Raw genomic sequence first — 45,702 nt, 5'->3', positions numbered from 1 at the left:
AATGAAGTCGCGTGTCATTTTGAGAGAAAATACACATGCGATTTGGTGCTTAGATGGGCAACCTTCAACCGGCATCTGAATTTCAACCGCGAAAGATACACTACCGGACTTTGCAACAGCCGTGCCATGTTGACGCAGGGCGCGGCGCGTGTTAATCTCGCCAGTTAGGGCAATATTTATCCAGGAGCGCACCGTGTTACAAGACTTCTATCCCATTGGCATCCTGATCCTGGTGGTGACGTTGCTCACGGCGGTGGTGCTGGTACTCTCCCGGCTGCTGGGGCCGTACCGCCCCAACCGGCGCAAGCTGATGCCGTACGAGAGCGGCATGGACCCTATTGGTCCGGCGGTGCGGCGCATGCCGGTCAAGTTCTACCTGACTGCCGTGATGTTCATCCTGTTTGACGTAGAAGTGATCTTCTTTCTGCCCTGGGCGGTTATCATGCGCCGCATGGGTCTCTTTGGCCTGATCGAGATGGTGATCTTCACGGCGATCCTGCTGGTAGGTTATGCTTACATCTGGCGCAAAGGAGCCTTGCAATGGGACTGACATCGCTGCCAAACAAGACTGGCCTGCCGGGTGTTGTGACGACCACCCTGGAGGAGATGGTCAACTGGGCGCGGACCGGCGCCATGTGGCCGCTGGGCTTTGGCCTGGCCTGCTGCGCGATTGAGATGATGAGTACCCAGGCCAGCACCTACGATCTCTCCCGCTTTGGTATGGAACTGATGCGGCCCAGCCCGCGCCAGGCCGATATGATCATTGTGGCCGGGCGCGTGACGCGCAAGATGGCCCCGGTCGTGCGCCGCCTGTACGACCAGATGCCCGAACCCAAGTGGGTGCTGGCGATGGGCGATTGCGCCAGCTGTGGCGGCATTTTCAACAACTATGCCACCGTGCAGGGCGTGGATGAAATCCTGCCTGTTGACGTCTATGTGGCCGGCTGCCCGCCCCGCCCGGAACAACTCATCCACGGCATCCTGACCCTGCATGAAAAGGTGCGCAACGAGCCGCTCTCCAAGTGGTTCGGCGAGCCGGCTCAGTCTATCCGGGTTGAGTAAGCATCCCTGATCCGCCAGCAACAACAGAAACAGCCGACAGGTGGAACGTATGCAACCGAAAAGAGACCCTGTAACCAGCCTGCGGGAGGCCTTCCCGGATGCGATTCAGGAAGTGGTGGAATTCCGCGGGGAAACCACTGTATATGTAACTCCCGCTGCGCTGCCTGAAGTCGCCCGCTTTCTGCGCGATGGTGATGGTTTGCTGTTCAACTTCCTGGTCAGTGTGGTAGGGGTGGATTACCTGCCGGAGCAGCCGCGCTTCGCGGTGGCCTATCACCTGTATTCACTGCTCTACGGCCATCAGCTCCGGCTAAAGGTGCGGCTGAACGAGGATGAGGCCGTACCTTCTGTGACGCCGATCTGGCCCACCGCCAACTGGCAGGAGCGCGAGGTCTACGACATGTTCGGCATCCCGTTCACCGGCCACCCCGACCTGCGACGCATCCTGATGCCGGTGGACTGGGATGGCCACCCGCAGCGCAAGGACTATCCGCTCGGTTACGAAACGGTCCAGTTTTCCTTCAACTTTGACGAGATCGAACGGAACAAGCCCTACGCCAAGGGGTAGTGTTGTGTGTTGAGTCCTGAGCTGGGCGTGGCGGGAAAATGCGGACCTGACGGCCTGGAACTGACAACCTTTAACCTGGAGCGAGGCGACCAATGACCATTGCCCCGGAGATGATCAAGTGGGAAGGCACGCTGGAGGACCTGGCGCATCTGGTTTCGCCCAGAGCCTTGACCGGCGAAACGGTGCTCCTCAACATGGGGCCGCAGCACCCCAGCACGCATGGCGTGTTGCGGTTGTTGCTGGAACTGGAAGGCGAAACCATCATCAACACTGTGCCGGACATCGGTTACCTGCACACCGGCATTGAGAAAAACATGGAGGCCAAGCGCTATGAGCAGGCGATCACCATGACCGATCGCATGGACTACCTGGCTCCCATGAGCAACAACCTGGTCTTCTGTCTGGCTATTGAGAAGCTGGTCGAGCTGGATGTCCCGGAGCGCGCCCAGGTGATCCGCGTCCTGATGGCCGAACTGACCCGCCTCAACAGCCATCTGGTCTGGCTGGGCACGCACGCCATTGATGTCGGCGCGATGAGCATGCTGCTCTACTGCTTCCGCGAGCGCGAGCAGATACTGGAGCTATTCGAGATTGTCTCCGGCCAGCGCATGATGAGCACTTATATCCGCCCCGGCGGTGTGTGGCGCGATTTGCCGCCGGCCTTCATGCCAGCGCTGGAACGTTTCCTCGATTACTTCCCGGCTCGCGTGGATGAGTACGAAGCGCTGCTCACCAACAACCCGTTGTGGATCGACCGTACCCAGGGCATTGGTATCATCACGCCGGAGGATGCCATCGCCATGGGGTTGGGCGGGGCCATCCTGCGCGCCAGCGGGGTCAATTTCGACGTGCGCAAGGCCGTGCCCTATTCCGGCTACGAGACCTACGACTTCAACGTGCCGCTGGGCATTCACGGCGATACCTACGATCGCTACCTGGTGCGCATCCAGGAGATGCGCGAGAGCCTGAAGATCATCCGCCAGGCCGCCGACCGCCTGAAAAAGCTCAAAGGCCCCTTCCGCAGTGACAACCGCAAGTTCGTGCCGCCCCCGCGTTCGGAACTGGGGCGCAGCATGGAAGCCGTCATCCATCACTTCAAGCTGTGGACGGAAGGCTTTAAGGCTCCCAAAGGCGAAGTGCATGTCATGATCGAAAGCCCGCGCGGGGTGATCGCCTGTTACCTGAGCGGCGACGGCTCCAACAAGCCGCACCGTGTGCACTTCCGCACGCCTTCGTTCATCAACATTCAGGCTATCCCGATGGTCGCCAGGGGGCACCTGATCGGCGACATGGTGGCCATCATCGGCACGATGGACCCGGTGCTGGGCGACTGCGATCGCTGACGCCCGCGCCTTAGGCTCTGGCCTGATGCCCCGGTTGGCCCTGCCCACCGGGGTTTTTGTTGCCCCGTCAACGGCGGCGCAGGCGAGCCGCTTCCTCCAGGCAGGCCAGCGTGTCGGCCACCATCCGCGTCCAGGCGAAGCGCTCCAACCCTTGCCCCGTCCCCGCCGCCAGGCGATCCCGCATACCCGGCTGCAGCGCCGCCCGGAGCGTCTCCACCAGCGCCTGTTCATCCCGGTGGGGGACCAGGAAGCCGTTAACGCCCGGCAGCACTACCTCCGGATTGCCGCCTTTGGCGCTGGCGATGACCGGGGTCCCGGCCTGCAGGCTCTCCAGCAGCGTGTGGGAAAGGCCCTCGTAGCCGGAGTAGAGCACGGTATAGTCGGCGGCGCGCAACAGGACGGCCACCTGCTCGCGGGGGATACGCCCGGCCAGGGTGATGCGTTCCGCCGCGCCGCTGGCCGCTGCAATTGCCCGTAATTCGGCCAGCAGCGGCCCATCCCCGGCCACGATCAGGCGGACGTCCGGCAGGGCCGCTACCGCCCGGATCAGCGGGCCAATTCCCTTCCAGGCGGTCAGGCGGGCGACAGACAGCAGGATAGGCGTCCGCAGCGGCAGGCCGAGCGCGGCGCGGGCCTCCGCCTGGCTGAGGGTCGGGCGCGCCTGATCTGCCGGGGGCAGGGCGTTGTAGATCACCTGTACGCGCTCCTCTGCGACCCCCCAGCCGACGACCATGCGCTTGAGGTATTCGCTGGGCACGATCACCCGGTCAGCGGTACGGACGTCGCGCCTACGCAGGGCCTTGATCGCGCTGACGGCAGGGCCATAGGCGCGGCTCTGGAAGTCATCCACGTCTTCCATCGCCGGGATCAGCCCCAGCCGGACGCAACGCTCCCAGGCCTGGTCGCCGACGATCTTCAGGACGCGCGGCAGCCGCCCGGCGCCCCACAGGGGCAGGCCGGTCGTGTGCTGGTAGATCAGGTCAGCCCAGCCCAGCAGCGGGCGGGCGGCAAGCCCGTAGGCCGCGTAAGCCAGCGGGCGCAGGGCGCGGCTTCGGCGGGGGATACGGCGGACGGGATAGCCGTACTCGTCATCGCGGGGGGTGGGGTCGCCAAAGGTCAGCAGGCGCACGGTGTGACCGGCGGCCTGCACTTCCGGCAGCAGGCCGTGCAGGTAGGTCGCCGGGCCGCCCGGTTCAGGGTGAAAGATTCCGGTGGCGATAAAGAGGCGCATGGGGTAACAGCTCCCGGAGGCAGGTACGATGCAGACCGCGCAGCTATAGTCGCAGGCCGCGCAGATGCAGGGCGGCGGTAATCCGGGCGAAGACTTCGTCCGGTCCTGGCGTGGCGTCCACGGCCACCCAGCGCTCCGGTTCCTGTTGCATCATGGTCTGGTAGCCTGCGTAGACTCGCCGGTGAAAATCCAGGGCCAGCCGGTCCAGCCGGTTCAATTCCGCCTGGCTCTGCTTGCGGCCCAGCCCAACTTCTGGCGGGCAGTCCAGATAGATGGTGATATCGGGCTTCAGGCCGCCGGTGGCAAAGGCTGTGATCTGGCGCAGGGCGGCCAGGTCCAGTCCGTGGCCGTAGCCCTGGTAGGCCAGCGTGGAATCGTAGAAGCGGTCGCACAGCACGGTACGGCCTGCCGCCAGGGCTGGGCGGATCACCTCCCGGACGTGCTGGGCACGCGCCGCGCTGAAAAGCAGCGCCTCTGCCTCCGGGGCCATGACCGCCCCCTCCGGGCGGTTGAGCAGGATATCGCGCACCTGCTCGCCGATGAGCGTGCCGCCCGGCTCACGGGTGGCTAGAACATCCACCCCGGCGGCCTGCAGGGCGGCAACAACGCGCTGAAACTGGGTGGTCTTGCCGGAGCCTTCCGGCCCTTCAAACGTGATGAACACGTGGGATTTCCCTTTTCAGGCGCGGCCTCCTCTTCCCCTGCCCGGCTGGCATACCGGTCATGGAAGAGGAGGCCGGCAGGCGGTCCAACTGCATCGCGGGTAGGCGCGGGGTGCTTACCCTGTATCGCGGGAGATACGGACGTGGCGCTGCGGTTCCTTGCCCAGGCTGAGGCTGATCAGGTTGGCCTGGCGGGCCAGCTCATGCTGCCGCCGCCGGATGTAGGGCGGCTGCGGCTCCAGATCGACCTCTGTCGCACCGGTCATGATCTCGGCGATGGCTTCCTCGGCCTCACGCAGGCCAGCCGTCAGCGGGTCCTGGCTGTGCCGTTCCAGCTGGAAGACGTCGATCAGGAAGTTCTCCATCTGGGTGACGGTATTGGCGCGCAGGACGTAGATCGGCATGCCGCGCCGTTCGGCGTCCACAATCAGCTTGGGACGGCGGCGGTAGTAGTTTTTGAGCGTGAGCACTGCCTGGGCCTGTTCGACATCAGTCTCGATCAGCAGCGGCAGGTTCAGGCGGCGGGCGGCCTGTTGCAGCCGGTTGCGGGCCACGCCATGCACGTAGACGTGCAGCGTGGGCAGGTCGCGCGGGCTGCCGCCCGCCTGGACTGGCTCAAAGACCGGCCGGGAACGGGCGGTGCCATTGCGCGGACGGCGACCGCCCTCGCGCTCCGGCGCGGCGACCGCACTGTAATCCGGCTGTTCGGTGGTCGTGCGGATTTCGCCGCTAGGGGTGCGGACCCGTTTTTCCACCGGCAGCGGACGCCCGCGCAGGGCGGCGTCAACCGCTGCGGCGACATCCTTATGCACCACCAGGCTGTCACGCGTCTGCAGTTCAACCAGCACATCGAAGGTCGGCGGCGAACGGCGCTCCAGGACGGTCTTCTGCGTCCCGCGGCGGCGTGCTTCCTCATCGGAGAGCGTGACCGATTCGATGCCGCCAACCAGGTCGGAAAGCGTCGGGTTGAGCAGCAGGTTGCCCAGCGTGTTGCCGTGCGCTGTGCCGATCAACTGCACACCGCGCTCGGCAATCGTCCGGGCGGCCACCGCCTCCAGCTCACGGCCAATCTCGTCGATCACGATCACTTCGGGGTTGTGGTTCTCCACCGCTTCGATCATGACTTCGTGCTGCAGGTCCGGGCGGGCCACCTGCATGCGGCGGGCACGCCCCACCGCCGGGTGTGGCACGTCGCCATCGCCGCCGATCTCGTTGCTGGTGTCGACAATCACGACGCGCTTCTTCTCCGCCAGGACACGCGCCGCCTCCCGCAGCATGGTCGTCTTGCCCACGCCGGGCGGGCCGAGGATCAGCAGGCTCTTGCCGCTTTCGATCAGGTCCTGGATGATGTCGATGGTGCCGTAGACGGCGCGACCCACGCGGCAGGTCAGCCCGACCACCTCGTTGCGGCGGTTGCGGATGGCGCTGATGCGGTGCAGCGTGCGCTCAATCCCGGCGCGGTTGTCCAGGTCGAAGTCACCCAGCCGCTCGACGACATACTCGATCATGACCGGCGTGACTTCTTGATCGGAAAGCGGGTATTCGCCGTCAACGAAGCGGGCGGTCGGGATGCGCCCCAGGTCCAGGATAATCTCCAGCAGGTCATCGGGGCGGCCCAGCTCATCCAGACGGTAGCGGATGGCGGTCGGCAGGACACCCCGCAGTTTTTCCAGGTCGTCAGTAATCCGGCGTTCCAACGTGCTCCACACTTTCTTAGCCGGTCACCCTGCTCCGGCCAGTATTACATTACAACGGACTCATTCCGGTGCACGCCAGCGGGCGGCTCAGCAACGGCTGGTCGGCCTGCCGGGCAGGTGCATACTCCCGTGAACGGACGGCAGCGGCGCGAAAGCCGGATGCTCGATCCGCGCCGCGGTGTGGCGGACAAGCACCGTCTGGCGCGCCCAGGGTGCAAACCCCAGGTCGGTCAGCACCCCGCTCAACCAGCCCTGATACTGGCGCACGCAGCAGTAGACCGGCAGGCGTTCCGCGCGTTCCAGCGCCCACAACAGCGCCGCGAAGACCTGCACGGCAGTGGCGGTATCCTCCAGCAGCAGGTACGGCTTGACATAGATGCCCCGCGCACCGGCGCTGACCGCCAGGTAAGCCCGCACCTCGCCCCCGGCCATGTAAACCAGCCCCTGCGTATCCGGCACTGGATCGGCTTTGTGAGCCAGCCGTGGGACGGTCTGCGCGTGCAGGAAACGGATGGCCGCAGCATCGCTGGCCGTCGCCGGATGCAGGATGACCGCCGGTCGGGGCTGTGGCAGCGGGCGCGGATCACGCCGCCAGATATCCTGCCGGGCGTAGGAGGCGAACCCGGCCCGGCGCAGGGCCTCAAAGACTGCGCTGTTTTCGTCGACTTCGGCGTGCAGGTTATGCGCTCCGCGCGCCCCGGCGGTTTGCAGCAGCGTATCCAACAACAGCAACCAGACGCTTTCCTGGCCGGGTGTGTATTCCTCCGGGAGGGCTGGCGCGACAAAAACGATGTGCGCATCAGGGCTGCCTGGCTCATGCCGTAGCTGCCCGAAGGCCCGCTCCCCGGCGTAGCGGACGACCACCGTTGGGGTGCCAAAGTGGCCCAGGGGCAGCCGGGACAGCGTGGCGTCACTCAGGGTATGCAGCCCGCGCGACAGGTAACTCGCACTGTCCATGCTGATGCCGCGCGCTTTGAGGCGTTGGATCAGGGGCAGATCACCAATGGTAAACGCCCGTGCTTCAGCCTCGTGGTTGAACAAGGCGTGCCCTCAACTGCTCAAACCCGCAAAAAACGATAGGGCGAAAACCTGACTGCTTCGCCGGGCAACCGCGTCGCGGGCCAGATTGGCGTGCGTTCCTGCCTCAAATTGTACCTATCCAGGGCGCAGTTGACAATGATCGGGCGCACCCGCGCGTCAGCGACCTATCAGCATGTCCGGTAGAGGTCCCACAGGGCGGCCAGGCATGTCTCCAGCCGGGCGGCCAGCGGACCGGGTGGGCCACTGGTCACGTCGTCCTCGTTCTCAAAGACGACATAGGGCACGCGGAACCCTTTCACGGTCAGCCAGTATGGATCAGCGGCGCTGAAAGCCGCCCAGTCGCTCTCTTTGTACAGGCGCTCCAGCTTGGAGTCCGGCAGGGCGTGCTGCAGAATGCTGTCCGGGCGGTCAGGGTTGAAACGGCGGCGGTTCTTGCGCTGCGATTCGGCATAGCTCACGTCAATGTATAGCACTGCCGCCCGCCGCAGGATGTCATCTGAGAGGTGCTGGAAGGCCGCGGCAAAGCCGCCGTGTTCTGCTCCGCGCGCGAACTCGATGATCACGGTGTTCTGCTCGTGGAAAGTCGGGAAGTCGCGCAGCAGACGGGCGTATTCCAGACTGATCCGCTCGATCAGCACATGCCACAGGACGTTGTCCACAAAGTAGCCCTCTGGCGTCGTGTGCAGGCGGGGATGGCCCAGCCGCTCCAGGATGTCATCCTCCTCCAGCCAGGCCCACAGCATGGGGAAGTCGTCGATCTCGCGGAAGCCGCCGATGTGAAAGCGGCGGGCGCGCTCCTCAAACGGGATGTGCTTGAGGAAGTCGATGATCTCGCTCTTGCCGGCGGCAGGCCGGGCGATCAGGATCAGAATGTCGAAGACGTTGAGGGCCATGTGGGGCCTCCCTGTGGCTGGCGGGCGATCATACGCGGCGATTGTAAGGCCAGCAGGGCGCTCGCTCAAGGGTAGAATCGTCCGCCCCGCCGCAGCGGACGAACCGGGCCATGCGACGGGGCGGCAGGATTAGCAGCCCGGATAGGCGAAACAGGCGTCAGGCCAGCGCCTCATGGGCGGTACGGGCGATGATCTCGTCCTGCAGCGCCCGGCCCAGATCGCAGAAATAGTCGCTGTAGCCGGCGACACGCACGATCAGGTCGCGGTACTGCTCCGGGTGCTGCTGGGCGTCCCGCAGTGTGGCCGAATCGACCACGTTGAACTGAATGTGGTGCCCATCCATCCGGAAGTACGTCCGCACCAGCTGCACCAGTTTGTCTAGGTCGTCATCGCTGGCCAGCACCTGTGGCGTGAAGCGCTGGTTGAGCAGTGTGCCGCCGGTGCGCACGTGATCCATCTTGGCCGCGGAACGCAGCACGGCGGTCGGGCCGTGGCGGTCCATGCCCTGTACCGGCGAGATGCCTTCTGAAAGCGGCTGCCAGGCCCGGCGGCCATCCGGCAACGCGCCGATCACGGAGCCGAAGTAAACGTGACAGGTGGTGGGCAGCAGGTCGATGCAATAGCGCCCGCCCCGGGTGTTGGGCCGCCCGTCAATGGCGTTGAAATAGGCCTCAAACACGCGCACCATAATCGCATCGGCGTAGTCGTCATCGTTGCCGTACTTGGGTGTGCGGTTGAGCAGGAGCTGCCGCTCGCGCTGATGGCCTTCAAAGTCCTCGGCCAGGATGGCCAGCAGGGCGTCCATCGAGAACGTGCGCTGCTCGAAGACATGGTATTTGAGGGCGGCCAGCGAATCGGTGATCGACCCCAGCCCTACACCCTGGATGTACGAGGTGTTGTAGCGCGCCCCGCCATCGTGGTAGTCCTTGCCGGTGGCGATGCAGTCGTCGATTAGCAGGGAGAGGAACGGTGCGGGCATATACGTGGCGTACAGCCGCTCGATAACGTTATTGCCGCGAATCTTGATGTCGATGAAGTAACGGAGCTGGCGCTCAAAGGCGGCGAAAAGCTCTTCAAAGCTGGTGAAGTGGCGCGGGTCGCCGGTTTCCAGTCCGATGCGCTTTCCCGTACGCGGGTCGACGCCGTTATGCAGGGTGATCTCCAGCACTTTGGGCAGGTTGAAGTAACCGGTCAGGTTGTAGTTCTCTTTGCCAAAGGCGCCGGTTTCCACGCAGCCGCTGGTGCCACCGTTGCGGGCGTCGATGATCGACTTCCCGGCGCGGATCATCTCCTGAATGACAGCATCGGTGTTGAAGATCGACGGCTGCCCGAAGCCGGTGCGGATGATCCGCGCGGCCCGCTTGATGAAGCGATCTGGGCTTTTCTTGCTGACCTGGATCGACGAACTGGGCTGCAGCAGGCGCATCTCCTCGATCACATCCAGCAGCAGGTAGGTGACTTCGTTGACGCCATCGGAGCCGTCGGGCTTCAGGCCGCCCAGGTTGATCTGGGCGAAGTCGGTATAGGTGCTGCTCTCGGCAGCGGTCACGCCGACCTTGGGCGGGGCGGGCTGGTTATTGAACTTGATCCAGAAGCAGTGCAGCAACTCCTCAGCCATCTCGCGGGTGAGTGTGCCGTCGGCCAGGCCCTGCCGGTAGAAAGGCTCCAGGTGCTGGTCAAGCCGTCCGGGGTTGAAAGCGTCCCACGGATTGAGTTCGGTGGTCACGCCCAGATGCACAAACCAGTAGTATTGCAGCGCCTCCCAGAAATCGCGGGGGGGATGAGCCGGAACATGCTCGCAGACGGCAGCGATGCGCTCCAGTTCCTGCTTGCGGCGCAGATCGGCGGTCTGCGCGGCCAGCTCGCGGGCGCGTTCGGCGTGCCGCTCCGCAAAGCGAATCAGCGCCTGCGCGGCGATGCGCATCGCCTTGAGTTGCTCCTGGCGGGCGTAGGCCTGCGGGTCATTCAGGTAATCCAGGCTGGCCAGGCGAGCGTCGATCTCGGCGATGAAGTCCAGCATGCCTTTGTGATAAATCTTGTCGTCCAGCACGGTGTGGCCGGGAGAGCGTTGCTCCATGAACTCGGTGAAGACGCCCGCCTCATACGCGGCGATCCATTCCGGCGTCATCTCCCGCAGGATCATCTCCCGCATGGTTTTGCCCCGCCAGAAGGGGATGATCTCATCCGCGTAAAGCTGGAAGGTCTCCGGCCTGACGGCGAACGAGATTTTCTCCCGCGTGTTAAGGATATCTAGGTCGGCCAGCGAATGGCAGCATAGCTCCGGGTAGGTGGGGGTGGCTTTGGGGGCTGGACCCTTTTCCCCGACAATCAGCTCGTCGTCCTGGATGCAGATGGCCTTGTGCTCCAGCAGGTAGGCGAAAGCTCGCGCCCGCTGTACCGGGACGGAGCACCGCTCGGTCTCCTGCTGGTAGAAGCGGGTCATCAGCAGGGCGCGCTCCGGGGAGAGGGTGGGCCGGGCTTCCAGGCTGCGCTGGCGGAGCCGGGCGACACGTTCGGTCATGGGCATAGGCGTCATCCTCCTATTTTGACGGCCAGGCCGCAGGCCTCCAGCCGGCGTTGCAATTCGGCCATGTGCGCTGCCGGGGGCGGGTCAGTCGGCGGCAGTGGATCAGGGCGGGCCAGGCGGGCGTATTTATCGGCCCCCATGCGGTGGTAAGGCAGCAGGTCAACCTGCTTGACGGCCGGCAGCGCGCTGACATATTCCCCGATCGCGGCGATGTCAGCGGGATCGTCGTTCAGGCCGGGGATGACCGGGACGCGGATGATGATGCGGCTCCCGGCAGCCGCCAACCGTTCCAGGTTGTGCAGAATGAGTTCGTTGTCTGCACCGGTGAAGCGGCGGTGGCGCTCGCTATCCATTAGCTTGAGGTCGTAGAGGAAGAGATCAACATACTCGCGGACGCGCTCAAGCGCCTCTGGGGGAGCATAGCCGCAGGTGTCCAGCGCGGTATGCAGATCGCGGGCTTTGCAGGCTTGCAGCAGCGCCAGCAGGAATTCCGGCTGGAGCAGCGGCTCCCCGCCGGAAACGGTCACCCCGCCTTCCCCCTCGTAAAAGGCGGTATCGCGCAGAACTTCGGCCATGACCTCAGCGACAGTCATGGTGCGGCCTACCATCTCCCGCGCGTCGGCGTAGCAGGCAGCGACGCACGCCCCGCAGTCGTCACAGAGGGCGCGGTCGGTGACATAGCCCTGGCCGTTGGCCCGGATCGCCCCGACAGGACAGGCTTCGACGCAGGCCCCGCAGGCGATGCATCGTTCCGGGCGCAAGATGAGTTCCGGGCGCGGACGCTGGCTTTCCGGGTTATGGCACCACCAGCAGCGCAGGCTGCAGCCCTTGAAGAAGACCGTGGTACGGATGCCCGGCCCATCGTGAAGGGAGAAGCGCCTGATGTCGAAGACTGTACCGCTGATCATGGCCCAGGAATCCACGGTAGATGGCGAGGATAGCTGGCTACATTAGCGCAGATTTGGACGGGCGGCAAGCACAAATCCGCCGGGGCAGGCAAGCCTCGCCTGTGGCTGTGGCGGCGAGACGACAGGCCGCGAGCGGCGGTACTTCCGCGCCTTATCCGGCGCCTGTTCTGGCCGCGATCATCCGCTGCAGGCTCTCCTCGTCGATGATCGGGATGCCAAGCTGCTGCGCTTTGTCCAGCTTACTGCCTGCGGCCTCCCCGGCCAGCAGGTAATCGGTTTTTTTGCTGACACTGTCGGTGACTTTGCCGCCATGCAGCTGGATCAGGGCCTTGGCTTCCTCGCGTTTGAGCGTGGGCAGGGTCCCGGTGATGACGAAGGTCAGCCCGGCCAGCGCCGTGCTGCCCTGGCCGGTTGGGGCCGGTTCCTTTTCCAGGCGGACCCCTGCCGCGCGCAGTTTGGCGATCAGGCGCTGGTGGAATTCGTCGCGGAACCAGTCGTGGATGGCCTGGGCGATGTTCGGTCCAACCCCTTCGATCTGCAGCAGATCTTCCACCGAGGCGGCGGCGAGCGCGTCGATACTGCCGAACTCATCGGCCAGCGTCCCGGCCATGATCTCGCCCACGCCTTCGATGCCCAGCGCCGTGATCACGCGGGCCAGCGGGCGATGCTTGGCCGCTTCAATGCCGGCCAGCAGGTTTTCCACCTTCTTTTCCGCAAAACCTTCCAGCTTGAGCAGGTCTTCCGCCCTTAGCGTGAAGATGTCGGCTTCGTCATGGATCAACCCTTCGTCCATCAGCTGCTTGACTGTGCGCGTGCCCAGCCCTTCGATGTCCAGCGCACCGCGGCTGACAAAGAATTCCAGGCTGCGGAAGACACGCTCCGGGCAGTACGGGTTCGAGCAGAAGTAATCGACCATCCCCTCCGGGCGCACGACTGGATCGCCGGAGAATGGACAGGTCTCCGGGGGCTGGATCGGGCGCTCGGAGCCATCGCGCTCCTCCGGCACGGGGCCTTCGATGTAGGGGATCACATCCCCGGCGCGGCGGACGATCACCACATCGCCCAGGCGGATGTCTTTTTCGGCGATCCAGTCGAAGTTGTGCAGGGTGACATTGCGGATGGTCGTGCCGCCCACAAAGACCGGCTCCACCACCGCCGTTGGTTTGAGCACACCCGTCCGCCCGATGCTGAACTTGACGTCGATCAGGCGGGTTGTACCTTCTTCCGCCGGGAACTTGTAGGCAATGGCCGCACGCGGGTTCTTGTTGCCGACGACGCCCAGCGCGTCCCACAGCGCCAGATTGTTGATCTTGATCACCAGCCCGTCGATCTCGTAGTCCAGGGTGGCCCGGCGAGCTTGCCAGGCCGGGATGGCCGCGATCAGGGCTTCCAGGTCGTCGTAGTATTCCATATACGGTTCCAGGAAGCCCAGCGCCTTCAGGTACTGTAGTTGTTCCCACTGAGTAGAGGGGATGTGATCATCGCTGGAGGCGGCCACGATGCCGTAGACAAAGACGCGCAATGGGCGGGCGGCGGTTACGCGCGGGTCTTTGTTTTTCAGCGCGCCGCTGGCGGCATTGCGCGGGTTGATGAAGGGTGGCTCGCCCAGTTCGCGCTGACGGGCGTTGAGTTGCTCAAAGGCTGAAAGCGGGATGAACGCCTCCCCGCGCACCACCAGCCGCGAAGGCGGGCGCGGGCCATCCGGCATGACCGGCAGGCGCAACGGCACAGTGGGGATGGTGCGCACGTTGGGCGTGACATCGTCGCCGACCAGGCCATCGCCGCGCGTCGCGGCCAGCGTCAACAGGCCATTCTCGTAGGTCAGCACGACGGACAGGCCGTCCAGCTTGGGTTCCAGCGTGTAGTCCAGGCGTAGGCCGGGCGGCAACAACTTGCCGATGCGCTCCCGCCAGGCGCGGATCTCGTCGGCGTCGAAAGCTTTGGCCAGGCTGCCGATCAGGGCCGGGTGAGTCACCTTGCGGAATTCCGGTTGCAGGTCGGAACCGGCCCGCTGGGTGGGCGAATCGGGCGTGATCAGTTCGGGGTATTCAGCCTCGATGGCTTCCAGTTCGGCCAGCAGGGCGTCGTATTCCGGGTCGCTGATCACCGGGTCATTGAGAACAAAGTAGCGGTAGTTGTGATAGTTGATCTGGGCGCGCAGTTCGGCGGCGCGCTCGGCGAGGGTCTGGGTCATGGCGCTCACTCGCATGGCTCCACAGGGTCGCGATTGTGCCTCTATTATACGGAAAGTCGAACAAATGGGCTATCGTCCCGCAAGGCCGGGAAATGGGGAAGCAGGGCGGAGAGGCCGGGCAGGCGGGAGGCTCCCCCTTGCCTGGTTTCCCCGGCGTCTGGAGCAGACCGGCCACTGCTAATCTTTGCCTGCATCCGCCGGGTGCTTTGACGAGAGGGGGGTGTGAAGCTATTCACAATGTTGACAAGAGAAAATAAAGAATTATGATAATATAAGGATTTAGACCTGCAATATCTCATTAATTTGAAAAGGAACGACTGCATGAGTCACAAATTGCCATCCCGCAAACTGGTCATCCTCCTGCTGGTCATCGCGCTGCTGAGCAGCCTGGCCATCGCCGCCAGCGTCAGCGCCTCACACATGACCACCATGGAGGTCTGCGCCAGCCACGGTCTGGGGCCAAACTTCCAGTATGCTGAAGGGGCAGAGTCGGCGCTGATCCGCTGCCTGAACACAGCCAGCACCAGTCATAATTAAGCTTGTCGGGCGTGCTGACAACGGGACGGGGAACACCCCCGTCCCGTTTTTTTTGTTGGATCGCATAGACCATCTAATGCATGAAGGCCCTAACCTGCTCTCCTCAGGCGGGCAGATGTTGTGGTCTCACCCCTTGCCCGGCTTCATGTGTTGTCTTCCGCCGTTTGCTGCTGGTTCGCTGACATTCGCGCTGAGGCAATGCTCCCGGCGGCTGGCCTCCGACGGGGCAGTTCGCAGACCGGTCTGTCCGAACAAGCTGGTGTATGATCGGGATACCGCATACAGAGCCTGGTCGCTTCCTGTCCGGAAGACGGCCGATCTCACGGTAGATGGGGGCTGCTATGAGCGGACAACGGCTGCTATTGACGTTTATCGCGGTGTTGCTGTTTATCGTGTCGGTGGTCTGGTTTGTCCTGGAGCTGACTTCGCAAAAACCGGCAGCGGGAACGCTGCCATTGGGGCCGATCATCGCGCTGGCGGTGGCGGCTGTACTGGCCCTGCTGACACGCCTGCCTGCGGTGCTGGGGGATACCCGGCCAGGGTGGGGTACTCGACGACCCGGCCGCCGACCCTATACCCAGATGCGCCAGGCGGATCGGCCCGGGGGCGGCTCACAGGTCTTCTCCGACGACGTCGAAGTCGAGAGTCCGGCTGAGTTACCCCCCTGGCTCAAAGAGGTCACTTCCCCGGAGGATAGGCCAGGGGGGCCGGCTGACAACGTCCCGCCCATGATGGAGCCGGAGCCAGCCGCTGGCGAACCTGCCGGGAAGGAACCAGGGTCGTTTGACTGGCTGGAGGAGATGGCCCGCGAGGTCGAGGAAACAGCGGCCTCCGCTGATGAGGAGCCAGAAGCGGCTGCCGCTGAACCCGCTGCAGAGGAGCCAGCCGTCCATCGGCGCAATGGCGGTGAGGACGAAGCCGCGCCCGGCGCGCCGATCCGCTTTTCCGCTTACTATCCCCGCGAAGTCAGGCCGCAGAACTGGCAACCCCTGCGGGCTTATCTGTTCAAGGACTTTGCGATCGAGGCCGTCCGGGCTGACGCCCAGGCGCAGTTTGGCCCGCGCACCGACATCCGCGAGACAGTGCGAGAGGCGCTGGCTCCTATCCCGGAAGAGGCCCTGGTGACGACCATCCCGGACCTGCCTGGCTTTGAATTCGACCCGCCGCAGGCTTCCGCCCGCTTCCGCCGTGACTGGCGGCGCTTTGACTTCGAATTCCGGGCGGTGGATGCGCCGCTGGATACCAGCGCCGACGGACGGATCACCTTTCTGGTGGAGGGGGTGGTAGTGGCTGATGTGCCGCTGTCGGTCTTTGTCAGCCAGACGGCCGGCCAGGCAGTCTTCCAGCCGGCGGAAGCAACCGCCTCGCCCTATCAGGCCATCTTCTGCAGCTACAGCCACCGGGATACCCGGATCGTGGAGCGTGTGGAGCGCGCCAGCCGTTATTTCAACTTCCGTTACCTGCGCGATGTAACTACCCTTCGCAGCGGCGAGGAATGGAACCCGCGCCTGCTGGAACTGATCGGGGAAGCGGATATCTTCCAGCTGTTCTGGTCGGCCCATGCGGCGGCCTCGGAGTACGTTCGCCAGGAGTACCTGCACGCGCTGGAACTGTGCAATAGCGGGCGGAAGGGTCGATACTTCATCCGCCCGGTTCGCTGGGAGGAGCCAATGCCCGTCCCTCCGCCGGCGGAACTGGCCGGCTTGCACTTTGATCTGATCCCCGAACTGGTGGAAGAAAGCTGACGGCAGCAGGTCCGTACAGCGTGGGGGATAATAGCCGAATCAAAAAGGACACCGGGGATGGCAAGGGCTTTCACCGGCGTCCAGCAAGACGATCTGATAGCGTGAATCAGCGGGCGGGTGCGGCGGCCTCGTGCGCTTCGGCAGGCGCATGCCCGGTTACACGCTTTGCGCCTTCAGCTTCCGGGTAGAGATGCAGGAAACGCGCCGCCAGGCTCCAGGCCAGCAGCCAGTAAGCGACGATGCCAATGGCCACGCCCCACTCGATGGGTGCGGGTGTGTAGGTGGCCACCTCCAGGTTGCGCAGCACGCCCGGTGACCAGTCCATCGGCACGACAAACCCGGCCAGCGTCATGTTCCAGCGGTAGACGATCACGCCCAGGATGCCCAGCGCTCCGGCCACAAAGAGGGCCAGTTTGCTGCGGCGGGTGCGCGGCCACAGGTAGATCACCATCGGCACCAGCGCGCCCAGTAACACCTCGAACCACCAGAAGGTGAAGCCGTAGGGCGTGTTCTCGCCCAGCAGCTCCAGATCATGTTCCAGGGCGGGCGAGTGCGAATAGTAGTTGGTGGCTGCCCAGCTCCATACCTTCAGGTACAGGTAGGCCGCGGCGGCTACCCCGGCCAGCACGGCCACATTGTTGAGGACATCTGGCGGGACAAGCTGGCGCTTTTGCAGGGCTTCCGTGACTACCGTGAAAGCGATTGTGGCCCCGATTCCGGCGGCGACCGCCGAGAGGATGAACAACACCGGTGCGCTGGGAGAGAACCATACCGGGCGGGCAGTCAACACGCCGTATGTCGCGCCCAGCGAGGACTGGTGCAGCAGGGAAAGGGCCATGCCGAACAGCGCCGCCACCGGCATGATCCGGTGGAGCAGGTGGGCCAACCCCAGCAGCCAGCGATTCTGGCGCAACGGGGTGCTCTCGATCACGATCGGCAACACTTCCATCACCAGCACGGTGGTGTAGAACATGACGCACAGCGTGATTTCCCACAGCACCGAGTGCACATTCCAGAACAGCAGCGGGTGATAGAAGCGATCCGGGCGACCGATGTCCACCAGCAGGGCCAGCATCGCCCCGGTGTAACCCAGCAGGCCGATCAGCACGGCGGCGCGGGCGATGGCCTCGTACCGCTTGAGGCCGAACACGTACACCGCCGCCGAGAGGGTGAAGGCCCCGGCCCCCAGCGCAATCGAAGACAGATCGACTGTGATCCACAGCCCCCAGGGCAACTGATTGGTCAGGTTGGTCATCCCCAGGCCCTGCGCCAGCACGGTCAGGATGGAAAAGACCCCGATCCCCAGCAGCAATGCCAGGAAGATGATCCAGGCGGTATACAGAGGTGAGCGGCGGGCGAAGTTCACGAGAGCGGTCATAGCGCCATCCCCTCCGGCGGAATGTAGTAGACATTGGCTTCGGTGCCCAGATCCTCGCGCAGGCGCAGGGTGGGCCGGGTGAGGATCAGGCGGGAGACCGGACTTTCGGGATCGTTGAGGTCGCCAAAGGCGCGGGCGCCAACCGGGCAGGCGTTGACACAGGCGGGCGTGGCCTCGCGGTCGATGCCGGGCACCAGCCCCTGGGCTACGCCGGCGTCAATGCGATGGATGCAGAAGGTGCACTTTTCCACCACGCCACGGGGCCGGCGGGGGACTTCCGGCGTGCCCCAGAAGGGAACATACGGATTCGGCTCGTCGCCGCGATCCTCCCAGTTGAAGACACGCGCGCCGTAGGGGCAGGCGGCCTGGCAGTAGCGGCAGCCAATGCACTTGTTGTAGTCCATCACCACCAGCCCGTCTGCCCGGTTGTAGGTCGCCGCGACCGGGCAGACCCGCACGCACGGCGCATTCTGGCAGTGCAGGCATGGACGGGTGATGTGGAACGTCTTACCGGTGGGCGTTTCGTCCACCAGGTGGATGTTCCAGCGCATGTCATCGCGGGTGTCATTGGTAGCCTGGCAGGCATAGACGCAGTACTCGCAGCCGATGCACTTGCTCAGGTCGATGACCATCCCCCAGCGCGGATGCTGGCGGGGGCTTTCGGCGGTGGCGCGGCGTTCCAGCCCGCTGGCCAGTTGTTCGACAAGCGGGGTGAGCGGCCCGGCCAGGGCGACGGCGGCGGCGACGGAGACGCCCGACCCGATCATGAGCTTGATCAGGTCGCGGCGGCTGATGACGGTGGGGGTGTTGTCGCTCATAGGTAGCTCCCGTCAGGACTTCTTCCGGTTGTTGCCGTTGTTATTGTTCTCGCGGCGGCTCAGGACCCAGAACAGGGTCAGCCCCAGGCCCAGCCCGACGATCAGGCCCTGGGTCAGTTGCACGAAATTCGTACCAGTCGTGGCCGGGGTTTCCGCCTTCTCTTCCAGCGCGGCCTGCAACTCGGCGACCTGCACGCGCAACCGGTCGCGCTCCTCAGCCAGCGCCGTGTCAACATCAACGAGCAGCGGCACATTGCCCTGGATGGAAAGCGCCTCGTGGCATTCGGTGCAGGGCACGGTCTCGACGGTCATGGTGTGGTCGGGGATGCGATGCTGCTCGTCATCGCGGGAACGGTACATGTGGCAGCTGCCACAGGTGACTTCCACGTTGGCGAAGTCGACCTCGTTGTGCGTCAGGTGGACATAGGTATTGGGCGCCGATTTGTGGCAGTTCAGGCAGAGCTGGTTGGTCGTATCGAAGCGCAGGTTCTGACCGTGCGGGTTGTGGCAGGTAGAGCAGGCTACCGTGCCCATATCCTCGGTGAAGGCGTGCGGGCTGCGCCGCCACTCGTCAAAGGTTACGGTATGGCAGTTTCCGCAGGCGCTTGGCGTGCGGTTGATCACAAAATCCGCCGGCGGGTGGTCGGCGGGCGTCAGGCCATGGCAAGCCTCGCACTGGACGTTTTCCTGCAGGTACTGGCCGGAATGCGGCTGGTAGTTAGTGGTATGGCAGAGCAGACAATCCGGGTTGTTGTTGGTGGCAGCCCAGGCGGCCTGAAATGATTCGCGCTCATAGGCGATGGCATGCGCGCCGGTAGCCCACAGGTCCTTATAGTCCAGGTGGCAATCCGCGCAACGCTGCCCCGAATGATCTTCTGGCCCGCCCTGCCTGGGCGGTTCGGCCCGGACAGGTTGCCCGGCCAGCAGGCCCAGCAGCACCACCAGCAAGACGGTCAGACTGAAAATGATGAGTGGTCCCCCCTGGACCCTGTGCCATGTGTGTCTCATTGCCTGTCCTCACCATGGTGTGGTCCGGTTGTGGACCACTACAGTGCAATTGCCCCAAACTGATCAACTAACCGGCAGCCGGGCGGCTCAGCAAAGCCCGGCTTTCCGGCTCGTACACATGCTCCCAGAAGGCTGTCTGCGCACGGGTGGCGGCCCGATGCGCGTGGCGAACCATATAGAGTTGCTGGACGATGTTCAGCCCTTCAATCGACACGGTGGCCACACGGTGGGTGCTGATCCATTCTGCAGCAACGCGCTCAGAAATGAAAGCCGCCCCGATGCCCTCGGCCACCGCCATGGCGATCGCCTCCGAGTTGCCGAGCGTCATGACCACGTTCAGCGCCCCCAGACCGAGGTTGAAAGCGGCCAGCGCTTCCAGCACGGCCTGCTGAGTGCCGGAATCTGGTTCGCGGACGATGAAGCGCCCGTTGAGCAGTTCCTCAACGGTGATCGATCCGCGCCTGGCCCAGGGATGCGCCGGCGGCGTGATCAGGATAACCGGATCGGTGATGAACGGGCGGTATTCCAGCTCGCGGTACGGCTCGCGCAGGCTGCTGATAGCGATGTGCGCCGAGCCATCCAGCAGCTGGCGGATCGATGATCCGCGCGGGCCAACATCACAGGCCACCTGAACCTGGGGATAACGCTCGATAAAACTGGCGATCAGTTTGGGCAGGACATATTTGCCCGCCGAGGTGCTGCAGGCCACCTTGAGCAGGCCGACTACTTCCCCCTGCAGGGAGGCAATAGCCTCTTCGGTACGGATGGACAGGTTGACCAGTTCGCGGGCCATCGGCACCAGCGCTTCACCAGCCTCGGTGAGCTGAATGTGCCGCCCGGCGCGGCTGAACAATTCCACCCCCAGCCGCTTTTCCAGCGAGCGGATCTGCATGCTGATCGCTGGTTGGGACATCTGCAGGCGGCGACCAGCGCCGGAAAAACTGCCTGTTTCCGCCGCAGCCAGAAAAATCTGAAGTTCGTAGATATCCAGCATGGCCGATTCTGTTCATTCCTCTCGTGAAAATGATAACAAGCTTTGCATCAGCAATTCAATATGATGGAAGTCACTTTGAATTTGATTCCGTTATACATCATCATAAGCAAGTGATATAAATATTCTTTATGCAACAGGTTGAGCGTTATAAGATTTACCGTATAATTGTATTGTGAAAATTGGAACAAAGTACACTTGTTTACTCCAATTTGGTTTCCGCTGTGATCCGGCACACCCGGTGACCTGTCTGCCGGGAACGTCTCGTCCGATCGCCGTCAGCAAGAGGGACAGTCTCGTGAACCGATCACGCTATACCGTGCTTATCCTGGCTGTGCTGGCCCTGCTTGTGGCCGCCGGCTGTGCGTCCCAGCGGGCGGAAGCGGCGCAGTCCCCCACGCCGACGCCAGCGCCGTCTGCGGAGGTTGCCCCCGACCAGGCGGAAGCTGCCGGGGCTGATCAGGCTGCGCCGGCTGTGGCCCTGCTCCCCGCCGAGACGCGGCCCGATTCCAATTGCATTGCCTGCCACAGCGACGCTGCGCAGCTCCAGCTCCTGGCTGAAGAGGAGGAGGCGCCGCCTTCGCTCAGCGAAGGCTCTGGCTGAGGGGGGAGTGTGCCTCCGTTGGAGGTATGGGAGAAGGTCCTGATCGATCCTGAGGCGTTGCTCGGCACAGTGCACGGCTACATTTCCTGCATCGATTGCCATGGCGGGCGGAACCTGGCCGATAAAGCGGCGGCGCATGTGGGCGTTGTCCGCGATCCGTCCGTTGATGCGGAGGCTGCCTGCGGGGCATGCCACCCGGATATCGCGCCCTTCCAGGCATACAGCCTGCACAACAACCTGGCCGGGTATGATACCGTCCTTTACCAGCGCAGCATGCCGGAGAACCACCCCGCGATCGAGGCGGGGCAGGAGTATCACTGCCAGAACTGCCACACCACCTGTGGCCAGTGCCACATCAGCCAGCCGACCAGCGTTGGCGGTGGCCTGATCGACGGCCATGTCTTCAACCGCACGCCGTCGATGAGTCGCCAGTGCACGGCCTGCCATGGCAGCCGGGTCAAGAACGAGTACACGGGGGCGCATGAGGGTCTGGCCGCTGATGTCCACCTGCGTTCGGTCCGCATGGTTTGCACCGATTGCCACACCGGCGGCGATATGCACGGTACGGACTACGTCACCGTCGCTGAAGACGGCACCATAACCGCCAGCCGGGATCACCGCTATGACGGCCCGCAGGGGCCATCCTGCGAAAGCTGCCACCGGGACGTGGTCGGCATTGGTTCCGGCAACCCTTATCACGAAGCGCACGGTACCGAAGTGCTGTCCTGCCAGGTTTGCCATTCGATCAGTTACATCAACTGCTACGACTGCCACCTGGAACGCACCGAAGACGACATCGCCTACTACCGGCTGCAGCACGAGGAGATAGGCTTTTACATCGGGCGCAACCCGATCCGTAGCGCCGAGCGGCCCTACCGCTATGTCCCGTTGCGGCATGTCCCGACCTATCCGGATCTCTTCCGCCTGTATGGTGAGGATGTCCTGAACAACTTTGACAGCCTGCCAACCTGGACGTATGCCACACCGCACAACATCCAGCGCAATACGCCCCAGACGGCCAGCTGTGAAAGCTGCCACACCAACAACGCGCTCTTTCTGACGCCGGACAAAGTCCGGGAGGAAGAGTTAACGGCCAACCAGGGCGTGATCGTGCTGGGCGCGCCGCCGATGCCGGAGGAATACCGCCGCGTACCGCTGCCAGGCGAAGAGACCGCAGCACCGTCGGTCGCGCCGGCTGCCGCCCCGACCGCTGATCCGCTGGACGTGCCGCCTGCCGGGGTGGATCCATTGGCCGTGCCACCCGCTGCACCGACTGTCGACCCGCTGGACGTACCGTCTGCTGCGCCGACCGTCGACCCACTGGACGTGCCGTCTGCTGCGCCAACTGCCGCGCCGACGGTTGATCCACTGGACGTACCACCGGCCAAATGACTCTGTTTTCGGGCGGGGCGGAGAGCTTCCGGCTTTCCGCCCCGTAAGGCGAAGCGCATAAATGTGGGGAAGTCGACCTACAAAGTCTCCGCCCAAGTAAGGCAACGCATACGCATCAGCAAGGAGAATGTCACAATGGCATCGAAACGATTGATCACACTTCTGGTTCTGGTCAGCTTCCTGCTGACCGGTATCGCCCCCGTCCTGGCCCAGGGCGTGGGTGTCCTGCAGGCCGCCGTTGAGGCTTACATTCCCAACCTGCCGCAGGGCTTCGGGATGGTGAGCGTCAATGATCTGGCGACGGAACTGGCGGAGAACCCCGACCTGTTCCTGCTGGATGTGCGGGAAGCCAGCGAATGGACTGAACAGGGCTACATTCCCGGTGCGGTGAATGTGCCAGTACGGGAGTTGGTCGACAAGCTTGATCTGCTACCGGCGGACCTGGACGAGCCGATCGTGGTGTACTGCGCCAAGGGGACGCGCGGCACGATTGTGATGGCCGTGCTGCAGATGATGGGCTACACCAATGTACGCAACATGGTGGGCGGCTTCGGGGCATGGAAGGAAGCGGGTAATCCGGTGGCGACCGAGCCGGTGGAGTTTGAGCCGATCGGCCCGGCGGAGTTCGACCCGGCATTGCTGGCAGAGGTGGACAACTACCTGAAGAATGTGCTGCCGCAGGGGTGGGGGCAGGTGAGCGCCGACGACCTGTGGAGCGAACTGGCGGAGAAGCCCGACCTGTTCCTGCTGGATGTGCGTGAGCAGGCTGAACTGGACGAACTGGGCTACATCGAGGGTGCGGTGCACATTCCGATCCGCCAGCTGACCGCCAACCTGGACAAGTTGCCCGCAGACAAAGAGATCGTGGTCTACTGCAAGGTTGGCGGGCGTGGCACGATCGCCATGGTCGCCCTGCAGATGCTGGGCTACAACGTGCGCAACCTGGCGGGCGGTATTGCCGGCTGGATTGCTGAGGAGTATCCCGTTGTCGGCGGTACAGCGGCGGAAGTCGTACTGCCGGAAGGCACCGTCCTGGAAGCGGAAGTTGTCGCGCCGCTGGCCTTTGAGGCGGTACAGACGATCGCTTCAATGGCTGGTTTTGGCACTCTGGCCGAAGCTGACTTCGCCGCGGCGATGGACGGCGCGTTCATCCTGGATGTGCGCGAGGCCAACGAGTATGCCGAAGGACACATCGCCGGGGCGGTCAATATCCCGTTACGGGAGGTTCCGGCCAGCCTGGCGCTGCTGCCTGAGTTCGACGAACCGATTCTGGTCTACTGCGGGGTTGGCTATCGCGGTGCGGTCGCTCAGCTTGGCCTGACCATGCTCGGCTACACCAACGTCATGAACCTGCGCGGCGGCCTCAAGGCCTGGACGGGTGAGCAGGTCACCGAACCGGCCACTGCTACGCCGGGCGCATTCCCGGCGGTTGACCCCGATGTGTGGACGACTGTCAACGCTTATTTCACCGCTCTGCCGCAGGGCTGGGGCATCATCGCGCCGGAAGATCTGGCAACGGCGCTGGCCGAGCAGGAGATCATCCTGATCGACTCCCGCGAACCGAATGAGTACGCCGCCGGTCACATCGCCGGTGCAATCAACTGGCCAACCCGCGCCTTCGCCAGTTTCGTGGCGGAAGGTCTGGCTAAGGACGCCGCGATCGTGGCCTACGGCGGCGAGGGGCACCGCACGGCGCTGGCTCAGCACGCCCTGGCCATGGCCGGCTACAGCAATGTGCGTGGCCTGGCGGTCGGTTCGGCTGGCTGGGCGGCGGCGGGCTACGAACTGGTGCAGTGATCGGACTGATCTGGGCTGGGGGCGCGGAGTCATCCCGCGCCCCGGCGCCTGCCTCAAAGGCGGCTTCCAGGGGGGAGCCGCCTTTTCGTGTCACATCCGGCAGGGCGCAGTTTGGGCGACCGTTGAAGGCGCGCGCTGACTGGGGGCATCCTGCACGCGATGCTCAGCCAATCTTAAGGGTACTTCTGGTAGATGTGTGCTAGACTGGGATCATCGTCGGGTTAGTGAAAGGAGGTGATCCAGAATGTTAGGGATAAAGGGGGTGTCCCCCGCCTGACGCATCATCTCCAAGGGCGTCGCCCATAGCGGGGGACGCTCCCACCCCACGACTGTTTCGACAGTCGGCGGCCGCAGGCTCATCCCCTGCGGCCGTTCTTTTGGCAGGGCCTGGCTTCGCGGTATCATGAGGGCCGTTTCGACAGGCGAATCAGGAGGCGGCATGAAGCGAGCAGCAGCGGCGCTGGGCGCGGCGGTGGGCCTGTGGCTGGCCTGGCGGCGCACCCGGCGGAAGCACCCGGTCAGCCTGAAAAACAAAGTAGTGATCATCACCGGTGCGTCCTCCGGAATCGGGCAGGCGACAGCCCATGCCTTCGCGGCGGCAGGCGCGCGCGTCGCCCTGGCCGCCCGCCGGGCGGAGCCGCTGGCCCGGACACAGGCGGCGCTGGCCGTCTATGGCACGCCGACCCTGGCCATCCCGGCGGATATCAGCCGGGAAGATGATAGCGAGGCGCTGCTGCAGGCTGTCCTGGCGGCATGGGGCCGGATCGACGTGCTGGTCAACAACGCTGGCGTCTCCTATGGCGGCTGGCTGGTGGATGTGCCGCCGGAACGGGTGCAGACGCTGGTGGCGGTCAATTTCACCGGCCCGGCCCGCCTGACCCAGCGCGCGCTGGCCATCATGCTGCGCCAGCCGCCTGACACCGACGGTGTGCGCGGGCATATCGTCAACGTGACCAGCATGGCCGGGCAGGTGCCGGAACCGGGCATGACCGTTTATACCGCTACGCGGCGCGCTCTGGACGCCTTTACGCTGGCTGTCCGGCGAGAGGTTGCCGGGACGGGGGTGCGCCTGACATCGGTCTACCCGACCTGGACGACGACACCGATGGTCACCGGCATCGATGAGATTGGCCTGCAGCGGGCCGGTGTGCTGTGGCCGCTGGAGCACTTTGACGCGCCGGTAGCCCCGGCGCGGGCGATTGTGGATGCGGTGCGCTATAACCGGCGGGTGGTGGCACGGGGCGGGCCACAGGCCCGACTGGCCTGGCTGGCCGAGTGGATCGTCCCCGCGCTGGTCGACTTCTACTGGCGCGTGATGGTCGATTTGCCCGCCTATATGGCCCTGATGCGCCGGCTAGGGATGGGCAGCACGCCCCAGCCCGTCGCTGCCGGCGAGCTCCCGCCGGAGCGGGGCTAGGACGTGCTTTCCCCGGCTTCGGGCGTGGCGGTCAGAAGGCTCTCGTAGTCCGGCGGTGTGCCTTCCAACGTGGGAGTCGGAGCCAGGGTGACGATCGTCTGGCACTGGGCCAGCGCGTCGCGGATGTCGGTCTGGGTCTGGAGGGTACGGGCCAGTTCCAGGCCACGCAGTAACACTTCACGCGCCCGGACGCAATCATCGATCACGATGTGGCACATCCCGGCGTAATAGTAATGCAGGGCATTGGTGCTGCCCGCTTCAATGGCCCGGTCAAAGGAGCGAGCGCACAGGTTGTATTCCCCGGCGGTCAGTTGCAGCGATCCCAGGATGCCCAGGCAGGCCACGCTGGTGGGATCGATGGCCACACAGCGCTCAGCGGCGTCGCGGGCCTGATCCTGTTCGCCCAGGTCGCTGAGCAGGATATTGGCCAGGCGGGCATAGGCCTGGGCGTTTTCCGGGCTGCGATCGATGATCGCACGCAACAACCGTACCGCGCTCTCCGGATCGCCCTCGCGCCGGTAGAGATCGACCAGGTTGAAGGCAATATAGGTGCGGGAAGGCTCCAGTTGCAGGGCGCGCTCGTAAGCCTGCATGGCTACGTCATACTGGCCGGTGTATTCCGCCACGTAGCCATAGTTGCGCTGGACATTGAAGTCCTGCGGGTTCAGTTCCAGCGCCTTTTCAGCGGCTTCCAGCGCTTCGGCAGCCTTGCCCATGTCAATGTAGGCTTCCGCCAGGAAGGCATAGGCGGCGGCATTTTGCGGATCCAGTTCGAGGGCGCGGTAAAGGCTGGAAAGCGCCTTGCCAAAGTCCCCCTTCCACTCGTTGGCCATGCCGTGGATCGCCCAGGCGTCGGCGCTGTAAGGATCAGCGTTGATCGCTGCCTGTGCGGCAGCAACGCCCTCCTCTGGACGTCCGGCGGTGGTCAGCAGGTGGGCCAGCCGCACATGCAGCGCCACATCGTTGGGCAGGCCCGCCGCCGCCAGACGATAGTTGTCGATGGCCTGCTCCATCGACCCGCGCTGATAGGCGGCATTGGCCACCGTCAGGTAGTTGAACGGCGAATCGGTCGGCGTCGGCGTGGGGGCCTGTTGTGTGGCGATGTAATCGCGGGCAGCGTTGATCTGCTCCCAGATCGCCGCCTCAATCGGCCCCTGGAACATCGCCCGCTGATCCCAGATGCCAGCGCCGATTACCACCACGATCGGCGTCAGCAGGTACAGCCACCACCAGCGCAGGTTGATCAGGTGGCGTTTGGGGCGTTTGGCGGAGTAGCGTTTGGGTGTTCTCAGGTACATGGGTTGCTGGCCTGGTCGAGCGCAGGCGTTGATTGTAACAGGTTTTAGCCTACCCGGTCGGGGTTTCGGTGGCCGCTGGCGTTTCGCCCGGCAGGAGGGGGGTGGGGTCCTGGTTACACAGGCGCAACCCTTCCCGGATGAAGCCCAGCACCCGGTCGGACTGGGTGCGGGTCATCGATTCATGCAGGATCGGGACGGCCAGATCGCAGCGTCCCAGGTAGTAGTAGGCCAGACCACGTACGTACCAGCAGAAGATGCTCTCCGAGCCAAACGCGATGCATTGCTCAAAGGCATCGACAGCCCGCTGGTAAAGCCCCTGCTGGTAGTACACCAGCCCGACCTGCCGCCAGGCATCAGCATAAGTTGGGTCGATGGCCAGCGCCTGCTCACAGTATTCCTGGGCGCGGGCGTCTTCCCGCAGGTTGAAGTACGTTTCACACAGCCGCAGCAGAGCGCGGGTGTTGGTCGGCTTGATAGCCAGCACACGTTCGTACGCGGCGATCGCTGCCGGGACGTTTTCCAGGGCGCGGTATTTCTCCGCCGCTTCAAAGTACAGGAAGTCCAGCGTCGGGTGTAATTCAATGGCCCGTTCCAGCGCCTTGATCGCGCTCTCGCGGTCGCCGACCCAGGTCAGGGCGTAAGCGTAAGCGCGGTAGGCGTCCACGCTGTCCGGGTTCAATTCCACCGCGCGTTCGCCCATCTGCACGGCCTGCATCCAGCGTCCGATGTCAGCGTAGGCCCAGGCCAGGTAGGCGTATGTTTCGGCGTAGGTCGGGTGTGCCTCGATGACGCTCAGGCCGATGGCGATAGCCTCATCCAGACGGTTGAGTTGGTAGAGAGCCAGTACCTGCAGGGCCTGGCCGCGCGGATCGCCGGGGGCCAGCGCCGCCAGGCGCTCGGCGGCGGACAGCCCTTCCTCTCCCCGGTTGAGCAGCAGCAGACAGTGGGCGTATTCGTAGAGGTAATCGGCGTTATCCGGCTCCATCGCCAGGGCGGCGGCGTAGCCATCCGCGGCAGCGGCCAGGTCGCCGTTGACGTAGCTCAGGTATGCCTGCCGGGCGACCATCGGCGCGGAGGGCGTAGGCGTGGCGGGCGGGCCGAACAGGGCGGCGACCTCCCGCTCCAGGCGTTCAAACTGCCAGGCCACCAGTCCGGTCAGCGCCAGGACAACCGCCAGCGCCGCCAGCAGGCCGGCCTGCCGGCCCCGGCGCTGGTGACCGAAATGCAGCCGGGAACGGTCACGACGGATGTACATGGGCTAGAAGATTCCGATCGGTGTGGGCACGGGCGTAGCGGTCGGGGCAGGGGTCGGGATGATCGAGAAGTCGTAGCGCTCGTCAGCTTCAGCGCACATGTACAGCCCCTGCAGGATGTTGCGGCGGATGTCCTCCGAATCGGTGTAGTTGAGCGCCTCCTGCAGAATGGGTACGCCCTGATCGCACTGATCCAGGCGGTAATGAGCCAGCCCGCGCAGATACCAGCACTCGATATATTCCGAACCGGAGAGACGCACACAGGTTTCGAAAGCGTCGATGGCGCTTTCGTAGTTGCGGCGGGTGTAGTAGATCATGCCGACCTGCTTCCAGGCGCGGGCATCGTTGGGATCGCGGTCCAGGGCCTGCTCGCACCAGTACTGGGCCAGGTTATCCACCCGTAACCCAAAGTATGTCTCGCACATGCGGACCATCGCTTTGGTGTTTTCCGGGTTCATGGCCAGCACGTGTTCGTAGATGGCGATCTTGGCTGGATCGTTCTTGAGGCCGGTGTACGCGCCAGCCAGCTCAAAGTACAGGAAGTCCAGGTTGGGGTGGATGGCGATAGCGGCTTCGAGTTGCTCCACCGCCAAGTCGTAGCGACCCGTCCAGTTCAGGGCGAAGGCGAAGGCGCGCCGGGTATCAATGTTGTTGGGGTCCAGTTCCACCGCTCGCGCGCCCATCTCCTGGGCCTGTCGCCAGCGCCCCAGCGACAGATACGCGCCGGAGAGATAGGCGTAGGCCGGGGCAAAGGTTGGGTTTAGATCGAGAGCGGTCAGGCCGACGGGGATCGCCTCTTCGGCGCGGCCCAGGCTATCCAGCGCGTAGGTTTTGAGCGCATAGCCGCGTGGATCGCCCGGCGCGGCAGCGATGATCTGTTCGGCCATCGCCAGCCCTTCCGCTGGTTTGTTGTTAAGCATCAGGATGCGCCCGTACTCATACAGGTAAGCGATGTTAGTTGGGTCCAGGCGCACCGCTTCGGCGAATTGCTGTTCAGCAGCGGCCAGGTTTCCAGCCAGGTAAGCTTCGAAGGCGCGGTTGGCCAGCGTGGGTGCGGAGACGGTCGGCGGCGGTGGTTGCACCAGGGAGAGCACCCGCGGCTGTACCTCGTCAAAGCGCCAGACGACCACAGCCACCACGGCCAGCGAAAGCACCCACAGGACGATCAGCAGCGGGCTGAAGCCGCGCCGACGCCCGGAAAAGCTCAGGGTGCTATGGTCGCGCTGGATACGGATACCGTGTCTCATTGGTTGCTCTCTGCAAACAGCCTCCTGTGATCGCTGGCGCAGCGTGCCTCGCCGCCCGTGATCATCGTACCACATCAACGTGAGAACGAAATGAGCCGGGGGAAAGTCAGGGTTATCCTTCCGCCAGCCCCCCGGCGCATGGTTCATTCCTGTTGGCGGGCCGGATCATAGCGCGGCCTGCGCAGCCCGGCAACGATCAGTTGGAGGTGGGCAGGACCCGGCAGTGATAATAGGAGGAGCTGAGAGGCTATCTGAATATGGCTGGACCAAGGTAAGACGCCTCCTCACTGCCCATTCCCTGCCTCTGTTTGCGCCTGGTGCTGGCAGCGGGCCGCTGGCAGCGGGCCGCTGGTAGCGGGCGCTGGCAGGGCGCTGGCAGCGGGGCGTGAACGGGCATACAATACCGGCGTGTGCCGGTAACCGCCCGTTGTGGCTGGCAGGCGCCGACGAGGGATTATGATCGAGTTTCCGTTCGTCCCGGACGAGATCATCGCCTACAAGCAGGAGCAGGTAGCCCGCTTGCAGGCCGTGACGCCCCTGCCGGGCCTGCGGGCGCTGGCCAAAATGCAGGCGCGCCCGCAGGACCTGAGCAGCCACCTGCTGGAGAACCGGGTGGCCCTGCTGGCCCGCGTCATGAACCCGGCGGTGGATCTGGGTCAATCGGCAGCGGGGGCCGCCCCGTATGATCCGGTCGCCCTGGCCCGGCGGCTGGCCCGCCATGGCGCGCAGGCGCTGGTCGTGGCGACCGATGAGCGTTACCACGCCGGAGCCATCGAGCACCTCACCCTGGTTGCCAATGCCGTCAATGTACCGGTCATCCGCTACGATTTCATCATCGACGAATATCAGGTCGTTGAGACCCGCGCGGCGGGCGGCGATGGCCTCTTTCTGACGCCGGCTCTGCTGCCGCCGGAGCAGGTGCGCCGGTTGCTCTCCATCACCCAGCGCAACCTGATGACCGCGATCGTCTGTGTGCATAGCGAGGCCGAACTGCGGGCCATCCTGCCCTTTGAACCGCGGGTGATCGCCATCAACAACTACAACCCCCTGACCGACCGCGTCGATCTCAGCCTGACTCCCCGGCTGGTGGAGATGGTGCCGGGGCATGTCACCCTGCTGACCATGGGCGGGCTGGAATCTCCGCGCGATGTCGGGCAGGTGATGGCCGGCGTGGATGGCGTGCTGGTCGGCCCGGCCATGCTGCTGATCGCCGACTGGGCGGCGGAACTGTGGGAGATGCTGAAGACGCCTGGCCCCGGCCCTGTTCCCCCGGAGTCTGAGCCGCCCCGCCAGATCTGACGGTTTTCGAAGGCCATAAACCGGGTGGCGCCGGGTACTGGCCGGCAGCCTATCTGGCTATAGTTGTTCGCGGGCGGGCGCCGGGCGACATCCGATGCCCCCCTCGTCGTACACTCTCTTTGGCCGGGCAGTCTATTGCCCGCGTAGTGTGGCATTTAAGGGCGGTTGGGTTGCTGTTGAGGGGACATTCTGGCAGATGAACAGTACCCTGTTACCCGACCCGCTGTGTCGCACAGTGCAAACAGCTCAAAAAGAACAGCCTGTCTCCACTGGGGACAGGCTGCCAGTAACGGGATGCAGATGGGATTACCAGGAATGAACCGCCACAGTGTGGCGCAGAACGCGACTTATTTCTTCTTTTCTTTCGGTTTCTCGACCTTGGTCTTTTCGGCCTTTGGCTTTTCGGCCTTGGTCTTCTCCGCCGCCGGTTTCTTAGCCTTCTCGGTATCGACCTTCTTCTCTTCCTTCTTAGCCATTGGCTCGTCTCCTGAACTTCCGTCTGGGTCGGCCTCTATGTTGTAGTATAGGCCGGAGCACAGACCGGAGTCAAACAGGCCAACGGGGCGCAAGAAACGGCCGCGGCGCTTATTCGCGGTCGCCGGACTGTCTCTCCACATGGCGCAGTTTGTCGGTGTTGACCTGCAACATCACCAGTCCGCACTGGCGGCAGACCTGCGCCTCCAGTTCCACGATCGCCCGGAAGGGCCGCCACAGCCAGCTCAGACGACGGAAGGTCAGCCGCGCTGGCTTGAAGTAGGCCGGGTGAAAACCGCCGTTATAGGTGATCACCGTCCCCGCGCCGAAATCCGCATAGCCACAGCGCGGACAGAGATCAGTGCGGAAGTGCGGCGCGGCGGCGCTATCAGCCACCGGCGCAGGCTCCTCCGGTAGCATTGGCTGTTCTGGCGCGGCGGGCGTCAGCGGTACATCCAGCCCCGGCGTTGCTGTGAGCGCAGGCAAGGCTTGCTGCAGCGAGGTGGCATCCGGCGGCAGGGCAGCACCCCGCTCGAACAGCGGGATCGCTTCCCCTTCGGTGGGGGCAGCAGAAGGCGGGGTAGGCAGGTCACTCATGTGCGACTCCTTGGCAAAACCCGGCGGCAGCCACCCGGCTGGCCCGCTGGCCGGGGCAGGAAGTATTGTCCCGGCCCTGGTAGCTGCCTGAAAGGGGATGCGCTGAGATCAGACCGCATCTCTGTTCCCTATTATACACAGGGGGCAGGTATAATCCCTATGGAATACCGCCTGCTGATCATAGGCCTGCCTCGTGGAGGCCGCGCCATGCCCACCGCTACGTTTCGCTTCTACGCCAGCCTGAATGACTTTCTGCCCCTGGCCCGGCGAGGACGCAGCTTTGTTCACCACTTTGAGGCCCGCGCTTCGATCAAGGACATGATCGAGTCGCTGGGTGTACCTCATACCGAAGTTGACCTGCTGCTGGTGAACGGGGAGTCGGTCGATTTTGACCGGATCGTGCAGGACGGCGACCGGATCAGCGTCTACCCGCCCTTCACAACACTGGATATTTCCGGGCTGACGCGCGTCCGTCCGGAGCCACCGCCGGAGCCGCGCTTTGTGCTGGACGTGCATCTGGGCAAGCTGGCCGCTTACCTGCGCCTGCTGGGCTTTGACGCCCTGCTGCCCGATGACAGCGATGATGCCAATCTGGCTCGCCTGGCGGCTGAAGAGGATCGTATCCTGCTCACCCGCGATCGCGGCCTGCTCAAGCGGAGCAGTGTGCGCTACGGCTATTGCCTGCGCTCCACCGATTCGACCCGGCAATTGCTGGAAGTGATGCGCCGCTACCACCTGGTGAACCTGGTGCAACCGTTCAGCCGCTGCCTGCGCTGTAACGGCCTGCTGGAGCCGGTGGACAAAGCCAGCATCAGCGATCGCCTGCCGCCGGCGACCAATGCCAACTATGATGAGTTTCGGCGCTGCCAGTCCTGCGGGCAGATCTACTGGAAAGGCTCACACTACGCCCGGCTGGAGGCACTGATCCGCCGGGCGCTGGCGCGAGGGTGAGGGGCCAGGGATCGTCTCAGGGGTGACGCCGACCGGTTAGCGAGGCCGCAAAAGCCAGACCGACCCCTGCGCCGAGGCCGATCCACAGCGGCAGGTTGCCCATCAGCAGGCCGAGGGCAGAACCGACCCCGGCCCCGATCAGCAGGCCCAGGATGACCCGCAATGCCAACGCCCGGTCGTTGCCCATCCTGCTGCCTCGCCCTGCTAGTCCTCGACCGGCCTGGCGAAGTACATCTTGCCGGCCTCGCGGCTGATCAGGCGGGTGATCTCCACCCGGATGGTGCGGTCGAGGTAGTGCTTGCCTTCCTCAACCACCACCATCGTGCCATCTTCCAGGTAGCCCACGCCCTGGTCTGGCTCCTTGCCTTCCTGGATGATCTTGAGCGGGATCACCTCGCCGGGGATGTACTCGGCGCGGACGGCGTTAGCCAGCATGTTGATGTTGAGCACACGCACGCCCTGCAGCTTGGCGATCTGGTTGAGGTTGAAGTCGTTGGTCATGATCGGGATGTTCATCTGGCGGGCCAGCATGACCAGCTTGTGATCGACCTCAGCCACGTCGGGGATGTCTTCATCCACGATCTCGATCATCACATGTTCGGCGCGCTTGAGTTCGCGCAGAATCTCCAGGCCGCGCTTGCCGCGGTTCCGGCGCAGCATCTCCGGTGAATCGGCGATGTGCTGCAACTCCTCCAGGATGAAGCGGGGGACAATCAGCCGCCAGTTGAGAAAGCCAGCCTCAGCGATATCGCTGATGCGCCCGTCGATGATCACGCTGGTATCCAGCAGTATGTCGCTCGCGGTCACGCCGCCTTCGACCAGGAGTCGCCCGCTGCGCCGCAGGGAGCCAAGCAACTCCAGAATATCCTCGGCACGCACCGCGAAGAGGGTCATCCCCAGGTAACCGCCGAGGAGGGACACTGCCGCCGGGATGAGACTGCCAAATGGATCGGGTAGCAGCGAGAGCGGATAGGCCAGCAGGATAGCCGGGATCAGGCCCAGCACCAGCCCGGCAAACGCCATCACTACCTTCTCCGTGGGGGTGGCCAGCAGGAACCGCCGGATGGCCCGCGCCGGGCGGATGGTGATCCAGGGGGTGACGATCAGGCCGAACAACGCGCCGACCATGGCGAAGAGCAGACCGGTAGCTTCGGTGGGCAATTCCAACGCCGGGCTGGTGGCGGTGCCCAGCCGCGCCCCAACCACACTGAACACAACCATGCCCAGCAGGCGCAGGATGAAATCGACGCTCATGGGAATGCGCTCCTTGCCCCGGCTGCGTTGGCTGGCGATGAAGGGGCCAGCCGGTGGCGCCGCCCCGCTGCCGGGAAGGATCGTATCCTAACCCGGCGCAGATGCGGCAGGCAGCCGCAGGCATCGTGATAAACTCGTTACCTCAAGGTCTCTGCAAGGCCGGCAAGCAGAGACTGCGCAGACTGCCGGGCGGATGAAAAATGCGGCCTGTGCCCGTGACTGCGCTGCCGTCAACTGTAGCACGCGCCCCCGCCCCCGTCAATCACCATTGGGGCAGTGCGGGGAGGCGCCATCGGCGATCCGGTTGCCGGCCTGAGGGGGAGGAGGGCCGCATGCCGGTCCCCCTGCTGGACTGGTTTTCAGGGGCGGGCGATGTTCCTGCGCCGGGTCAGTTTTCCCTCACCACCCGCCAGTATTGCCCGCCGCCGCCCTCGCGGGCCATCAGTCCCTGCTCCACCAGTTCGCGGCGCAGTGTGGCTGTATCATCGTGAAAGCGGGCCAGCCGTTCGTTGACTTCCTTCTCGCTGTAGCGCACACCAGGCTCGAAGACCTGGACCACATAGCGCAGCACCGCCTGCATCTTTTTGAACTGCGATGGCAGCTGCTTGAGGCGGCCATCCGGGCTGGTATAGTTCCTGATCACCTGGCGGTCGTAGGCATCCAGGTCGACATCAGCTGCCGCTGCCTGCAGCGTCTCATGGGAAAGCAGGCGGCGGGCCATCTCCTGCAGCGCTGTGACCTCCAGATGGTAGACGTTGTAGTAGCTCTGCGGGCGGGCGCTGACCAGCCCCGCATGCACCAGGTAAGACAGGTGGTTGGAGACAGTGGAGGGGCGCAGGTTGAGCATGGCCGCGATCTGCTCGACAGCCAGGTCTTCCCGCGCCAGCAGCCCGACGATCTTGAGCCGGTTTGGCTCCGCCAGCGCCTTGAAGAAGTCCAGCAGTGCCGGAGTCTGGTCGTTTTCCATAGTGCATTTCCTCTAACTAATTCGATATTTGTCGATTTAATTCTATCTATGTACGTTCTACTGTCAAGGGTGAGTCGAGATTCCCCCGTGCACAGCATGTTGCCCCCCGGCCTGTCAGCTGGCGCTGGCTGCAGGCATCGCCTGCAGCCATTGATCGCCCTCCTGGCGGGCGGTACACTCCCCGTCGTACCCGTATACAGCGCCCACAGGAGGGAATCCCGCCCATGCATCTGGCTGACCTGAACTGGATGGACGTGGAACGCTATCTGCAGCATGACAACCGGATCATCCTGATCACCGGCGCGACCGAGCAGCACGCCTACCTGAGCCTGCTGACCGACATCCGCATCCCGCAGGCGATCGCCGATGCTGTGGCGGAGCGGGAAGGAGTGCTGGTGGCCCCGCCGCTGAACTTCGGCTGTTCCGCCGACTTCATGGAGTACCCCGGCACGATCTCGCTCAGCCTGTCTACCTTCGCCGTGGTCCTGACCGAGATCGTTGACAGCCTCACCCGGCACGGCTTCCGGCGCTTTCTGATCATGAACGGGCACGGCGGCAATGCGTTGCCCCCGGCGCTGGAGGCGGGCGACGGGCGGCGTGTTGTCTGGTATAGCTGGTGGCAGGGGGAGGCCGTAGCGCGCTTTGCGACGGCACTGGGTGCAGAGCCGGATCACGCCAACTGGCTGGAGAACTTCCCCTTTACCCGTGTAGCGGAAGTCCCGGCAGGTAGCAAGACCCTGCCGCTGGACTGGCGGCGCGATGGAATCACGCGGGCGGCGCTGGGCGATGGCAGCTTTGGCGGGCCATACCAGATGCCCGATGAGGCGATGTTGCGCCTGTTTGATGCACTGGTGGAGGAGGCGACGGCGCTGCTGCGGGCGCTGTGAACGGGCGCTCATAGCGCCCACTGCAGGTGCCGCTCAGCCGGACGGCTCGTCCAGGCCGAGGATGGTGCTCAGGTCAACCGGTTTGCCGGAGGACGGTGGGCTGCTATCCGGCGGCCTGTCGCCACGGAGCGATTTGAGGCGTTCCTGGAAGACCACGCGGATCGGCAAACGTCCCAGCCGGATTTCATCGCCATCCCCCAGCAGGCGTTCTTCGCGCGGGGCAAGCCGCTGGCCGTTGACAAATGTGTGGTTGACACTGGCCAGGTCAGTGATGAAGAGGCTGTTATCCCGGTAGATCAGGCGGGCATGCAGGCGCGACACACCCTGGTCGACCGCACCATACGGAGAGAGGTCAATACCGGGCAGGAGGCCCCCCTGGCCGGATGAGCGCCCCAGCACCACATGGCCGCTTTCCTGAATGCGGACGACAATTGGCTGGCTGGCATTTTCCACGTAGAGCAGCAAGCGCGTGTTTGGACCGAGCGTTGTGCGTGCCGCGGGAGCAGGAGGCGCTTCCGGCGCAGCCGGGGCGGCCAGCGCCGCGCCGCAGGCGCTGCATTGCCCGCTGCCCTGGCGATTGGCCCGCCCGCAGGCCGGGCAGTAAACCGTCTGCTCAGGCGGGACTGGTTCCGGCTCTGGTGGCTGTTCGACGGAGGGGTGCGGTGGCAGGTGCACGTTCAGGGGGACGGTTGCTGGACCGGAGGAGGAAGAGGGTAGCCAGCTTAGGTCTTCCTCAGGCCGGGGTGGGGCGACCAGTTCGTCGGTTGTGAGCGCGGGCTGGCCGGTTCCAGGCCTACCCCCTTCGCGCGCCTCCCAGCTTCGGAGGAGCGCTTCCAGCTGGCGGCGGGCGTCGGCGCGCAGGCGGGCCAGCAGCGGTTCCAGAAAGGCCATGACCTCTTCCCGGGTGCGCCTGTTGCGCCGCTGGCGGACGTATTCGCTGAAAATTTCCGTCACACCCGGCAGGTTATGCCGTGTGATGCCCATACATGCCGTTCTCCTGCTTGTTGCTGAGGTTTGATCCTTTCTCATCATACAGGAAACAGCGGCAATGCGCATAGCACCAGCTATAATCAAGCCCGCGCCCTCAGCGAAAGGATGATCTGATTATGCTGTCGCTCGATGTCACGCTTGAATACTGTGCCCTGTGAGGCTACACGCCGCGCGCCGTCAGGGTGACGGAAGAAATCCTGGGCCTCCGGGAGCTTGAAGTGCACATTGCCTCGTGGAAGCTGATTCCCAGCAAAGGGGGCGTCTTTGAGTTTAGCGTGAATGGCGAGATGCTCTTTTCCAAAAAGGCGCTGGGCCGTCATGCCGAGCCGGGCGAGATCCGCCGCCTGCTGGAAGCGCTCATCGCCGCCCTGCAGGCGGGCGCCTGACCATCCGACCGCAGCATGTGCCAGGACGGGGTGAGCGCCAGCGGCCGTTGTTTGGCCCGCTACCAGCGACCGGCTACAATAGGCGGCGAGGTCAGGGCGGGAGGCGCTGTTGCCTCTGGGAGGCTGGGTGGGTTGCCGTGAATATCATCAACCAGTTCTCTTATGTCTGGATCAGCGTCGGGCTGGGGGCGATCCTGGCTTTTGTGCTGTGGCGCTGGCGGGAGGGCGGCAGGTGGTTGCGGGCCGGGCTGTTGATGTTGTACGTGCTGGGAGCACTGGCCTTTGGCCTGTCCCGCCAGTATCCGCCGCCGGAGGTGAGCAGCCTGGCGGAAGCGGAGGTCATCCTGACCAATGAGCAGCCGACGTTTGTGATGCTCTATTCCAACTACTGTGTGGCTTGCCTGGCGATTCTGCCCGCCGTGCGCGATCTGACCGCCGAGCTATCCTCCGCCGGAATCGACTCGCTGTTGCTCAACATCCACGATGCGCTTGGCAGCGCCTTGGCCGACCGCTTTGAATTCGTTTTTTCGCCAACTTTTCTGGTTTTTACGCCGGAAGGGCGCGAGGTGCTCCGCGCCAATAGCCTGCCACGGCTGGAAGACATCCGCCTGGCGCTGACCTTTGGTCGCAGCTAGCGCTGTCTGACCGCTGAAAGCGCCCTGATGATCCCCTTCGAGGCTTTCCTTTCTTTGTCGCGCCGGGCCGGGTTGGTCGCCCTGATCGGGCTGGCAGTTGTGGCGGCGCTGGTCACGCTGCTGGGATTGGTCGCCGGGAGCCTTCCGGCCCGCAGCAGCGCCCCGCAACCCGGCAGCGGCCCGCTGATCGCTTTTCTGGCCCCGGCGGGCGGCGCCCCGGCCAATATCCACCTGCTCGATCCGGCGGCCCCGACCCAGGCCATCCCGGTCACGTCCAGCGCTTCTGGCGTCTATGACTTTGCTGTCAGCCCGGATGGCGCGCAGATCGCCTTCAGCGAGTACAGCGCAGAAGGCGGGATCGATCTGCGTCTGCTCGACCGGGCAACCGACGAGATCAGCACGCTGGTCGCCTGCGCTCCGGATGACTGCACCGCCCCCGCCTGGTCCCCGGATGGGATGCGCCTGGCCTATGAGCGTACGCCTGGAACCGCCGGCGGGGCGAATGTCCGTCCGACCCGCGTCTGGGTGCTCGATCTGTCCGGGGCTACGCCGGTCAACGCCCCCCTGTTTGAGGATGAAGCCCTTTACACGGTAGGGCCGGTGTGGTCGCCGGATGGGACGCGGCTGGCTTCCTATGACCTGCAAAACAGCGGCATCCTGATCCACGACCTGACCGGCGGCGCGGATGCCTTCTTGCCTACCCTGCATGGCAGCACAGGTATATTTTCCCCGGATGGTGCGCGGCTGGCTTACCTGGACATCGTCTTTGCCTCAGAAACAGCGTTCTACACCCATATCAGGATGGCCGACCTGCGGACGGGGCAGATTACGGCGCTCTCCGCGCCGGATGCACCGGTTGATGATGCCCGGCTGCTCTGGACGCCTAAGGGGACCGCGCTGGTGGTGGGACGCCGTCTGATGGATGAGGGGTATACGCCCGGTCATCAGCTTTATCTGGTCGCGGCGAGCAATGGCGACGCCAAGCCGCTGGCTGTCGATCCGGCATACGCCACGGGCGCTTTCGCCTGGGAGCCGGACGGCGTGCGGCTGGTCATCCAGCGCTTCCCGGCGGTGGCGAGTCCGGTGGCCGGGCAGGAGGCGCGGCCCAGCCTGTGGGTCCTGGACACGACCTCTGGTCAGATCAGCAAGCTGGTCGCCGACGCATTTCTGCCGGAATGGGCGCCGGCTTTCCGCTGAGGGCCGCGAAGCGCCGCGATCGGGTACAATCGACAGTGCATGGCGGGGGCGCTGGCCCGCCCCTGGAAGAAAGTCTCAGACAGATGATGGCAATCCTACCCTCACAATCGCTGGCTGCCCGGCTTCACCAGCATGGCTTCAAGCTGACCCGTGCTCGCCGGGCAGTGATCCTGGCGCTGGAAGAAGCAGCCCGACCGCTTTCGATCGCCGAACTGCACACAGCAGCGCGGGCGCACGCTGCCGACATCGGCCTGGTGACGGTGTACCGCACGCTGGAAGTGCTGGCGGGGCTGGGGCTGGTTCGCCCGGTGCACTTACTGGACAACTGCCACGCTTACGCGCTGTGTTCGCCCGGCCATACCCATCACGTCATCTGTCAGCGTTGCAACCGCGTGGTAGAAATCGAAGGCTGCGACCTGAGCGCCTACCTTGAAGAGATCACTGCCCGCACCGGCTACCGCATCACCAGCCACTGGCTGGAGATCGCCGGCCTCTGCCCGGAGTGCCAGCGGGCCGGGGATTGACTGGCCCGGCAAACATGGTAGGATTCATCAGAACTGAAAAAGTCTTTCAATTAGGATTGGACTATGGGTCAAAATTGCCGGATGGGGATTGTGCTGTTGAGCCTGGTACTGGTGCTCGGTGTACTCCCCGGCGGAGGTGTGCAGGCGCAGGATCGGCTGCAGGTGGTGGCCAGCACCAGCATCCTGGCCGATATCGCCGCCAGCGTTGCCGGCGAAGCCGCCGAGGTCGTTTCGCTGATGCCGCCGGGCGCTGATCCGCACAGCTACACACCCTCCCCGCAGGATCTGGTGCGGCTGGCGCAGGCCGATCTGATCCTGATCGTGGGCGCTAACCTGGAGGAAAGCCTGCTGGAAACCATCCGCGGCGCGGCTCCGGACCTGGCACCGGTCACGGTCTCGACCTGCGTGGATATCCTGCCGTTTGGCAAGTTTCCGGAAACCGGTGAGCTTGAGGAGTACCTGCTCTCTGGCGATGTGGGCACCTTTGCCGGGCAGTGCGCCGCTCACCAGGAGGAACTGGCGTCCATTGGCCTGTTGCCTCCACCCACTGAAGGCAGGCTGGGGCCGCTCTACCAGCTGGATTGCGGCGGCGAAGAACAAGCTGGCGATGAGCATGCGCATGGCCGGTGTGACCCGCACGTGTGGACCGACCCCTATAACGCCATGCTATGGGCGCTGATGATCCGCGACGCCCTGAGCGAGCGCGATCCGGCCAACGCTGCCGTTTACGCTGCCACCGCCACCGCTATCATCGATACGCTGCAGACGCTGGTTCGCGAGGAAATCGCGCCGATGCTGGCGACAATCCCGGAAGGTAACCGGTTGCTGGTCACCAACCATCTGACCTTCAACTACTACGCCAGCGCCTTCGGGCTGAAGGTGCTGGGTACAGTCATCCCCGGGGCCAGCACGCTGGCCGAGCCAAGCGCGGCGGATATCGCCCGGCTGATTAGCGATATCCGTGCTACCGGCGTGCCTGCGGTGTTCACAGAGACCATTGCCAACCCGGCCCTGGCCGAGCAGATCGCACGGGAGACGGGGGTCCGCTTCTATACGCTCTACACTGGCTCCCTGAGCGAGCCGGGTGGCCCCGCCGCGACCTACCCGGAGTACTTGCGTTACAACACGCGGGTGATCACCGCCGCCCTGGGCGGGACGGTGAATTAACCCGCCGGAGATTGCCGCCATGGCCAGCCACCCCTCGTTGAAGATCGCCCTTCCGGCTGTTGATGGTTGCCCCGCACTGCTGGTGCAGGGGCTGTCGGCGGGTTACCCCGGCGCACGCTCGGCCATCCGGAATATCTCCTTTGCTGTGCAGCCGGGGGAGAGTGTGGCCGTGCTCGGCCCCAACGGGGCGGGCAAAAGCACCCTGTTTAAGGCGATTGTCGGGCTGATCCCGCATACCAGCGGCTTCATCTCCATGTACGGCGAGGAGTGCGCTGTCAGCCATCGCCTGATCGGTTATGTGCCCCAGTACGAAGCCATCGACTGGCGTTTCCCGGTTAGTGTGCGGGATGTGGTGATGATGGGCCGCGCCCGCCAGCTGGGCTGGCTGCGCTGGCCGGGTCGCCGCGACTGGGAAGCCGTCGACGCCGAACTGGAACGGGTGGGGATGCTGGCCTTCCGCGACCGGCAGATCGGCCAGCTCAGCGGCGGGCAGCGGCGGCGCGTCTTCATCGCCCGTGCGCTGGCCCAGCAGACCAGCGTTCTGCTCCTGGATGAGCCGTTCAGCGGGGTGGATGCTACCGCCAGCGAGGAGATCATGGCCGTCCTGGAAGCGCTGCATGCCCAGGGCGTGACCATCATCCTGGCTACCCACGACATGAGCCTGGCAGCCAGCCGTTTCGACCGCCTGTTGTTGATCAACCAGGAGGTCATCGCCTACGGGACGAGTGCTGAGGTCTTCACCACTGAAGCGCTCAGCCGCGCTTACCGCGGCCAGATCGGGATCATCCACCAGGGTGCGGAAACCGTCGTGGTGGTGGATGAGCACGGTCCTGCTGGCGAAGACAACGAAGAAAGCTGAGGGGTGGATGGACCTGGGATTCCTGCTTGATCCGCTTCAGTTTGCCTTTATGCAGCGCGCGCTACTGGCCGTGTTGCTGATTGGCCTGGTCAGCGGGGTAATCGGCAGTTTTGTCGTTGTGCGCGGTATGGCCTTCTTTGGGGATGCGGTCGCGCACGGCACGCTGCCCGGCGTGGCCGTAGCTTACATCATGGGACAGACGCTGTTTCTAGGCGGGCTGATCGCTGGCGTAGCGGTAGCTCTGGGCATTGGCTGGCTGACCCGGGAAGGTCGCCTGAAGGAAGATACAGCCATCGGCGTGGTCTTTGCCGGGATGTTCGCCCTGGGTATCGCCATCATCAGCACGGCCCGCAGCTACAGCGTCGACCTGGCGCATATCCTCTTTGGCAACGTGCTGGGCGTCAGCGATACCGACCTGCTGATCATGGCCGTCTGTGGCGCGGTCGTCGTCCTGACTATTGTAGCGCTGTACAAAGAATTCCTGATCCTCAGCTTTGATCCCACCCTGGCGCGGACGCTGCACCTGCCGGATGGCGCGCTGCGCCTGCTGTTGCTGGTGTTGCTGGCGGTGACGGTTGTCGCCAGCCTGCAGACGGTCGGCGTCGCCCTGATGGTGGCCATGCTGGTCACACCTGCGGCTACCGCCCAGTTGCTGGCGCGACGGCTGCATCACATGATGATTCTGGCTGCCGCCTTGGGCGCCTTGAGCGGGGTGGTCGGCCTGTATCTTTCCTTTTATCTCAATATTGCCTCTGGCCCGGCGATCGTCCTGATCACCACCATCCTGTTTGTGGTGTCCTTCGTGGGGAGTCGCCTGCTGGGCCACGCCGAACCGGCCTGAAACGGCTCCCGCAGGTCGTTCCCTGGCATTCACGCATCCTGCAAAATGCGTTAGAATCGGCATAACCTGAACCTGTCATCATGCCCCTTGTTTCTGGTATAGACCGGGCTATGGCTAACCATCCCTATCGATCGATTGAGGTCATTATCAACCCGGCTGCCGGTGTGGACGAGCCGATTCTCAAGCCACTGAACACGGTCTTTCAAAGACATGGCGTAGATTGGAACGTCTCCATCACCAAAAAAGCTGGCGATGGCCGGCGGCTGGCCCGCCGGGCCGTCGAACAGGGCGCTGATCTGGTGGCGGTCTACGGTGGTGATGGCACGGTGATGGAGGTCGCTGGCGGCCTGGTGGGGACAAATGTGCCGCTAGCTCTTCTGCCGGGTGGGACCGGCAACGTGGTGGCGGTCGAACTGAACATCCCCCGTGAACTGGAACAGGCCGCTGAACTGATCTTCCAGCCGGGCCACCGGTTGCGCCAGGTCGATATGGGCCAGATCGGGGAGCACTACTTCATGCTGCGAGCTAGCGTCGGCTTTGAGGCGGCTGTCGTCCGCAAGACCACGCGTGATCTCAAGGATCGCTTTGGTCTGCTGGCCTATGGTTTCGCTGTCCTGGAGGCGCTCAGCGAACCTCTGCACGCCCACTACCAGCTGGTGATCGACGGGCAGGAGATCGAGACGGAAGGCTTTTCCCTGCTGATCGCCAATGTGGGCAGCCTGGGGCGGCTGAACCTGGTGCTTAACTCGTCGGTCAAGCCGGATGATGGGCTGCTGGATGTGATGATGCTCAACACCAGGCCGGAAACCCTGGTCTCCATCGCCGCCAGTGTCATCCAGCTGGACAACTTCACTGCTGCCCTGCAACACTGGCAGGCGCGCGAGGTCAGCGTCAGGAGCAGGCCGCAGCAACAGGTTCAGGGGGATGGCGAACTGTTTGGCGACACCCCCTTTACGGCGCGGATTGTGCCTGGCGCGGTGCAGGTGATCGTGCCCGGCTCTACCGCCCGTTGATCCACTGGCCAGGTGGCGGCTTTCATCCTCGTTTCTGCCTGGCGATCGGACGCTGACAATCTTCGCCGGTGCCCGGCCTGGCTTTTCCGCGGGCCAAAACTGCTATAATACGTCCAGGCTGGCCTACCACGTCGTTTTTTTCTACCACGGAGTCAGGCGAATCATGAGTGGAGAAACCTGGCAGCTTGGCCCGCTGCGGGTGGAAGCCGGTCGCACCCTGCGCGGGGTGTATCAGGTCGATCTTGGACGGGCGCGGATTGGCTTTCCCATCGCCCTGATCAATGGCACAGAGCCAGACCCGGTGTTGCTGGTGACCAGCGGCATGGACGGTGACGAATACGCCGGGGTCCAGGCTGCCCTGCGCCTGATCGATACACTCGATCCGGCCACGGTCGCCGGGCGGGTGATGGTCTGCCCGATCCTGGATCCGCTCAGCTTCGAGGCCATGCAAACCCAGAATCCGCTGGATGGCCTGATTCTGCGGCAGGTCTTCCCCGGCGATCTGGAGGGTAAGCCAACCCAACGTCTGGCCCATTTTGTTTACCAGACATTCATCGTCAATGCCGATGCCTGGCTGGCGCTGGGCGCGGCGGAACCAGGTGAAGCCTGCACGCCGCTGGTCTGGACCTTCCAGGGCGATGACGCCTTCCTCAACACGCAAAATCGTATCCTGCTGCAGCAGTGTGGCGCTTCGGTGGGATTGCTCCAGCCGCTGGCCAGCTGGGACCCCGCGCCGGTGGCGGTGACCGCCAGCACGGCCATGCTGGGGTCTGCCGCCGGGGTGCGTGGTCGGGCTGATTCTGAGGCGGTGGAGGCACACCGGCGGGTGATCGACGGCGTGCTGGCGAGCATGAGCATGATTGCGGCCAGGACTGCGCCATCCACGCCGCCGGTCGTGTATACTGCCGCTGCGCCCCTGCTGGCCGAATCCGGCGGGTTGTGGATGGCACGGGTGCAGCCCGGCGAGATGGTGACTGCCGGGCAGCCGATCGGCGAGATCCGTCGGCTGGATGGTGGGGCCGTGCTCCAGACGGTGAGCAGCCCGCTGGAGGGCATTGTGCTGGCGGTACGCACGGCGCTGGCGGTACGCCCCCGTCAGCGGCTGGCGCTCCTGGCTGTCCCGCCGCAACGCAAATCAGGGGATAACGTATAGGTAGTCGCTGGCCGGTGGTAGGCTGTGGGATAGCGCCACCGGGCCAGGTTGCAGCCATTCACATACAGGGGGAGAAGCCCATCCATGGATCTGGGACGTTCCTTTAGCTACATCTTTGACGATGAGGACTGGGTGACCAAGGTGCTGCTGACCGCGCTGATCAGCATCATTCCCATCCTCAACCTGGCCATTTATGGCTGGATCATTGAGTTGATGCGCAACATGCTCGATGGACGGGAGAATCCCCTGCCGTACTGGGACAACTTCGGGCAGAAGTTCACCGATGGCCTGATGTTCTTGCTGGCTGGCCTGATCTATAACGTGTTCATTGTGCTGCTGGCCTGTGTCTTCGGGGTGATCGGCAGCCTGATGGATGGCCGCGGCGCGGAAGTGATCCTGTCGCTGGCGGCCTGTGTCATGGTTGTGTTTGTGCTGGTTTATGCGCTCATTGCCAATGCCGGGTTGTTCATCGGCATGGTGCGCTACACCCGCAACCCGACGTTTTCCGTGTACCTGGCGATCGGCGAGAATCTACGCCTGGCGCTGGCGAACGCGGGTATCCTGGCGATGCTGGTGTTGTTTTCGGTGGTGGTCAGCCTGATCCTGGCGGTTTTTGGCTGGATTCCATGCATTGGCTGGCTGGCGACGTTGGCGCTGGGTACGCCGGTCTATGGCCACTTGCTGGGCCAGGCAGCGATTCTGATGGTGGGGCAGAGCAGGGCTAAAGCCAAGCGTGGCATGATCTAGCGGGATGGCCGGGCCAAGCCGCGCCCTGTCAAATCAAAAGATAATGTTACCGAGCGGAGACGGTTCGTTCATTTGATAATGTTACCGGGCTGTCCTCTCCTTTCTGGGAGTGTTGGGGAGCGAAAAGGGTCAAGTAGACGTTCTGGGTAT

The 45,702-nt window shown here is 64.2% G+C and carries 43 protein-coding genes; 23 read left to right on the top strand and 20 right to left on the bottom strand.

Annotated elements, in window-relative coordinates; translation table 11 throughout:
- Positions 1-193 precede the first annotated feature (193 nt).
- From HPY64_14215 to nuoD, 4 genes are all read left to right on the top strand, one after another.
- Positions 194-550 carry an NADH-quinone oxidoreductase subunit A gene (locus tag HPY64_14215; protein ID NPV68292.1) on the top strand — a complete coding sequence of 119 codons (357 nt, stop codon included), beginning with the start codon at positions 194-196 and terminating at the stop codon, positions 548-550.
- Entirely contained in the window at positions 541-1,062 is a 522-nt protein-coding gene (locus tag HPY64_14210; GenBank protein NPV68291.1) for an NADH-quinone oxidoreductase subunit B, read from the top strand. The genes HPY64_14215 and HPY64_14210 overlap by 10 nt, the downstream gene beginning before the upstream one ends.
- A 49-nt stretch (positions 1,063-1,111) precedes the next feature.
- Positions 1,112-1,630, top strand: a complete 519-nt coding sequence (locus HPY64_14205; GenBank protein NPV68290.1) for an NADH-quinone oxidoreductase subunit C — start codon at positions 1,112-1,114, stop codon at positions 1,628-1,630.
- A gap of 92 nt (positions 1,631-1,722) precedes the next feature.
- Positions 1,723-2,973: an NADH dehydrogenase (quinone) subunit D gene (nuoD, locus tag HPY64_14200; GenBank protein ID NPV68289.1), complete on the top strand. Its 1,251-nt coding sequence runs from the start codon at positions 1,723-1,725 to the stop codon at positions 2,971-2,973.
- Positions 2,974-3,040: 67 nt separating this feature from the next.
- Here nuoD and HPY64_14195 read toward each other — a convergent pair whose 3' ends face one another.
- The 8 genes from HPY64_14195 to ligA all read right to left on the bottom strand — a co-directional run bounded on the left by HPY64_14195 (position 3,041) and on the right by ligA (position 14,141).
- Positions 3,041-4,204 carry a glycosyltransferase family 4 protein gene (locus HPY64_14195; protein ID NPV68288.1) on the bottom strand — a complete coding sequence of 388 codons (1,164 nt, stop codon included), beginning with the start codon at positions 4,202-4,204 and terminating at the stop codon, positions 3,041-3,043.
- A 43-nt stretch (positions 4,205-4,247) separates the two neighbouring features.
- On the bottom strand, positions 4,248-4,868 hold the full coding sequence (locus HPY64_14190) for a dTMP kinase (protein ID NPV68287.1): 621 nt from the start codon (positions 4,866-4,868) through the stop codon (positions 4,248-4,250).
- A 114-nt stretch (positions 4,869-4,982) separates the two neighbouring features.
- A complete protein-coding gene (gene tadA / locus HPY64_14185) occupies positions 4,983-6,551 on the bottom strand; it encodes a Flp pilus assembly complex ATPase component TadA (protein NPV68286.1) in 1,569 nt (522 codons plus the stop codon).
- Between the two features lie 99 nt (positions 6,552-6,650).
- A complete protein-coding gene (locus HPY64_14180; GenBank protein NPV68285.1) occupies positions 6,651-7,604 on the bottom strand; it encodes a hypothetical protein in 954 nt (317 codons plus the stop codon).
- 167 nt (positions 7,605-7,771) lie between these two features.
- Complete coding sequence (locus tag HPY64_14175) at positions 7,772-8,497, bottom strand: hypothetical protein (protein NPV68284.1); 726 nt, start codon at positions 8,495-8,497, stop codon at positions 7,772-7,774.
- Positions 8,498-8,654: 157 nt separating this feature from the next.
- The gene (locus tag HPY64_14170; GenBank protein NPV68283.1) at positions 8,655-11,018 is read right to left on the bottom strand and encodes a glycyl radical protein; all 2,364 of its coding nucleotides are present in this window, start codon (positions 11,016-11,018) and stop codon (positions 8,655-8,657) included.
- Between the two features lie 11 nt (positions 11,019-11,029).
- The gene (locus HPY64_14165; GenBank protein NPV68282.1) at positions 11,030-11,932 is read right to left on the bottom strand and encodes a glycyl-radical enzyme activating protein; all 903 of its coding nucleotides are present in this window, start codon (positions 11,930-11,932) and stop codon (positions 11,030-11,032) included.
- Between the two features lie 151 nt (positions 11,933-12,083).
- Complete coding sequence (gene ligA, locus HPY64_14160; GenBank protein NPV68281.1) at positions 12,084-14,141, bottom strand: NAD-dependent DNA ligase LigA; 2,058 nt, start codon at positions 14,139-14,141, stop codon at positions 12,084-12,086.
- 306 nt (positions 14,142-14,447) lie between these two features.
- On the opposite strand from ligA, the gene HPY64_14155 reads away from it, so the two are divergent.
- Positions 14,448-14,663, top strand: coding sequence for a hypothetical protein (locus tag HPY64_14155; protein NPV68280.1), 216 nt, complete (start codon positions 14,448-14,450; stop codon positions 14,661-14,663).
- Positions 14,664-15,004: 341 nt separating this feature from the next.
- Positions 15,005-16,408, top strand: a complete 1,404-nt coding sequence (locus tag HPY64_14150; protein NPV68279.1) for a toll/interleukin-1 receptor domain-containing protein — start codon at positions 15,005-15,007, stop codon at positions 16,406-16,408.
- Between the two features lie 106 nt (positions 16,409-16,514).
- On the opposite strand, the gene nrfD is transcribed toward HPY64_14150, so the two are convergent.
- The 4 genes from nrfD to HPY64_14130 form a co-directional block, all read right to left on the bottom strand.
- Positions 16,515-17,786, bottom strand: a complete 1,272-nt coding sequence (gene nrfD, locus HPY64_14145) for a polysulfide reductase NrfD (protein ID NPV68278.1) — start codon at positions 17,784-17,786, stop codon at positions 16,515-16,517.
- Entirely contained in the window at positions 17,783-18,418 is a 636-nt protein-coding gene (locus tag HPY64_14140) for a 4Fe-4S dicluster domain-containing protein (GenBank protein ID NPV68277.1), read from the bottom strand. Before HPY64_14140 ends, nrfD begins: the two co-directional genes overlap by 4 nt.
- 198 nt (positions 18,419-18,616) lie before the next feature.
- Entirely contained in the window at positions 18,617-19,612 is a 996-nt protein-coding gene (locus HPY64_14135) for a hypothetical protein (protein NPV68276.1), read from the bottom strand.
- Between the two features lie 67 nt (positions 19,613-19,679).
- Entirely contained in the window at positions 19,680-20,606 is a 927-nt protein-coding gene (locus HPY64_14130; GenBank protein ID NPV68275.1) for a LysR family transcriptional regulator, read from the bottom strand.
- A gap of 295 nt (positions 20,607-20,901) precedes the next feature.
- On the opposite strand from HPY64_14130, the gene HPY64_14125 reads away from it, so the two are divergent.
- From HPY64_14125 to HPY64_14110, 4 genes are all read left to right on the top strand, one after another.
- Positions 20,902-21,207 (top strand): hypothetical protein, encoded by a 306-nt coding sequence (locus HPY64_14125; GenBank protein NPV68274.1) that lies wholly within the window; start codon positions 20,902-20,904, stop codon positions 21,205-21,207.
- A gap of 9 nt (positions 21,208-21,216) precedes the next feature.
- On the top strand, positions 21,217-22,599 hold the full coding sequence (locus tag HPY64_14120; protein ID NPV68273.1) for a hypothetical protein: 1,383 nt from the start codon (positions 21,217-21,219) through the stop codon (positions 22,597-22,599).
- A 135-nt stretch (positions 22,600-22,734) separates the two neighbouring features.
- Positions 22,735-24,396 carry a hypothetical protein gene (locus HPY64_14115; GenBank protein NPV68272.1) on the top strand — a complete coding sequence of 554 codons (1,662 nt, stop codon included), beginning with the start codon at positions 22,735-22,737 and terminating at the stop codon, positions 24,394-24,396.
- 439 nt (positions 24,397-24,835) lie between these two features.
- Positions 24,836-25,813 carry an SDR family NAD(P)-dependent oxidoreductase gene (locus HPY64_14110; protein ID NPV68271.1) on the top strand — a complete coding sequence of 326 codons (978 nt, stop codon included), beginning with the start codon at positions 24,836-24,838 and terminating at the stop codon, positions 25,811-25,813.
- Here HPY64_14110 and HPY64_14105 read toward each other — a convergent pair.
- The 3 genes from HPY64_14105 to HPY64_14095 are packed head-to-tail and all read right to left on the bottom strand — an operon-like array spanning position 25,810 to position 29,611.
- Positions 25,810-27,111: a tetratricopeptide repeat protein gene (locus tag HPY64_14105; protein NPV68270.1), complete on the bottom strand. Its 1,302-nt coding sequence runs from the start codon at positions 27,109-27,111 to the stop codon at positions 25,810-25,812. The genes HPY64_14110 and HPY64_14105 overlap by 4 nt on opposite strands.
- Positions 27,112-27,160: 49 nt before the next feature.
- Positions 27,161-28,366 (bottom strand): tetratricopeptide repeat protein, encoded by a 1,206-nt coding sequence (locus tag HPY64_14100; GenBank protein NPV68269.1) that lies wholly within the window; start codon positions 28,364-28,366, stop codon positions 27,161-27,163.
- Between the two features lie 3 nt (positions 28,367-28,369).
- Complete coding sequence (locus HPY64_14095; GenBank protein ID NPV68268.1) at positions 28,370-29,611, bottom strand: tetratricopeptide repeat protein; 1,242 nt, start codon at positions 29,609-29,611, stop codon at positions 28,370-28,372.
- Between the two features lie 456 nt (positions 29,612-30,067).
- On the opposite strand from HPY64_14095, the gene HPY64_14090 reads away from it, so the two are divergent.
- A complete protein-coding gene (locus tag HPY64_14090) occupies positions 30,068-30,910 on the top strand; it encodes a hypothetical protein (protein NPV68267.1) in 843 nt (280 codons plus the stop codon).
- 585 nt (positions 30,911-31,495) lie between these two features.
- Here HPY64_14090 and HPY64_14085 read toward each other — a convergent pair.
- Entirely contained in the window at positions 31,496-31,981 is a 486-nt protein-coding gene (locus HPY64_14085; protein NPV68266.1) for a hypothetical protein, read from the bottom strand.
- 207 nt (positions 31,982-32,188) lie between these two features.
- Between HPY64_14085 and HPY64_14080 the strand changes: the two genes are divergently transcribed.
- Positions 32,189-32,932, top strand: coding sequence for a Mut7-C ubiquitin/RNAse domain-containing protein (locus HPY64_14080; protein ID NPV68265.1), 744 nt, complete (start codon positions 32,189-32,191; stop codon positions 32,930-32,932).
- 16 nt (positions 32,933-32,948) lie between these two features.
- Here HPY64_14080 and HPY64_14075 read toward each other — a convergent pair whose 3' ends face one another.
- The 3 genes from HPY64_14075 to HPY64_14065 all read right to left on the bottom strand — a co-directional run bounded on the left by HPY64_14075 (position 32,949) and on the right by HPY64_14065 (position 35,153).
- Positions 32,949-33,119 (bottom strand): hypothetical protein, encoded by a 171-nt coding sequence (locus HPY64_14075; protein ID NPV68264.1) that lies wholly within the window; start codon positions 33,117-33,119, stop codon positions 32,949-32,951.
- A gap of 17 nt (positions 33,120-33,136) precedes the next feature.
- Positions 33,137-34,186 carry a PIN domain nuclease gene (locus HPY64_14070; GenBank protein NPV68263.1) on the bottom strand — a complete coding sequence of 350 codons (1,050 nt, stop codon included), beginning with the start codon at positions 34,184-34,186 and terminating at the stop codon, positions 33,137-33,139.
- A 388-nt stretch (positions 34,187-34,574) separates the two neighbouring features.
- A complete protein-coding gene (locus tag HPY64_14065) occupies positions 34,575-35,153 on the bottom strand; it encodes a metalloregulator ArsR/SmtB family transcription factor (protein NPV68262.1) in 579 nt (192 codons plus the stop codon).
- 224 nt (positions 35,154-35,377) lie between these two features.
- Here HPY64_14065 and HPY64_14060 point away from each other — a divergent pair, with 224 nt between their 5' ends.
- Positions 35,378-36,040: a creatininase family protein gene (locus HPY64_14060; protein ID NPV68261.1), complete on the top strand. Its 663-nt coding sequence runs from the start codon at positions 35,378-35,380 to the stop codon at positions 36,038-36,040.
- 33 nt (positions 36,041-36,073) lie between these two features.
- Here the strand turns inward: HPY64_14060 and HPY64_14055 are convergent, their stop codons facing one another.
- Complete coding sequence (locus HPY64_14055) at positions 36,074-37,024, bottom strand: FHA domain-containing protein (GenBank protein NPV68260.1); 951 nt, start codon at positions 37,022-37,024, stop codon at positions 36,074-36,076.
- A gap of 188 nt (positions 37,025-37,212) precedes the next feature.
- Between HPY64_14055 and HPY64_14050 the strand changes: the two genes are divergently transcribed.
- From HPY64_14050 to HPY64_14005, 10 genes are all read left to right on the top strand, one after another.
- A complete protein-coding gene (locus HPY64_14050) occupies positions 37,213-37,416 on the top strand; it encodes a hypothetical protein (protein ID NPV68259.1) in 204 nt (67 codons plus the stop codon).
- Between the two features lie 137 nt (positions 37,417-37,553).
- Positions 37,554-38,051: a hypothetical protein gene (locus HPY64_14045; protein ID NPV68258.1), complete on the top strand. Its 498-nt coding sequence runs from the start codon at positions 37,554-37,556 to the stop codon at positions 38,049-38,051.
- 27 nt (positions 38,052-38,078) lie between these two features.
- The gene (locus HPY64_14040; protein ID NPV68257.1) at positions 38,079-39,248 is read left to right on the top strand and encodes a hypothetical protein; all 1,170 of its coding nucleotides are present in this window, start codon (positions 38,079-38,081) and stop codon (positions 39,246-39,248) included.
- An 83-nt stretch (positions 39,249-39,331) separates the two neighbouring features.
- The gene (locus HPY64_14035; protein NPV68256.1) at positions 39,332-39,772 is read left to right on the top strand and encodes a transcriptional repressor; all 441 of its coding nucleotides are present in this window, start codon (positions 39,332-39,334) and stop codon (positions 39,770-39,772) included.
- A gap of 63 nt (positions 39,773-39,835) precedes the next feature.
- Positions 39,836-40,939 carry a zinc ABC transporter solute-binding protein gene (locus HPY64_14030; protein NPV68255.1) on the top strand — a complete coding sequence of 368 codons (1,104 nt, stop codon included), beginning with the start codon at positions 39,836-39,838 and terminating at the stop codon, positions 40,937-40,939.
- Positions 40,940-40,958: 19 nt separating this feature from the next.
- A complete protein-coding gene (locus tag HPY64_14025; protein NPV68254.1) occupies positions 40,959-41,798 on the top strand; it encodes a metal ABC transporter ATP-binding protein in 840 nt (279 codons plus the stop codon).
- Positions 41,799-41,805: 7 nt separating this feature from the next.
- Positions 41,806-42,639, top strand: coding sequence for a metal ABC transporter permease (locus HPY64_14020; protein NPV68253.1), 834 nt, complete (start codon positions 41,806-41,808; stop codon positions 42,637-42,639).
- Between the two features lie 110 nt (positions 42,640-42,749).
- Entirely contained in the window at positions 42,750-43,652 is a 903-nt protein-coding gene (locus HPY64_14015; protein NPV68252.1) for a diacylglycerol kinase family lipid kinase, read from the top strand.
- Between the two features lie 163 nt (positions 43,653-43,815).
- Positions 43,816-44,805, top strand: coding sequence for a hypothetical protein (locus tag HPY64_14010; protein NPV68251.1), 990 nt, complete (start codon positions 43,816-43,818; stop codon positions 44,803-44,805).
- Positions 44,806-44,889: 84 nt separating this feature from the next.
- Complete coding sequence (locus HPY64_14005; GenBank protein NPV68250.1) at positions 44,890-45,552, top strand: DUF4013 domain-containing protein; 663 nt, start codon at positions 44,890-44,892, stop codon at positions 45,550-45,552.
- Positions 45,553-45,702 lie beyond the last annotated feature (150 nt).

The sequence above is a fragment of the Anaerolineae bacterium genome, from assembly GCA_013178165.1.
Lineage (GTDB): Bacteria > Chloroflexota > Anaerolineae > Aggregatilineales > Ch27 > Ch27.
This window is presented reverse-complemented; position numbering and strand designations above follow the sequence as displayed.

Bases quoted from the DNA above. Each gene is read 5' to 3' on its own strand.
- HPY64_14210 (NPV68291.1), top strand. From the start codon at position 541: ATGGGACTGACATCGCTGCCAAACAAGACTGGCCTGCCGGGTGTTGTG.
- HPY64_14205 (NPV68290.1), top strand. From the start codon at position 1,112: ATGCAACCGAAAAGAGACCCTGTAACCAGCCTGCGGGAGGCCTTCCCG.
- nuoD (NPV68289.1), top strand. From the start codon at position 1,723: ATGACCATTGCCCCGGAGATGATCAAGTGGGAAGGCACGCTGGAGGAC.
- HPY64_14195 (NPV68288.1), bottom strand. From the start codon at position 4,204: ATGCGCCTCTTTATCGCCACCGGAATCTTTCACCCTGAACCGGGCGGC.
- HPY64_14175 (NPV68284.1), bottom strand. From the start codon at position 8,497: ATGGCCCTCAACGTCTTCGACATTCTGATCCTGATCGCCCGGCCTGCC.
- HPY64_14170 (NPV68283.1), bottom strand. From the start codon at position 11,018: ATGACCGAACGTGTCGCCCGGCTCCGCCAGCGCAGCCTGGAAGCCCGG.
- HPY64_14165 (NPV68282.1), bottom strand. From the start codon at position 11,932: ATGATCAGCGGTACAGTCTTCGACATCAGGCGCTTCTCCCTTCACGAT.
- ligA (NPV68281.1), bottom strand. From the start codon at position 14,141: ATGCGAGTGAGCGCCATGACCCAGACCCTCGCCGAGCGCGCCGCCGAA.
- HPY64_14155 (NPV68280.1), top strand. From the start codon at position 14,448: ATGAGTCACAAATTGCCATCCCGCAAACTGGTCATCCTCCTGCTGGTC.
- HPY64_14150 (NPV68279.1), top strand. From the start codon at position 15,005: ATGAGCGGACAACGGCTGCTATTGACGTTTATCGCGGTGTTGCTGTTT.
- nrfD (NPV68278.1), bottom strand. From the start codon at position 17,786: ATGACCGCTCTCGTGAACTTCGCCCGCCGCTCACCTCTGTATACCGCC.
- HPY64_14140 (NPV68277.1), bottom strand. From the start codon at position 18,418: ATGGTCATCGACCTGAGCAAGTGCATCGGCTGCGAGTACTGCGTCTAT.
- HPY64_14135 (NPV68276.1), bottom strand. From the start codon at position 19,612: ATGAGACACACATGGCACAGGGTCCAGGGGGGACCACTCATCATTTTC.
- HPY64_14130 (NPV68275.1), bottom strand. From the start codon at position 20,606: ATGCTGGATATCTACGAACTTCAGATTTTTCTGGCTGCGGCGGAAACA.
- HPY64_14115 (NPV68272.1), top strand. From the start codon at position 22,735: ATGGCATCGAAACGATTGATCACACTTCTGGTTCTGGTCAGCTTCCTG.
- HPY64_14110 (NPV68271.1), top strand. From the start codon at position 24,836: ATGAAGCGAGCAGCAGCGGCGCTGGGCGCGGCGGTGGGCCTGTGGCTG.
- HPY64_14105 (NPV68270.1), bottom strand. From the start codon at position 27,111: ATGTACCTGAGAACACCCAAACGCTACTCCGCCAAACGCCCCAAACGC.
- HPY64_14100 (NPV68269.1), bottom strand. From the start codon at position 28,366: ATGTACATCCGTCGTGACCGTTCCCGGCTGCATTTCGGTCACCAGCGC.
- HPY64_14095 (NPV68268.1), bottom strand. From the start codon at position 29,611: ATGAGACACGGTATCCGTATCCAGCGCGACCATAGCACCCTGAGCTTT.
- HPY64_14090 (NPV68267.1), top strand. From the start codon at position 30,068: ATGATCGAGTTTCCGTTCGTCCCGGACGAGATCATCGCCTACAAGCAG.
- HPY64_14085 (NPV68266.1), bottom strand. From the start codon at position 31,981: ATGAGTGACCTGCCTACCCCGCCTTCTGCTGCCCCCACCGAAGGGGAA.
- HPY64_14080 (NPV68265.1), top strand. From the start codon at position 32,189: ATGCCCACCGCTACGTTTCGCTTCTACGCCAGCCTGAATGACTTTCTG.
- HPY64_14075 (NPV68264.1), bottom strand. From the start codon at position 33,119: ATGGGCAACGACCGGGCGTTGGCATTGCGGGTCATCCTGGGCCTGCTG.
- HPY64_14070 (NPV68263.1), bottom strand. From the start codon at position 34,186: ATGAGCGTCGATTTCATCCTGCGCCTGCTGGGCATGGTTGTGTTCAGT.
- HPY64_14065 (NPV68262.1), bottom strand. From the start codon at position 35,153: ATGGAAAACGACCAGACTCCGGCACTGCTGGACTTCTTCAAGGCGCTG.
- HPY64_14060 (NPV68261.1), top strand. From the start codon at position 35,378: ATGCATCTGGCTGACCTGAACTGGATGGACGTGGAACGCTATCTGCAG.
- HPY64_14055 (NPV68260.1), bottom strand. From the start codon at position 37,024: ATGGGCATCACACGGCATAACCTGCCGGGTGTGACGGAAATTTTCAGC.
- HPY64_14040 (NPV68257.1), top strand. From the start codon at position 38,079: ATGATCCCCTTCGAGGCTTTCCTTTCTTTGTCGCGCCGGGCCGGGTTG.
- HPY64_14035 (NPV68256.1), top strand. From the start codon at position 39,332: ATGATGGCAATCCTACCCTCACAATCGCTGGCTGCCCGGCTTCACCAG.
- HPY64_14030 (NPV68255.1), top strand. From the start codon at position 39,836: ATGGGTCAAAATTGCCGGATGGGGATTGTGCTGTTGAGCCTGGTACTG.
- HPY64_14025 (NPV68254.1), top strand. From the start codon at position 40,959: ATGGCCAGCCACCCCTCGTTGAAGATCGCCCTTCCGGCTGTTGATGGT.
- HPY64_14020 (NPV68253.1), top strand. From the start codon at position 41,806: ATGGACCTGGGATTCCTGCTTGATCCGCTTCAGTTTGCCTTTATGCAG.
- HPY64_14015 (NPV68252.1), top strand. From the start codon at position 42,750: ATGGCTAACCATCCCTATCGATCGATTGAGGTCATTATCAACCCGGCT.
- HPY64_14010 (NPV68251.1), top strand. From the start codon at position 43,816: ATGAGTGGAGAAACCTGGCAGCTTGGCCCGCTGCGGGTGGAAGCCGGT.
- HPY64_14005 (NPV68250.1), top strand. From the start codon at position 44,890: ATGGATCTGGGACGTTCCTTTAGCTACATCTTTGACGATGAGGACTGG.